The sequence below is a fragment of the Bradyrhizobium sp. UFLA05-153 genome, assembly GCF_054185185.1.
Window position 1 is genome coordinate 57,161 of record NZ_JBBIAM010000013.1, and the last position, 57,671, is coordinate 114,831.

The 57,671-nt window shown below is 64.3% G+C and carries 47 protein-coding genes (2 of these 47 running past the window's edge); 24 read left to right on the top strand and 23 right to left on the bottom strand.

Annotated elements, in window-relative coordinates; all coding sequences use genetic code 11:
- A protein-coding gene (locus Q2941_RS10550) for an ATP-binding protein (RefSeq protein WP_458192406.1) crosses the window boundary here: on the top strand, positions 1-345 show its 3' end. Its footprint begins 1,494 nt before the window's first position; only the last 345 of its 1,839 coding nucleotides appear in the window; its start codon lies off the left edge, out of view; its stop codon occupies positions 343-345.
- 33 nt (positions 346-378) lie between these two features.
- Here Q2941_RS10550 and Q2941_RS10555 read toward each other — a convergent pair whose 3' ends face one another.
- The 5 genes from Q2941_RS10555 to Q2941_RS10575 form a co-directional block, all read right to left on the bottom strand.
- On the bottom strand, positions 379-2,004 hold the full coding sequence (locus Q2941_RS10555; RefSeq protein WP_458192407.1) for an ABC transporter ATP-binding protein: 1,626 nt from the start codon (positions 2,002-2,004) through the stop codon (positions 379-381).
- Positions 2,001-2,831 carry an ABC transporter permease gene (locus tag Q2941_RS10560; RefSeq protein ID WP_027526813.1) on the bottom strand — a complete coding sequence of 277 codons (831 nt, stop codon included), beginning with the start codon at positions 2,829-2,831 and terminating at the stop codon, positions 2,001-2,003. The genes Q2941_RS10555 and Q2941_RS10560 overlap by 4 nt, the downstream gene beginning before the upstream one ends.
- A 1-nt stretch (position 2,832) precedes the next feature.
- Positions 2,833-3,810 (bottom strand): ABC transporter permease, encoded by a 978-nt coding sequence (locus Q2941_RS10565; protein WP_458192408.1) that lies wholly within the window; start codon positions 3,808-3,810, stop codon positions 2,833-2,835.
- 24 nt (positions 3,811-3,834) lie between these two features.
- Positions 3,835-5,451, bottom strand: coding sequence for an ABC transporter substrate-binding protein (locus Q2941_RS10570; RefSeq protein WP_458192409.1), 1,617 nt, complete (start codon positions 5,449-5,451; stop codon positions 3,835-3,837).
- A 149-nt stretch (positions 5,452-5,600) separates the two neighbouring features.
- Positions 5,601-6,794 carry a urate hydroxylase PuuD gene (locus Q2941_RS10575; protein WP_458192410.1) on the bottom strand — a complete coding sequence of 398 codons (1,194 nt, stop codon included), beginning with the start codon at positions 6,792-6,794 and terminating at the stop codon, positions 5,601-5,603.
- Positions 6,795-7,009: 215 nt separating this feature from the next.
- On the opposite strand from Q2941_RS10575, the gene Q2941_RS10580 reads away from it, so the two are divergent.
- A complete protein-coding gene (locus tag Q2941_RS10580) occupies positions 7,010-8,323 on the top strand; it encodes a PQQ-dependent sugar dehydrogenase (protein ID WP_458192442.1) in 1,314 nt (437 codons plus the stop codon).
- Between the two features lie 249 nt (positions 8,324-8,572).
- Here the strand turns inward: Q2941_RS10580 and Q2941_RS10585 are convergent, their stop codons facing one another.
- Positions 8,573-9,373, bottom strand: coding sequence for an SDR family NAD(P)-dependent oxidoreductase (locus tag Q2941_RS10585; RefSeq protein ID WP_027526073.1), 801 nt, complete (start codon positions 9,371-9,373; stop codon positions 8,573-8,575).
- A gap of 253 nt (positions 9,374-9,626) precedes the next feature.
- Between Q2941_RS10585 and Q2941_RS10590 the strand changes: the two genes are divergently transcribed.
- Genes Q2941_RS10590 through cyoD form a run of 4 tightly spaced genes read left to right on the top strand, consistent with a single transcriptional unit; the run spans position 9,627 to position 13,477 of the window.
- On the top strand, positions 9,627-10,460 hold the full coding sequence (locus Q2941_RS10590) for a cytochrome ubiquinol oxidase subunit II family protein (protein WP_027526072.1): 834 nt from the start codon (positions 9,627-9,629) through the stop codon (positions 10,458-10,460).
- Positions 10,450-12,450, top strand: coding sequence for a cytochrome o ubiquinol oxidase subunit I (cyoB, locus tag Q2941_RS10595; protein ID WP_027526071.1), 2,001 nt, complete (start codon positions 10,450-10,452; stop codon positions 12,448-12,450). Before Q2941_RS10590 ends, cyoB begins: the two co-directional genes overlap by 11 nt.
- A complete protein-coding gene (locus Q2941_RS10600; RefSeq protein WP_027526070.1) occupies positions 12,450-13,091 on the top strand; it encodes a cytochrome (ubi)quinol oxidase subunit III in 642 nt (213 codons plus the stop codon). Before cyoB ends, Q2941_RS10600 begins: the two co-directional genes overlap by 1 nt.
- Positions 13,088-13,477: a cytochrome o ubiquinol oxidase subunit IV gene (cyoD, locus tag Q2941_RS10605; RefSeq protein WP_027526069.1), complete on the top strand. Its 390-nt coding sequence runs from the start codon at positions 13,088-13,090 to the stop codon at positions 13,475-13,477. The genes Q2941_RS10600 and cyoD overlap by 4 nt, the downstream gene beginning before the upstream one ends.
- Before the next feature lie 73 nt (positions 13,478-13,550).
- On the opposite strand, the gene Q2941_RS10610 is transcribed toward cyoD, so the two are convergent.
- Positions 13,551-14,339, bottom strand: a complete 789-nt coding sequence (locus Q2941_RS10610) for a thermonuclease family protein (protein WP_027526068.1) — start codon at positions 14,337-14,339, stop codon at positions 13,551-13,553.
- 197 nt (positions 14,340-14,536) lie between these two features.
- Here Q2941_RS10610 and Q2941_RS10615 point away from each other — a divergent pair, with 197 nt between their 5' ends.
- The 4 genes from Q2941_RS10615 to Q2941_RS10630 all read left to right on the top strand — a co-directional run bounded on the left by Q2941_RS10615 (position 14,537) and on the right by Q2941_RS10630 (position 19,550).
- Entirely contained in the window at positions 14,537-16,135 is a 1,599-nt protein-coding gene (locus Q2941_RS10615; RefSeq protein WP_458192411.1) for a GMC family oxidoreductase, read from the top strand.
- A gap of 9 nt (positions 16,136-16,144) precedes the next feature.
- Complete coding sequence (locus tag Q2941_RS10620; protein WP_027526066.1) at positions 16,145-16,594, top strand: hypothetical protein; 450 nt, start codon at positions 16,145-16,147, stop codon at positions 16,592-16,594.
- 72 nt (positions 16,595-16,666) lie between these two features.
- A complete protein-coding gene (locus Q2941_RS10625) occupies positions 16,667-17,692 on the top strand; it encodes a S1C family serine protease (RefSeq protein WP_458192412.1) in 1,026 nt (341 codons plus the stop codon).
- 133 nt (positions 17,693-17,825) lie between these two features.
- The gene (locus Q2941_RS10630) at positions 17,826-19,550 is read left to right on the top strand and encodes an FAD-dependent oxidoreductase (RefSeq protein WP_458192413.1); all 1,725 of its coding nucleotides are present in this window, start codon (positions 17,826-17,828) and stop codon (positions 19,548-19,550) included.
- 246 nt (positions 19,551-19,796) lie between these two features.
- Here the strand turns inward: Q2941_RS10630 and Q2941_RS10635 are convergent, their stop codons facing one another.
- The gene (locus tag Q2941_RS10635; protein ID WP_458192414.1) at positions 19,797-23,273 is read right to left on the bottom strand and encodes an indolepyruvate ferredoxin oxidoreductase family protein; all 3,477 of its coding nucleotides are present in this window, start codon (positions 23,271-23,273) and stop codon (positions 19,797-19,799) included.
- A 165-nt stretch (positions 23,274-23,438) separates the two neighbouring features.
- Here Q2941_RS10635 and Q2941_RS10640 point away from each other — a divergent pair, with 165 nt between their 5' ends.
- The 5 genes from Q2941_RS10640 (at position 23,439) to Q2941_RS10660 (ending at position 29,587) form a co-directional block, all read left to right on the top strand.
- Complete coding sequence (locus Q2941_RS10640; protein WP_027526062.1) at positions 23,439-24,392, top strand: hypothetical protein; 954 nt, start codon at positions 23,439-23,441, stop codon at positions 24,390-24,392.
- Positions 24,393-24,648: 256 nt separating this feature from the next.
- Positions 24,649-25,347 carry a cysteine hydrolase family protein gene (locus tag Q2941_RS10645; RefSeq protein WP_458192415.1) on the top strand — a complete coding sequence of 233 codons (699 nt, stop codon included), beginning with the start codon at positions 24,649-24,651 and terminating at the stop codon, positions 25,345-25,347.
- 9 nt (positions 25,348-25,356) lie between these two features.
- Positions 25,357-27,021 (top strand): regulator, encoded by a 1,665-nt coding sequence (locus tag Q2941_RS10650; protein ID WP_458192416.1) that lies wholly within the window; start codon positions 25,357-25,359, stop codon positions 27,019-27,021.
- 191 nt (positions 27,022-27,212) lie between these two features.
- Positions 27,213-28,358 carry a fructose-1,6-bisphosphatase gene (locus Q2941_RS10655; protein WP_027526059.1) on the top strand — a complete coding sequence of 382 codons (1,146 nt, stop codon included), beginning with the start codon at positions 27,213-27,215 and terminating at the stop codon, positions 28,356-28,358.
- Positions 28,359-28,408: 50 nt separating this feature from the next.
- Positions 28,409-29,587 carry a 6-phosphofructokinase gene (locus Q2941_RS10660; protein ID WP_458192417.1) on the top strand — a complete coding sequence of 393 codons (1,179 nt, stop codon included), beginning with the start codon at positions 28,409-28,411 and terminating at the stop codon, positions 29,585-29,587.
- A 38-nt stretch (positions 29,588-29,625) separates the two neighbouring features.
- Here Q2941_RS10660 and Q2941_RS10665 read toward each other — a convergent pair whose 3' ends face one another.
- The 13 genes from Q2941_RS10665 to Q2941_RS10725 form a co-directional block, all read right to left on the bottom strand.
- Positions 29,626-31,557, bottom strand: a complete 1,932-nt coding sequence (locus Q2941_RS10665) for a S9 family peptidase (RefSeq protein ID WP_458192418.1) — start codon at positions 31,555-31,557, stop codon at positions 29,626-29,628.
- A gap of 162 nt (positions 31,558-31,719) precedes the next feature.
- Complete coding sequence (locus Q2941_RS10670) at positions 31,720-33,465, bottom strand: tannase/feruloyl esterase family alpha/beta hydrolase (RefSeq protein WP_458192419.1); 1,746 nt, start codon at positions 33,463-33,465, stop codon at positions 31,720-31,722.
- Positions 33,466-33,558: 93 nt separating this feature from the next.
- Positions 33,559-34,383: a carbohydrate ABC transporter permease gene (locus Q2941_RS10675; RefSeq protein ID WP_027526056.1), complete on the bottom strand. Its 825-nt coding sequence runs from the start codon at positions 34,381-34,383 to the stop codon at positions 33,559-33,561.
- Positions 34,380-35,318 (bottom strand): carbohydrate ABC transporter permease, encoded by a 939-nt coding sequence (locus tag Q2941_RS10680; RefSeq protein ID WP_027526055.1) that lies wholly within the window; start codon positions 35,316-35,318, stop codon positions 34,380-34,382. Before Q2941_RS10680 ends, Q2941_RS10675 begins: the two co-directional genes overlap by 4 nt.
- Positions 35,315-36,640 (bottom strand): ABC transporter substrate-binding protein, encoded by a 1,326-nt coding sequence (locus tag Q2941_RS10685; RefSeq protein ID WP_458192420.1) that lies wholly within the window; start codon positions 36,638-36,640, stop codon positions 35,315-35,317. Before Q2941_RS10685 ends, Q2941_RS10680 begins: the two co-directional genes overlap by 4 nt.
- Positions 36,641-36,723: 83 nt before the next feature.
- Entirely contained in the window at positions 36,724-37,503 is a 780-nt protein-coding gene (gene soxA, locus Q2941_RS10690) for a sulfur oxidation c-type cytochrome SoxA (protein WP_458192421.1), read from the bottom strand.
- Positions 37,500-37,820, bottom strand: coding sequence for a thiosulfate oxidation carrier complex protein SoxZ (gene soxZ / locus Q2941_RS10695; protein WP_027526052.1), 321 nt, complete (start codon positions 37,818-37,820; stop codon positions 37,500-37,502). The genes soxA and soxZ overlap by 4 nt, the downstream gene beginning before the upstream one ends.
- A complete protein-coding gene (locus Q2941_RS10700) occupies positions 37,820-38,278 on the bottom strand; it encodes a SoxY-related AACIE arm protein (RefSeq protein WP_458192422.1) in 459 nt (152 codons plus the stop codon). The genes soxZ and Q2941_RS10700 overlap by 1 nt, the downstream gene beginning before the upstream one ends.
- A gap of 8 nt (positions 38,279-38,286) precedes the next feature.
- Positions 38,287-38,727: a sulfur oxidation c-type cytochrome SoxX gene (gene soxX / locus Q2941_RS10705; RefSeq protein ID WP_371932892.1), complete on the bottom strand. Its 441-nt coding sequence runs from the start codon at positions 38,725-38,727 to the stop codon at positions 38,287-38,289.
- Between the two features lie 4 nt (positions 38,728-38,731).
- Positions 38,732-40,009: an FCSD flavin-binding domain-containing protein gene (locus Q2941_RS10710; protein ID WP_458192423.1), complete on the bottom strand. Its 1,278-nt coding sequence runs from the start codon at positions 40,007-40,009 to the stop codon at positions 38,732-38,734.
- Between the two features lie 47 nt (positions 40,010-40,056).
- The gene (locus Q2941_RS10715; protein WP_458192424.1) at positions 40,057-42,243 is read right to left on the bottom strand and encodes a xanthine dehydrogenase family protein molybdopterin-binding subunit; all 2,187 of its coding nucleotides are present in this window, start codon (positions 42,241-42,243) and stop codon (positions 40,057-40,059) included.
- A gap of 10 nt (positions 42,244-42,253) precedes the next feature.
- Positions 42,254-42,703, bottom strand: coding sequence for a (2Fe-2S)-binding protein (locus Q2941_RS10720; RefSeq protein ID WP_027526047.1), 450 nt, complete (start codon positions 42,701-42,703; stop codon positions 42,254-42,256).
- 219 nt (positions 42,704-42,922) lie between these two features.
- Positions 42,923-43,552: a cupin domain-containing protein gene (locus Q2941_RS10725; RefSeq protein WP_254107103.1), complete on the bottom strand. Its 630-nt coding sequence runs from the start codon at positions 43,550-43,552 to the stop codon at positions 42,923-42,925.
- 210 nt (positions 43,553-43,762) lie between these two features.
- On the opposite strand from Q2941_RS10725, the gene Q2941_RS10730 reads away from it, so the two are divergent.
- The 6 genes from Q2941_RS10730 to Q2941_RS10755 all read left to right on the top strand — a co-directional run bounded on the left by Q2941_RS10730 (position 43,763) and on the right by Q2941_RS10755 (position 51,692).
- Positions 43,763-45,454, top strand: coding sequence for a peptide ABC transporter substrate-binding protein (locus tag Q2941_RS10730; protein WP_458192425.1), 1,692 nt, complete (start codon positions 43,763-43,765; stop codon positions 45,452-45,454).
- A gap of 27 nt (positions 45,455-45,481) precedes the next feature.
- Positions 45,482-46,432: an ABC transporter permease gene (locus tag Q2941_RS10735; RefSeq protein ID WP_458192426.1), complete on the top strand. Its 951-nt coding sequence runs from the start codon at positions 45,482-45,484 to the stop codon at positions 46,430-46,432.
- A gap of 2 nt (positions 46,433-46,434) precedes the next feature.
- Positions 46,435-47,310, top strand: a complete 876-nt coding sequence (locus Q2941_RS10740) for an ABC transporter permease (protein ID WP_027526043.1) — start codon at positions 46,435-46,437, stop codon at positions 47,308-47,310.
- Positions 47,311-47,353: 43 nt separating this feature from the next.
- Positions 47,354-48,682, top strand: a complete 1,329-nt coding sequence (locus Q2941_RS10745; RefSeq protein WP_254107099.1) for an NAD(P)/FAD-dependent oxidoreductase — start codon at positions 47,354-47,356, stop codon at positions 48,680-48,682.
- 13 nt (positions 48,683-48,695) lie between these two features.
- Positions 48,696-49,622, top strand: coding sequence for a 2-hydroxyacid dehydrogenase (locus tag Q2941_RS10750; protein WP_458192427.1), 927 nt, complete (start codon positions 48,696-48,698; stop codon positions 49,620-49,622).
- A 201-nt stretch (positions 49,623-49,823) separates the two neighbouring features.
- Positions 49,824-51,692 carry an ABC transporter ATP-binding protein gene (locus tag Q2941_RS10755; RefSeq protein ID WP_458192428.1) on the top strand — a complete coding sequence of 623 codons (1,869 nt, stop codon included), beginning with the start codon at positions 49,824-49,826 and terminating at the stop codon, positions 51,690-51,692.
- A gap of 24 nt (positions 51,693-51,716) precedes the next feature.
- Here Q2941_RS10755 and Q2941_RS10760 read toward each other — a convergent pair whose 3' ends face one another.
- Entirely contained in the window at positions 51,717-52,106 is a 390-nt protein-coding gene (locus Q2941_RS10760; RefSeq protein ID WP_458192429.1) for an SPW repeat protein, read from the bottom strand.
- Positions 52,107-52,389: 283 nt separating this feature from the next.
- Between Q2941_RS10760 and Q2941_RS10765 the strand changes: the two genes are divergently transcribed.
- Positions 52,390-54,012 (top strand): B12-binding domain-containing radical SAM protein, encoded by a 1,623-nt coding sequence (locus tag Q2941_RS10765; RefSeq protein WP_458192430.1) that lies wholly within the window; start codon positions 52,390-52,392, stop codon positions 54,010-54,012.
- On the opposite strand, the gene Q2941_RS10770 is transcribed toward Q2941_RS10765, so the two are convergent.
- Entirely contained in the window at positions 53,993-55,381 is a 1,389-nt protein-coding gene (locus Q2941_RS10770; protein ID WP_458192431.1) for an MFS transporter, read from the bottom strand. The genes Q2941_RS10765 and Q2941_RS10770 overlap by 20 nt on opposite strands.
- 169 nt (positions 55,382-55,550) lie before the next feature.
- Between Q2941_RS10770 and Q2941_RS10775 the strand changes: the two genes are divergently transcribed.
- Together Q2941_RS10775 and Q2941_RS10780 are read left to right on the top strand one after the other, a co-directional pair.
- The gene (locus Q2941_RS10775) at positions 55,551-56,621 is read left to right on the top strand and encodes an isocitrate/isopropylmalate dehydrogenase family protein (protein ID WP_458192432.1); all 1,071 of its coding nucleotides are present in this window, start codon (positions 55,551-55,553) and stop codon (positions 56,619-56,621) included.
- A gap of 235 nt (positions 56,622-56,856) precedes the next feature.
- On the top strand, positions 56,857-57,671 hold the beginning of the coding sequence (locus Q2941_RS10780) for a flavin-containing monooxygenase (protein ID WP_458192433.1). The gene runs 820 nt beyond the window's last position; the window shows 815 of its 1,635 coding nt (coding positions 1-815); its start codon is at positions 56,857-56,859; its stop codon lies beyond the right edge, outside the window.

The following is a 57,671-nucleotide window of genomic DNA, read 5'->3' on the forward strand; positions in this document are numbered from 1 at the left end:
ATCATCAATGCCGTCGAGGCGATGAGTCACGTCCGCGGAGGCGCGCGCGAGCTGTTCATCTCCACCGGCAGGAACGATACGAACGGCGTCGTCATCAGCGTACGGGATTCCGGCCCTGGGCTCGATCCGAAGAGCGTGGGCCGCGTGTTCGAGCCGTTCTACACCACCAAGTCTGAAGGCATGGGGATGGGGCTCGCCATCTGCCATTCGATCATCGAGGCACATGGCGGGAAGATGTGGGTCGGCGCGAACGAACCGCGAGGGGCGGCGTTCCAGTTCACCCTGCCTCTGGCCCAGGAGACCGCGCGCATCGGAAAGGCCGCTCCGGCGCCGGCATTGGGCTGAAGCGCCGCGGCCAATTGGCGCAAGTCCGCTCCGTTACACGGCCCTCTGATGCTTCCGTGCGAACGCGCCGCCCGGGACCGAGGCGAGCAGCGCTTGGGTGTAAGGATGTTGCGGCCGGCCGAACACGTCAGCCACCAGCCCGTGCTCGACGATCTCGCCGTCCTTCATGACCGCGACGAGGTCGCAGACCTGCGCCGCAACGCGCAGGTCGTGGGTGATGAAGACGATCGAGAGCCCGAGCCGTTCGCGCAATTCGCCGAGCAGTTTCAGGACCTGTGCCTGCACCGACACGTCGAGCGCGGATACCGGCTCGTCCGCGATCAGGACGTCCGGCTTGAGTGCAAGCGCGCGTGCGAGCCCGATGCGCTGGCGCTGGCCGCCGGAGAATTCGTGCGGGAAGCGGTCGCCGGCAGATGGGTCGAGCCCGACCAGCGCGAACAGCTCCCTGGCTTCAGTCATGGCGATCGCGCGCGGCGTGCCGTGGACGATCGGACCCTGTGCGACCAGCTCCGCAGCCTTGCGCCGTGGATTGAGCGAGGCGAAGGGGTCCTGGAACACCATCTGGATGTGACGGGTTTCGCGGCGGATCTCGTCGCGCGGCAGCTTCGCCCAATCCTTGCCGTCGAGCAGGATCGCGCCGTGGTCGGGATCGATCAGACGCACGATGCAGCGCGCCAGCGTCGACTTGCCCGAGCCGGACTCGCCGACGATGCCGAGCGTCGCGCCCTTGGGCAGCGTCAACGACGCGTCCTTCACCGCCGCGGTAACACGCGCACCGCGGCCGAGAAAGCCGCCGGTGCGATAGGTCTTGGCAACGTTGGTGATGGTGAGGATGCTGTCCGATGACAGCGGCCGCGGCGGCGGCGCCGTCAGCGGCGGGACGGCGGCGATGAGCTGCTTCGTGTAGGCGTGGGCCGGGCGGTTCAGCACGTCATCGGCCGTGCCTTGTTCCACGATCTTGCCGTGCTGCATCACCACGACGCGGTCGGCGATCTCGGCGACGACACCGAAATCGTGAGTGATGAACAGCACCGCCGTCTTCTTGCGCTGCTGGAGATCGCGGATCAGCTTCAGGATCTGCGCCTGCGTGGTGACGTCGAGCGCGGTGGTCGGCTCGTCCGCGATCAGCAGCTTTGGGTCGAGCGCCAGCGCCATCGCGATCATCGCACGCTGGCGCTGGCCGCCGGAAAGTTCGTGCGGATAGGCCTTGGCCGCAGCCCTCGGATTGGGGATGCGGACGTCTTCGAGCAGCGACAGCACCCGCGCGCCGATCTGCGCCTTGGAGAGATCGGTGTGGATCCGGAACATCTCTGCGATCTGGTCGCCGACGGTGCGCAGTGGATTGAGCGCGGTCATCGGCTCCTGGAAGATCATGGCAATACCGGCGCCGCGCACCTCGCGCATCGCGGCCGGATCGGTCGTGCAGAGATCGCGGCCGTCGAACATCATTCGGCCGGCCTCGATTCCGACCTCGCCCGGCAACAGCCGCATGATGGCGTTGGCCATCATCGACTTGCCGGAACCGGATTCGCCGACGACGCAGAGGATCTCGTTCGAGGCGATCGACAGCGACACGTCGTTCAGCGCATGCGAGCGATCGGCGCCCCTCGGCAGGAGGACGCTGAGGCCTTCCAGCGAGAGGACCGGTGCGTCGCTCATCGGCTCTTCAGCCTCGGATTGAGCGCATCGTTCAGGCCCTGGCCGACCAGCGAGACCGCGAGCACGGTGACGAGGATGGCGATGCCGGGAATAGCCGAGACGTACCACTGCACGCGCAGAACGTCGCGCCCGAGACCGATCAGGTTGCCCCAGGATGCGACGTTGGGATCAGAGAGCCGCAGGAAAGCGAGCGCGCTCTCGAGCAGGATCGAGAGTGCCATCACCACGCTGGCATAGACGATCACCGGCGGCAGCGCGTTGGGCAGGATCTCGCCGAGGATGAGCTGGAGGTCCCTCATGCCGAGCGTGCGCCCCGCCTGCACGAATTCGCGGTTGCGCAGCGACAGGAACTCGGCGCGGGTCAGCCGTGCCGGCGCCGGCCAGGACACGATGCCGATCGCGATCGTCACCGTCGTCAGCGTGGAACCGAACACGGCGACCAGCACCAGCAGCAGCACGAAATTCGGCAGTGTCTGGAAGGCTTCCGTGATCCGCATCAGGATATTGTCGACCCAGCCGCCATAGTAGCCGGCAAATGCCCCGATCAGCGTGCCGATGGCAACGGCGATCACGGTGGCGACGCCCCCAATCAGCAGCGAGATCCGCGCGCCGTAGAAGATCTGCGCCGCGATATCGCGTCCCGAATTGTCGGTGCCGAGCGGGAAGCGTGGATTGGTGAACGGCCACACCAAGGGACGACCGGCGAGCGCCAGCGGATCGCGCGGATAGAGCACGCCGGCCGAGATCGCCATCGCGATCACGGCGAGCAGGAGCACGAGGCCGATCACGGCCGCCGGGCTGCGGAAATAGCGCTTTGCGGCGTCCATCTCAGCCCTCCGCCGAGATGCGCGGGTCGAGCCGCGCGTAGAGGAGGTCAACGACGAAGTTGACGACGATGACCAAGAGCGCCGAGACGAAGACGATGCCGAGCAGCGTGTTGAGATCGCGCTGGATCACGGATTCATAGGCGAGCCGCCCAAGGCCCGGCAGCGAGAACACGCTCTCCACCACCACCGAGCCGCCGAGCATGGTGCCCGCCTGCAGGCCGATCAGCGTCACCATCGGCAGCAGCGCGTTGCGCAGCACGTGTTGCGTGACGACGCGGGTCTCGTCGAGGCCCTTGGCGCGCGCGGTGCGGACATAGTCGAGGTTCAAGACCTCGAGCATCGAAGCGCGCATGATGCGCAGGTAGATCGCAAGGAAGATCAGCCCGAGCGTCAGCGTCGGTAGGATGAGGTGGCGCGCGATGTCGATGATGCGGAAGATGCCGGTCCGCACCTCGCCGATGTCCTCGAAGCCACCGGCGGGAAGCCATTGCAGATAGATCGAGAACGCGACGATGGCCATCAGGCCGAACCAGAATGAGGGCGTGGCGTAAAAGATCAGGCCGAACGTCGAGATCAGCGTATCGGGCCATTTGTTGACGGCGCGCGAGGCGATCACGCCGAACACCAGGCCAAAGAAGAACGCGAAGGACAGCGAGGCCGTCATCAAGAGGATGGTCGGCGGCAGCCGTTCCATGATCACGGTCGCGACCGGCTTGCCGTAGATCGATGAGAAGCCGAGATCGAGGCGCACCAGGTGCCAGAGATAGTTGGCGAGCTGCGCCGGGACCGAGAGGTCGAGGCCGTAGAACTTACGCAGCTCGTGCGCGGTCGCGGCATCGCCGCCACCCATCTGCGCCATCAGCGCGTCGACGGTGTCTCCCGGCGCGAGTTGCAGCAGCAGGAAGACGCCGATCAGGATCAGGAACAGGGTCGGGATCGAGGCGGCGAGCCGCCGCCCCGCAAGGCCTATGATGCGCATAGCATCATCTTGACGAAAAACGGATCACGCGGAAAGCCAAAGATCGTGCCAGCTCGACGAGCCCCAGCGCGGTGTGTTGGAGTGGTTGCGCACCTTGGCCGTGATCACGGTGACGAAGATCTGCTCGATCGGCATCCAGACCGGCAGCTCCGTGTTCACCTCCTTGACGAACTCGGCATAGAGCGCCTTGCGCTTGGCGGGATCAAGTTCGGTCAGGGCATTGTCGATAGTCTGGTCGACCTGTTTGTCCTCCCAGCCCCACTGGTTGGTCCACGGCGCGCCACTAGGCTGGCCGGAGCGGTACCACACCGTGGTCGAGACGGCGGGGTCGTTACGATATTGATGCCAGCCGGTGGCAAGATCGAAGGCGTGCTCGTCGTAGACCTGCTTGAGGAAGCCGCCACCGTCATTGCGCACGATGTCGACGGTGATGCCGACATCCTTCAGCGACTGCTGGATGAAGGTCGACCACAGCGAGATGTCCTCGCCCCAGGGCGCAGGCAGGAGCTTCAGCGAGAAGCGTGCGCCGCCGGCGCCCGCCTTGTAGCCGGCCTCATCAAGAAGCGCGGCCGCCTTGGCCTTGTCGAACGGATATTGCGGCGTGCCCGTGCCGGGATAGAAGTCCGTCGAGGTCGACGGAATCGGACCGGTACCGAGCTTGGCGAAATCGCCCAGGAAGTTGTCGATGAAGAAGGGTACGTCGATCGCATGTGCAATCGCGCGGCGCACGCGGATATCGGACAATTCCTTGCGACGGAAGTTGAACTCGATGGTGTTGGTACGCGCGTTGCCTTCGTTGCCCTTGGTGGTGACGATGAAGCGCTTGTCCTTCCCCAATCGCGCCATGTCGGAGATCGTCAGGCTCGAGAACGGGCAATATTGCAGTTCGCCGGCTTCGAGCTGGGCTGCGGCAGCTGAACGATCGGTGATCACCTTCCAGACGATGCGGTCGAGATAGGGCGCATTGGGCCGCCAGTAGTCGGGGTTGCGGTCGGCGATGATGTATTGGCCGCGCTCATATTTGACGAACTTGAACGGGCCCGTGCCGACCGGCGCGAGATTGACCGGGTTCTGCCTGATATCGCCGCTCTCGTAGAGATGCTTCGCGGAGATATAGCCGAGATCGGGCAGCGCCCGGAGCAACAAGTTCAGCGGCATCGGCCGCTCGTAGCGGAATACGGCCGTCTGCGGATCCGGCGTATCGACGGCGGTGAGGAAGAGCTGCAGCGTCGAGCCGTAGTTCAAAATCTTCTTCCACATGTTCATCGCGGTGAACGCGACGTCTTCGGATGTGAAAGGCTTGCCATCGTGCCAGGTGATGCCCTTGCGCAGCTTGAACGTGATGGTCTTGCCATCGGGCGAGGACTCCCAGCTCTCGGCAAGCACGCCGACCGGTTTTCCATCGGCGCCGAGATCGACGAGGCTCTCCTGGATCTTGCCGCTGATGATGTAGACGCCGGTGGAAGCCTGGATGCTCGGATTGAGCTGGCGCTGCTCGGCGCCGTAGTGGACGTTGAACACGCCGCCCTTCTTCGGGGTCTCCTGCGCAAACGCTCGCATCGGGTTGACGACGTTGGCGGCGATTGCCGCCGAGGTCAGGAGCGCCGTGCGGCGGTTGATTTCGAGGCGGGTCAAATCCATACGACGTCTCCAAACTGACTTAAAGGCCGACCTGTGGCCGCACGGTTCCCTATCTACGCTGGACGGGCGCTCAAGTCATTTTGAAATGGTCTGCAATTGCGGAATATCCTTCCGCAAAACGCCGCATGGACGCGTCGGCGCTCGCAGCGTCAGCGGTCGGTCTGCGTGATATAGGCCGCCAATACCGCACGCTCGTCGCTGGTCATCTCGGTAATGTTGCCCGGCGGCATCGCGCTGGACCATGCAGCGACGCGTCCGATCAACCTGATGTTGCGCTGGATGTGCTGGGGTGCATCGAGCAGGATGCCCTTTGGCGCGGTGACGATGCCGGACCACACGGGTTCTGCGGCATGGCACATGCTGCAGCGGGACATCACGATCTCCTCGACATTGGCGAGCGTCGGCTGCGCGGCAAGCGCGCCTGTCTTCACCTCGCGCGGGCCGGCGGCGGAGAGAAAGCCGATCGCGATCACGCCGACCGCTGCGACGCCCCACACCCACCAAGGCGATTTGCGTCCCGCATGGCGCTCGTTGAAGAAGTGCCGGATCACCGGCCCCAGCGCCAGCACGATCGCGACGATGATCCAGTTGAAGCGCGTTGCGTAGAGCAGGGGATAGTGGTTGCTGATCATCAGCACGACGACGGGGAGCGTCAGATAGTTGTTGTGGACCGAGCGCTCCTTGCTGGTCTTGCCGAGTCTGGGATCGGGCGATTGTCCCGCGATCAGAGCGGCGACGATTTTCTTCTGATTGGGGATGATCACCGCGAAAACGTTGGCCACCATAATTGTGCCGATGATCGCGCCGATCTGGTTGAACGCGCCGCGGCCGCTCAGCACATGCGTGAAGGCATAGGTCAGCGCGACCAGGAACAGATAGCCGCCGATCGCAAAGCCGAGCTCGCGCTGGGCAAGGCCCGTGCGGCAGGCGATCTCGTAGAGCAGCCATGCCAGTGCAAGGCTGCAGAAGCTGAACAGGCCTGCCTGGATTGGCGTTAGGTCGAGGATCGACTTGTCGACCAGGAAGAGATCGGCGTCGAGATAATAGACCACCACCATCAGCGCGAAGCCGGAGAGCCAGGTGGTGTAGGCTTCCCATTTGAACCAGGTCAGCTCCTCCGGCATCTGGCTTGGGGCCACCAGATATTTCATGATCCGGTAGAAGCCTCCGCCATGCACCTGCCAGGCTTCGCCCTGCACGCCGTCAGGCAGGTCGCGCTTCGGCTTCAGGCTGAGGTCGAGATGGATGAAGTAGAAGGAGCTGCCGATCCATGCGATCGCTGCCACCACATGCAGCCAGCGCAGGAGCAGGCTCGCCCATTCCGAGATGATGGATCCCCACATGCTTACCCCATACGTCGCGACGTCGATGCCGCAGCTTTGATGACCGCAACCGGCGGCCGCGCCCTTACAATGTGTCGCACCGATCGATGGGATTTTCCAGCAGGACGGTATTACGCATTGCACATCCTGCGGGCATGAGCTGATGTGCGATTCGGCACTCGAAGGCTGCGGAGGAACTCGTGACGAAGCATCTTGGACGGCCGGCCAAGCCCGCATTGACGTCCGCATTGTTCGTGGCTGTCATCGGCACGGTTGCGTCGGCTGAACCCGTGCTGAAAGGCAAGGAGGCTTTCGGCAGTTGGCGATCCGACAAGCCGGGCACCGTCAGGCTGATCCGGCCGCAGGATCTTCCGGCACCGGGCGCATCGCGATCGGCCGCCAATGCCTCGTCCGTGGTAGCGCGGCCCGCCGAAGCGACGCCCCTCGTGCCAGAGGGGTTCAAGATCGAGCTGCTTGCCGAAGGGCTTTCAGGTCCGCGCATCCTGCGGGTCGCGCCGAACGGCGACATCTTCCTTGCAGAGACGAGGGCAGGGCGCATCCGCGTGCTGCGCGCGGAAGGCGCGAAGATCGTGGCGAATGAGATCTTTGCCAGCGGGCTGAACCGCCCGTTCGGCATCGCCTTCTTTCCGAACGGCGACAATCCGCAATGGGTCTATGTCGCCAACACCGACGGTGTCGTCCGTTTCGCCTATCGTAGCGGCGACCTCAAGTCATCCGGCAAGCCGGAGACGGTCGTCGCGAACCTCGCGCATGGCACCGGCCATTCCACCCGCGACATCGTCTTCACGCCTGATAACAAGCGCATGTTCGTCTCGGTCGGCTCGGCCGGCAATGCCGGCGAAGGCATGGGCAATCCGCCTGGCGGGCTCGAGGCGTGGTCACGTGCGCAGCCGCTCGGTGCGCCCTGGGGCTATGAGGCGGAGCGCGCAGCGGTGCTGGCCTTCGATGCGAACGGCAAGAACAGAAAGTTCTACGCCACTGGCATCCGCAACTGCGTCGGCCTCGCCATCGAGCCGCACAGCGGCCTGCCCTGGTGCTCGACCAACGAGCGCGACGGCCTCGGCGACGATCTCGTGCCGGATTACGTGACGAGCGTGCGGGAGGGCGCGTTCTATGGCTGGCCGTGGTTCTATATCGGCGCCAACCAAGACCCGCGCCATGCCGGCGCGCGGCCCGACCTGAAGGACAAGGTCACGATTCCCGACGTGCTGCTCCAGCCGCATTCCGCATCGCTCGGCATGACGTTCTATCAGGGCAGCAATTTCCCGGCCGACTATCAGGGCGACGCCTTCGCCGCCGAGCACGGCTCATGGAATAGGTCCAAGCGCACCGGCTACAAGGTCATCCGGATCAAGATGAAGGACGGCAAGCCGACAGGCGAGTACGAGGATTTCGTCACCGGCTTCGTCGTCAACGATAGCGATGTGTGGGGCCGTCCGGTCGGAGTCGCGGTGGCGAAAGACGGTGCGCTGCTCATCTCGGAAGACGGCAACGGCACAATCTGGCGCGTGACGCGCGCGCCGCAATGACGCTGGACCCTCCCCGACAAGGGGAGAGCTTGAAGCACACACGCCAAGTGCGCGATGCGCGTTGCTGCGCCCTCTCCCCTTGTGGGAGAGGGCAATTCGACTGGTAGACGCGATCGCAATGGGGTGAGGGGTCTGTCTCCGCGAGCGATTCTTTTTTGCAGTTCAGCCAGCGGATAGAGACCCCTCATCCGGCGCTTCGCGCCACCTTCTCCCACAAGGGGAGAAGGGAAGGCATCACGCTCGCTTCGGCTATCCTCTTATCACACTCGCCCCACCATCCACCGGGAGGGTCACGCCGGTGATGAAGTTCGCTTCGTCCGAGGCCAAAAACAGCGCGGCGTTCGCGACGTCCCAGGCGGTGCCCATCTTCCGGCGCAGCGGCACCTTGCTGTCGCGCTCGGCTTCGACTTCGGCGCGGGTCTTGTGCCATTCGCGGGCGCGGGTGTCGACGGCCATCGGGGTGTTCATCAGGCCCGGCAGGATGACATTGGCGCGGATGCCGTATTCGGCGTTCTGATAGGCGAGCTGTTCGGTGAAGGCGATCATCGCCGACTTCGTCGCCTTGTAGGCGACGTAAGGATAGGTCGTGATCGCGGCCATCGAGGAGATGTTGATGATTGCGCCGCTTCTTTGCGTCCGCATGATCGGGATCACCTCCTTCGCCGCCAGGATGCAGCTCTTCAGGTTGATGGCGACCACGCGGTCGAATGCCTCTTCGGTCAGCTTCAGGAGCTCGGCGTCGCCGCCGCCCAGACTGACGCCGACATTGTTATGCAGGATATCGATGCGTCCCCAGCGCGCTATCGCGTCGGTCACCATCGCCTTGATGTCGGTAGTCCTGGTCACGTCGGCCTTGAAGGCCGCGGCCGTGCCTTGGCTCGCCGCGATCATCGCGACGGTCTCCTGTGCCGATTCGAGATTGTGATCGACACAGACGACCTTCGCCCCCTCGCGTGCGAAGGTCAGCGCGGTGGCGCGGCCATTGCCCATGCCCTCGCCGGGGCTTTGCCCGGCCCCCACCACGATGGCGACCTTGTCGTTCAAGCGCATACGTTTTCTCCCTGCTTTTTCATCACGATAGCAATCGTTTCAAAGGTAGAGAAGATTGCATCCGTGCCGAGCGCCCGCGCGCGACGCGCGACGTCCCGTCAAACCTGCATGGCTCAGTTGTACGAGCCAAAGCGCGTGCGGGCGCAATCACTTGCAATTGCGCGGGAACCCGGTCACGCGAACGACGTTTGTTGCCGGTATCATTCCGCGCTAGGCTCTCCTCCGGGGCTTCCCAATCGCCAGTGGCTTGCCGATGAATCTGCTCGATCCACAAGGGCCTGTTGCTGTCGCCAACAGTACGATTCTCGTCGATTCCGTTTTCATCATGCTGACGATCGTGGTGCCGACGATCGTCGCCATCCTCGGCTTCGCCTGGTGGTTTCGGGCCTCTAATCCGCGGGCGCAGTATCAACCCGACTTCGTCTATTCCGGCCGCGTCGAGATGGTGGTGTGGGCGATCCCGGCGCTCACCATCATCCTGCTCGGCGGCGTCGCCTGGATCGGCTCGCACCAGCTCGATCCGCGAGCGCCGGTGCCGGGGACCGGCAGCCCGGTGCGCATCCAGGCGGTGTCGCTCGACTGGAAATGGCTCTTCATCTATCCCGACCAGCGTATCGCGACCGTCAATTCGCTGACGGTGCCGGCGGGCGCCGAGCTGAATTTCCAGCTGACGTCGTCGAGCGTGATGAACGTGTTCTTCATCCCGCAACTCGGCAGCATGATCTACACCATGAACGGCATGGTGACGCGGCTCAATTTGCGCGCCGACAATGAGGGCAAGCTCCAGGGCCTGTCGGCACATTTTTCCGGCGACGGCTTTCCCGAGATGATGTTCGACGTCAACGTGATCTCGCCGCTCGCCTTCCCGGATTGGGTGGCGACCACGGCGAAGTCCGACCAGGTGCTCAACGAGGACAGCTACAAGAAGCTGATGCAGCAATCCGTCGAGCGGGGCAGGCCGATCTATCGCCTCGCGGATCCCCGCCTGTTCGACATGATCGCCACCCAGCACATTCCGCCGGGGCCGGGCCCGCAACTGACCTCGGATGCCGGGCGGGAGCACAGTGGAGAGCACGATGCTCGGTAAGCTTGATTGGTCGGCGATCCCGTTCGACCAGCCGATCCCGCTGGTCGCAGGCGGCGTGGTGCTGGTCGGCATCCTCGCGGTGCTGGGCTGGGTCGTGGTGAAAGGGCATCTGCCCTATCTCTGGCACGAATGGATCACCAGCGTCGATCACAAGCGAATCGGCGTCATGTACATCCTGCTCGCTTCCGTCATGCTGCTGCGCGGGGGCAGCGACGCCATCATGATGCGGATCCAGCAGGCGGTGTCCTACCAGTCGCAGGGCTATCTGCCGCCGGAGCACTACAACCAGATCTTCTCGGCCCACGGCACCATCATGATCTTCTTCGTGGCGATGCCGTTCGTGATCGGCCTGATGAACCTCGTCGTGCCGCTTCAGCTCGGTGTGCGCGACGTCGCTTTTCCGACGCTGAATTCGGTTGGTTTCTGGCTGACTGCGACCGGCGCACTGCTGGTCAATGTCTCGCTTGTGGTCGGCGAATTCGCGCGCACCGGCTGGCTTGCCTTTCCGCCACTGTCGGGATTGACCTACTCGCCGGGCGTCGGCGTCGACTACTACGCCTGGTCGCTTCAGATCTCCGGCGTCGGCACGCTGGTGGCCGGCATCAACCTCGTGACCACCGTGCTGAAGCTGCGCACCAGGGGCATGAACTATCTGCGCATGCCGATGTTCTGCTGGACGACGCTGGCCTCGAACCTGCTGATCGTCGCAGCCTTCCCGATCCTCACCGCCACGCTCGCGATGCTGCTGCTCGACCGCTATCTCGGCTTCCACTTCTTCACCAACGAAGCCGGCGGCAATGTCATGATGTTCATGAACCTGATCTGGGCCTGGGGACATCCGGAGGTCTACATCCTCGTGCTGCCGGCCTTCGGTATCTACTCGGAGGTGGTATCGACCTTTTCCGGCAAGCCGCTGTTCGGCTACCGCTCGATGGTGCTCGCCACCATGGCGATCTGTGTCATCTCCTTCATGGTCTGGCTGCATCACTTCTTCACGATGGGCGCAGGTCCCGACGTCAACGCCATCTTCGGTATTGCCAGCATGATCATCGCGGTGCCGACGGGGGTGAAGATCTACAACTGGCTGTTCACGATGTATGGCGGCCGCATCCGCTTCGCGACGCCGATGCTGTGGTCGGTCGGCTTCATGGTGACCTTCATCATTGGCGGCCTGACCGGCGTGCTGGTCGCCGTGCCGCCGGCCGACTTCATGCTGCACAACAGCATGTTCCTGGTCGCGCATTTCCACAACGTCATCATTGGCGGCGTGCTGTTCGGCGCCTTCGCGGGCTTCGAATACTGGTTTCCAAAGGCGTTCGGCTTCCGCCTCGACGAGCGCTGGGGCAAGGCGGCCTTCTGGTTCACATTCACCGGCTTCTGGATCACCTTCATGCCGCTCTATATCGTCGGCATGCTCGGCATGACGCGGCGCATGCAGCACTACGACGTGGCGGCCTGGCGTCCCTGGATGTTCGTGGCGGCGATCGGCATGGCGGTGCTGACGATCGGCGTCGTCTGCCAGGTGATGCAGCTCGTCGTCAGCATCCGCAACCGCGAAGCCTTGCGCGACCGTACCGGCGATCCCTGGGACGGCCGGTCGCTGGAATGGGCGACCTCGTCGCCGCCGCCGGTGTTCAACTTCGCCTTCTATCCCGACGTGCGCGGCGAGGACGCCTATTGGGAAATGAAGGCAAAGGCCAAGCAGCAGCAATTCGAGCACGCCGAGCCCGAATATCAGGACATCGAGATGCCCCGGAACTCGCCGACCGGCTTCGTCTGCGCTTTCTTCGCCACCATCATGGGCTTTGCGTTGATATGGCACATCTGGTGGATGGTGATCGTCGGCGTGATTGGCGCGTGGGCGACCTTCGTCGTTTTCGCCTGGCGCGACCATGACGAATACGTCATTCCGGCCGCCGAAGTCGCGCGCATTGACCGTGCCAATCTCGAAGAACGACGCCATCTCGTCAGCCTCGCGGGGACTGTCTGATGGCAATCACCGCAACCGCAGGGCACGCGCACGCCGACCCGCATCACATCGGGCTCGTGGTTGAGCATCTCGGACCGGCGCCGAAGCGTATCGTGACCGCCTACGGCTTCTGGGTCTTCCTGCTCTCCGACATCGTGATGTTCTCCTGCTTCTTTGCAGCCTATGCGGTGCTGGTCGGCCAGACTGCCGACGGCCCGAAGGGCTCAGAGATTTTCGAGCAGCGGAACGTGGCAATCGAGACCGTCTGCCTGCTGCTGTCGAGCTTCACCTGCGGCATGGCGAGCATTGCCGCAGACGTGCGCAACCGGCTCTGGTTCTATCTCGGCATGGCCGTGACCTGTGTGCTCGGCCTTGCATTCCTCAGCATCGAATTCCGTGAATTCGCCGACCTGGTTTCCCGTGGTTATGGCCCGTCGCGCAGCGCGTTCCTGACCGCGTTCTTCTCGCTCGTCGGGTGCCACGGCCTGCACGTCTCGGCCGGCGTGCTGTGGCTCCTCACCATGATGGCCCAGGTCTTCGCCAAGGGCTTTCGTGCCGACATCCTGCGCCGCATGATGTGCTTTGCTCTATTCTGGCACGCGCTCGACATCATCTGGGTCGCGGTGTTTTCCGTCGTCTATCTGCTTGGAGGCGCGCCATGAGCGATCTGTCACAGCATGGTGTCCATGAGCACGACCTCGCTCCCGGCGAGGAAGAGCAACACAGCGTCAGCACCCGGATCATCGGCTATGTCGTCGGCCTGGTCCTTGCGCTCCTGCTTACCGCGACCTCGTTCTTCATCGCCGGCACCAATTTGGTCTGGCAGCCCTCGATCCCCATCGCCATCATCGTGCTCGCAATCGCCCAGATGGGCGTGCATCTCGTATTCTTCCTGCACATCACCACCGGCCCCGACAACACCAACAACGTGCTGGCGCTGGCGTTCGGGCTGCTGATCGTCTTCCTGGTGGTCGGCGGCTCGGTGTGGATCATGTCGCATTTGAACGAGAACATGCCATCGATGGACCAGATCATGCGGATGCAGTGAGGGCCAGCGTGAGGTAGCTGCCTCTTTCCCTCGCCCCGTTCTTACGGGGAGAGGCGAAGCAAGCCCCCTCAGATCATTTCGGCCGGCGGCAGTTGTAGGCCTTGCGGAAGCCTGCGGCCAACGCGTCGTCCTCCGAGCAGAACCAGCGATCCGGCTTTGTCGTCGCCGGATAGCTCGGGCAGCCCCGCAAATGATAGATGCCGATATTGCCGGTGACGCGTGCGCGTACGGCGAGCTTGCCCTTGATGCTGCAATTCGGCGGCATGGTCAGTTCGTCCGGAAACAGCACCGCGCGGATCTCCTTGTCGCGGTCGGCGCGGCAGGCGGCGCCGAGCAGTGCGCCGTCCTTCTTGCCGGTGCGAAATTCCTGCGGTGCAACAAAGCAGCCTTTCCAGATGCCGGCCGAATTCGTCTTGGCCTCCGCGGCGGCCGGCTTGACGTTCGCCTTGACCGGCTCGCGCGCGACGGCAAAGCCGAGGCGGACGAGCTGCTCGTTCAGGCTCGTCTTGTCGCCCTCGGCCGTGCAGATGGCGCGGTGGCGCTTGCCAAAGCTCTTCTCCGGCCCGACATCGTCGCAGCGTACGTTGCGGCCGTTGATCAGCTTTGCGAGCTGATCGCGCGCCTCCAGCCCGCAGGTCCAGGGATCGGCGTGGTCGTCGATGCAGACCTGGTCCAGTTCCGGCGCGTCGACACCGTCTAGCCGGTAGGTCGCGTCCCCGAGCTGGATGGAGTTGCCATCCCGCACCGTTGCACTGGCCGTTAAGGCGAGGCTGGACCCGGTATCGGCGACGCAACCGAGGATCGCGAGAAGCAAAACAAGCGCGGCAGCGCGGGCGGTGGCAAAGGCATTTTGGAAGGACATACGTTCTCGCTATCGATTTGCACTTTCGCGAGGGTTCTCTAGCATCTCGACATTGCAACACCAATGGTCTGCGCCCAGCGAAGCCTGACATTCGTCCCCTGCGGCTTTACTCACCGGCCGCTCTGACCCTATCGTTTGACGCTACACGCAAGGCTCAATCGCCCGGGAAGCGGCGAGGGCGGGAGGATGACTTTGGCATGAACGACCCCGTGGACGTCCTGATCATCGGCGCCGGTGCCTCCGGAGCCGCGGTCGCCTGGTCACTCGCCGAGACCAGGATGCACATTCTTTGCCTCGAGCAGGGCGATTGGATGAAGCCGGCGGATTATCCGAGCACCGGCCGGGACTGGGAAGCAAGGTTCTACGGCGAGTGGTCGACCAGCCCGAACATCCGCGGCCGGCCCGAGGACTATCCGCTCAACGACGACAGCTCGCCGATCAAGGTCGTCAATTTCAATGCGGTCGGCGGCTCGACGGTGATGTACACCGCGCACTGGCCGCGGCTGCATCCGTCCGATTTCAGGGTGAAGACGCTGGACGGCGTCGCTGACGACTGGCCGATCGACTACGACACGCTGGTGCCGTTCTTCGAGGAGAACGACCGCATCATGGGCACATCGGGCCTGTCCGGCGATCCGCTCTCGCCGCTGACCCATCCGCCGATGCCGCCGCAGCCGCTCGGGCTCTCCGGTCCCCTCGTCGCCAAGGCCATGAACAAGCTCGGCTGGCACTGGTGGCCGTCGGATACGACGGTTGCGACGATGGATTACGAGGGCAGGGCGCGCTGTATCAATCTCGGCCATTGCACCCCGGCCTGCGCGCAAGGTGCAAAAGCCTCGACCGACATCACCTATTGGCCGCAGGCGATCCGCGCCGGCGTCGAGCTGCGCACCCATTGCCGGGTGCGCGAGATCACGACCGACGAGAACGGCATGGCCTCGGGCGTTGTCTATTACGACAAGGACGGCGTTGAGCAGTTCCAGGGAGCGCATGTCGTCATCATCGCATGCAACGGCGTCGGCACGCCGCGACTTCTGCTGAACTCGGCCTCAGGCCGCTTCCCGAACGGGCTTGCCAATTCATCAGGCCTCGTTGGCAAGAACCTCATGTTCCACCCTTACGCGCAGATCTACGGCTATGTCACGGAGCCGACTGACAGTAATCGCGCGCCGCCGACCTGTCTCTGGAGCAAGGAGTTTTACGACACCGACCTGTCGCGCGGCTTCGTGCGGGGCTACGGCGTCCAGTTCGTGCGCGGCGCAGGACCGGTGTTCGAAGCCGTCGTCAGTGAGCAGAAGGGCATTCTGCCGTGGGGCGCGGATCATCACCGTGTGTTCCGCAAGCTCAACGGCCATCGGCTGGGATTCTCCGCGATCTGCGAGGACCTGCCGGAAGAGCACAATCGGGTCACGCTCGACCCAGTGCTCAAGGACAGCCACGGCATTCCCGCGCCAAAGATCGATTACGCCATCAGCGAGAACAGCCGGAGGATGATGGAGCATGCGCTCGCCCGCGGCCGGGAGTTTCTCGAAACGGCAGGCGCCACCGATATCTGCGTCAACAGTCCGATCCCCTGGGGCGGCTGGCACCTGCTCGGCACGGCGCGGATGGGCGCCGACCCCCAGAGCTCCGTGGTCAACGAATGGGGCCGCTCGCATGACGTCAAGAACCTGTTCATCGTCGACGGCAGCGTCTTCGTCACCTCGGGCGGGGTGAACCCGACCTCGACCATCCAGGCCATCGCGCTCTACGTCGCCGACCAGATGAAGCAGCGCCTCGCCAATCTCTTCGATTAGAGGATCGCCATGCCTGATCAGCTCACCCTCACGCCGCGGCAGCGCCAGGACCTGCGCACCATCGCCGCGATGATCATCCCGGCGAGCGAGGAATACCGGGTGCCCGGCGCGGATGATGAACTCATCCAGGCCGACATCCTCGCGACCCTCGGCCGCGATGCCAAGCCGGTGGCCACGGCGCTGGATCATCTCGCCCGCCTCGCCGGCATGCCGCTCGCCGACCTCGATCCGGCCGCGCGGGACGGCGTCATCAGCACATTCCGCGCCGACGGCGGCGCACCGGCCGCAACGCTCGTCCGCGTCGTGCTGCAATGCTACTACCGCGACGACCGCGTGCTGCGTTCGCTGGGGCTCGAGCCGCGCGCGCCTTTCCCCAAAGGGCACGTGCTGGAGGACGGCGATTGGTCGCTGCTCGACCCGGTCAAGGCCCGAGCTCACGCGATGCGTCAGGTCAGTTAAGCAGTTCGTGAAGAGCGGCCTGCTTGCATTATAAGTCTGAGGTAACCATCTGACGCGCGAAGGAAATTCGCCATGTTAGATTTTACCTCAGATCTCAGCGGTGGCGGCTTGTCACCGCGACCCGTCCCGTCCACCCCTGTCGACGACCAGCACCTGCTTGACGCCTATTCCAACGCCGTGATCGGCGTGACGGAGCGCGTCGGGCCGGCCGTGGTGCGCGTCGAGACCGGACCAAAGGTGCCGAACGGCCGCGAGCGCGGCGGGCTCGGCTCCGGCATCGTCATCTCGCCGGATGGACTGGTGCTCACCAACAGCCACGTCGTCGGCTCGTCCAAGGAGATCCGGCTGCGGGATATCGAAGGGAACGTCGGCGACGCCCGGGTGCTCGGCGTCGATCCGGACACTGATCTGGCGCTGCTCCGCGCCAACGGCGTCCGCGACCTCCGTTACGCCTCGCTCGGCAACTCCAAAGGCTTGCGGCGCGGCCAGCTCGTGATCGCGATTGGTAATCCCCTGGGCTTCGAGTCCACCGTCACCGCCGGCGTGGTCTCGGCGCTCGGACGCTCGATCCGCTCGGTGAGTGGCCGGACCATCGAGGACGTGATCCAGACCGACGCCGCGCTCAACCCCGGCAATTCCGGCGGGCCCCTGGTGTCGTCGAATTCCGAGGTGATCGGCATCAACACCGCGATCATCAGCGGCGCGCAAGGCATCTGTTTTGCGGTTGCGAGCAACACAGCGCAATTCGTGCTGTCGGAGATCATCCGCCACGGCTATGTCCGCCGCGCCTATATCGGCGTCGCCGGCCAGAGCGCGCCGATCCCGCGGCGCCATGCGGTGCTCGCCGGCGTCGAGAACAAGATGGGTGCGCTGCTGGCCCAGATCGAGCCGGACGGGCCGGCGGGGAAGGCGGGGCTGCTCCCCGGCGACGTCGTGATCAGGCTCGATGGCGTCGAGATCAACGGCGTCGACGATCTGATCCGCGTGCTCGACCGCGACCGGATCGGCCGGCGGCTCGCCATGGACGTGCTGCGCCTCGGCCGCCTGCGAGCCATCGACATTGATCCCGTCGAGCGGAAGCCAGCCCGGGGTACATGATCCGGACCCGGAGGGCCGCGTTAGCGCAAAGTGCGAAGCGGTTTTCCGGAAAGATCATGTGCAAAAAATAGAGCGCGCCGGTGGCCGGGGCGAGGTATGACGATCTCATGCTTTGCCCGGGAAATTCCGCCGCATGATGCCGGCGCACGAGACCTACGACGTCATTGTGATCGGTGCCGGCGCTGGTGGCATGACGGCGGCTGCCGTTGCTGCCGCCGAAGGGCTGCGCGTGCTGGTGATCGAGAAGACCGCGTTCATCGGCGGCACCACGGCGTGGTCAGGAGGCATGGTCTGGATTCCTGCCAACGGCAAGATGAAAGAGGCAGGGCTCTCCGACAGTGTCACCGATGCAGTCCAGTACCTCGCGAACACCGTGTCCGAGCCCGCCAATGCGGGCCTGCGCGCGGCGTTCCTCGCCCGCGGGCCGGAGGCGATCACCTATCTCGAAACGAACACCGAGGTGCGCCTTCAGCCGGTGAAAGCCTATCCCGACTACTATCCGGAGCGGCTGGGCGCCACCGCGGGCGGGCGCGTGCTGGAGCCGGTCGCATTCGACGGCACCAGGCTGGGCGCCGCTTTCGCCCGGCTGCGGCCGCCGCTGCCGGAATTCACGCTGCTCGGCGGGATGATGGTCAACCGGCTCGACATTCCGCATTTGCGCAAGATTGGAAAGTCGTTCGGCTCGACGCTGCGTTCGCTCCGGCTGATCTCGCAATATGCGCTGCAGCGGCTTCGCAGCCCGCGCGGCACCACGCTGCATCTCGGCAACGCGCTCGCGGCGCGACTCTACGCCTCGCTGCTGGCGCGGCAGGTCGAAATCCTCTTCAGCGCGGATGTCGAGGACCTCGTCGCCGAGCGTGGCCGTGTCAGCGGCGTGACCCTCCGTCATGGCTCACGCGGCCGCGCGATCTCGGCGCGCCGCGGCGTGGTGCTTGCGACCGGCGGCTTCTCGCACGATGCGCCCTTGCGCAAGCGCTTCTTTCCGACTGCCGCAGGATATGTCTCGGCGACCACGCCGGCCGGTACCGGCGATGGGCTCAAGCTTGCGATCGCAGGCGGAGCCGCGCTGAACACGGAGGCGACGAGCCCGGCCTATTGGGTGCCGGCCTCGCTGTTCCGCCGTGCCGACGGCAGCCGCGGTGTCTTTCCGCACACGGTCACCGACCGCGCCAAGCCGGGCGTGATCGCCGTCAACGCGGCGGGCCGGCGCTTCGTCAACGAGGCGCTGTCGTACCACGAGTTCGTGCTCGGCATGCTCTGCGACGGCAATGGCGAGCCTGATCGGCCCTTCTATCTGATCTGCGACCGCAACTTCCTGTGGACCTATGGCCTCGGCCGCATCAAGCCGTTCACCTGGAATTACCGCCGCTACGTCAGGAGCGGCGAGCTGATCGCGGCCGAAAGCATCGCGCGTCTCGCTGAGCGGATCGGCATCGCACCATCCTCGCTCGCCGCGACCATCGCCAATTACAACGCCCATGCGCGCGAGGGCCGTGATCCCGAGTTCGGCCGCGGTAGTACCATCTACCAGCGCCATCTCGGCGATATCGGCCACAAGCCCAACCCGTGCGTCGCACCGATCACACGCGCGCCGTTCTTCGCACTTCGCATCCATCCCGCCGATCTCGGCACCGCCATCGGCATGAAGGTCGACGCCCACGCCCGCGTGCTACGCGAGGACGGCACCCCGATCGCCGGCCTCTACGCCTGCGGCAACGACATGGGCTCGATCATGAACGGCAACTATCCGGGACCAGGGATCACGCTGGGGCCTGCGCTGACGTTCGGGTACATTGCCGGGCGGCATCTTGCGGAGGGGGTATCGGTTGCGCCGAATGCTGCAACGGCGTCGGCCTAGCCCTACTCTCCGCCGTCATGCCCCGCGAAGGCGGGGCATCCAGTATTCCAGAGGCGGCGAGATTCATTACAACTGCCGCGGCGTACTGGATCGCCCGGTCAAGCCGGGCGATGACAGTTGAGAGCGTGGCTCGCCCGTTCCACAATCTCGTCATTGCGAGCGCAGCGGAGCAATCCAGAATTTTTCCGCGGAGGCAGTCTGGATTGCTTCGCTTCGCGCGCAATGACGCGTGGAGACGCCTTGCTTCTACTCCGCAGCCGCCGCGAAGCGGCTGTTCTCGAGCTCCGCTTCCAGCCGTGCCTTCTCGGCTTCCGCCTGCTTGATATTGGCTTCCTTCACGTGCCCGAAGCCGCGGATTGTCTCTGGCACGCGCGCGAGGCGCGCCAGCGGGGGAATCTGTTCCGCCGTCAACTCCACGAACCGCTGGTCGACTATCGCAAGATAGTCCTCGACAAGCTTCCGCTCCGTCTTGCGCTCCGCGGTGCGGCCGAACGGGTCGAACGCGGTGCCGCGCAAAAACTTCAGCTTGGCCAGCACGCGGAAGGCGTGGATCGTCCAGCCGCCATATTCCCGCTTCTGCAAATGCCCGGTCACCTTGTCGCGGCGCGCGAAGATCGGTGGCGCTAGGTGGAATTTGAGCGTGAAGTCGCCGTCGAATTTTTCAGCGACCTTTTTGGCGAACCTGCCATCGGTGTAGAGCCGCGCAACCTCGTACTCGTCCTTGTAGGCCATCAGCTTGAACAGGTTCTTCGCCACTGCCTCGGCCAGTTCGGTGGAAGCGTGTGCGGCGGCCGTCTCCGCCTTGCGCACCTTGGCGACGGCGGCGACATAGCGGTCCGCATAGGCCTTGTCCTGATAATTGGCCAAAAACTCCGCGCGCGTCGCGATGATGTCGTCGAGCGACTTGGCCGGCGCGGACGCCCGGCTCTTGAACTGGAGCACGCTGCGCACCCGCGCGATGTCGTGCGCGGCCAGGCGCCCCCAGGTGAAGGCGAGCTTGTTCATCTCGACCGCGGCGCCGTTGATCTCAATGGCGCGCAGCAGCGCCTCCAGCGACAGCGGAATGGCGCCCTTCTGGAAGGCGAAGCCGAGCATGAAGGAATTGGTCGCGATGGAATCGCCCATCAGAGCGGCGGCAATGCCGGTGGCATCGACGATGTCGAGGTTCTTGTCGCCGACGGCATCGCGCAGCACGGTCTGCATCGCTCCCATCTCGAAATCGAGATCGGGATTTTGCACGAAGCTCGCGGTCGGTTGCAGGTCGGCGTTGATGAACGCCTTGGTCGCGCCGCGCTCGGCGCGGCTCAGCGCAGTGTGACCGGCCGAGACGATCATGTCGCAGCCGAGGATGACGTCGGCCCCGCCGGTGGTGATGCGTACCGCAGAGATGTCCTCCGGCCTCGGTGCGATGCGGACGTGGCTCATCACCGCGCCATTCTTCTGCGACAGGCCGGTGAAGTCGAGTGCGGAGCAGCCCTTGCCGTCGACATGGGCGGCCATGCCGAGCAGCGCGCCGATGGTGATGACGCCGGTGCCGCCGATGCCGGTGACGAGGATGTTGTAGGGCCCGTGCAGCTCGCGCGCGGGCGGCCGCGGCAGATCGGCGAACAACTGTCCGGAATCCACCGCCGAGGTCTTGATCCGCTTCAGCGTGCCACCGTGCACGGTGACGAAACTCGGGCAAAAGCCCTCGACGCAGGAATAGTCCTTGTTGCAGTTCGACTGGTCGATCTGCCGCTTGCGGCCGAACTCGGTCTCCAGCGGCTGCACCGAGACGCAGTTGGAGGCCTGAGAGCAGTCGCCACAGCCTTCGCAGACGAGCTCGTTGATGAAGGCGCGCTTTTGCGGATCGGGATAGAGCCCGCGTTTGCGGCGGCGACGCTTTTCAGCGGCGCAGGTCTGGTCGTAGATGATGACTGTGAGGCCCTTGATGTCGCGCAGTTCGCGCTGCACCTGGTCGAGCTCGCGGCGGTGATGGACGCTCGCGCCTTGCGGGAAGTAATTGCCCGCAGGGTATTTTGTTGGATCATCCGAGACGATCGCAAGCCGCTTGACGCCCTCCGCCCAGACCTGGTGCGCGATCTGCGCGACGTTGAATCTGCCCTCGGCGGGCTGGCCGCCGGTCATCGCCACCGCATCGTTGTAGAGGATCTTGTAGGTGATGTTGATGCCGGCAGCGGAAGCAGCGCGCAGCGCAAGCAGCCCCGAATGCGTGTAGGTGCCGTCACCGAGATTCTGGAAGATGTGCTGCTCGGTGGTGAAGGGCGATTGCCCGATCCAGTTCACGCCCTCGGCGCCCATATGCGAGATCAGGTCGGTGCGCCGGCTCGGCATGCTCAAGGCCATGCCGTGGCAGCCGATGCCTGCCATGGCGCGGCTGCCCTCGGGCACACGCGTCGAAGAGTTGTGCGGGCAGCCCGAGCAGAAGAACGGTGTGCGCGAAAGCTTGATCGACGCGTTGGCGGTGACGGGATTGTCGAAAGCTTCGAGCCGCGCCAGCCGCTGCTCGAGCAGGGGGCTTTGATGGCCGAGGCGGCGCAGCCGCGCGAGCAGCGCGGAGGCAACCATAGTCGGCGTCAGCTCACCTTCGCTCGGCAGCAGCGGCGCGCCGCTCTCGTTGCGCTTGCCTGCGATGGTCGGGCGCCTTGACGCATCGACGTTGTAGAGGATGCGCATCAACTGGTCCTCGATGAAGCCGCGCTTCTCCTCGACGACGAGCACGTCCTGAAGACCTTCGGCGAAGCGGCGCGCGCCGCTTTCCTCCAGCGGCCAGGTCATCGCGACCTTGTAGATGCGCAAGCCCAGATCCTGCGCGTCCTTGTCGGTAATGCCCAAGTCGGCGAGCGCCTGCCGCAGGTCGAGATAGGCCTTGCCGGTGGCGAGAATGCCGAGCCGCGCGGGCTTTGAATCCAGCACGATACGATCGAGCTGGTTGGCGCGGGCGAATGCCTTCACTGCCTCCATCTTGGGGCCGAACAGGCGCTTTTCCGCTTCCAGCGGCGGATCGGGCCAGCGGATGTTGAGGCCGTCGGGCGGCATCTCGAAATCGTCGGGCAGCTTGATCTGGATGCGGGCGGGATCGCTGTAGATGGAGGCCGAGCTCTCCACGGTCTCGCCGATCGCCTTGAAGCCGACCCAGCAGCCTGAGAAGCGCGACAGTGCAAACCCGTAGAGACCGAGGTCGAGATAGTCCTGCAAGGTCGCGGGATTGATCACGGGGATCAGTGCCGCGGCAAACACCTGCTCGCTCTGATGCGCCAGTGTCGAGGACTGGCAGCCGTGGTCGTCGCCGGCGAGCGCTAGCACGCCGCCATGGCGCGAGGTGCCGGCCGAGTTCGCATGCTTCAGCGCATCGACCGAGCGGTCGACGCCGGGGCCCTTGCCGTACCAGATGCCGAACACGCCATCGACCTTGGCGCCCGGGAACAGCCCGACCTGCTGGCTGCCCCACACCGCGGTCGCCGCCAGATCCTCGTTCAGGCCGGGGACGAAGGCGATGTCGTGCTTTGCGAGGTGCGATTTCGCGCGCCACAGCGCGTGGTCGTACATGCCGAGCGGTGAGCCGCGATAGCCCGAGATGAAACCGCCGGTGTTGAGGCCCGCCAGCCGGTCGCGTTCGCGCTGCAACATGGGAAGACGGACCAGGGCCTGCGTGCCGGACAGGTAGATCCGCTTCGATTCGAGCCGGTATTTGTCCTCCAGCTCGACATGCATCAGCGTCATCTCGTTCTTCCTTATTATTGTTCCGGCTGGGGGAATTAGACCGCGTGAGGGGATTTGCGGCTTTGCGAAGCGGATTGTTGCAGTCAAGGGCATGCGCCGGCGAAGTCAATATCGCTGGCCGCATCCGTGTCGCTCCTGCTAGTCATGGCTGCAAGGGAGGCCACCATGACGGCACAAGCGTTCGACACCGACATCACTGAAACCGACAGCGCCCTGATCGGACCATGGCGCCAGCCGCGCCAGATGTTGCAGGCGCAGGTCTATGATGCGCACGCGTCCATCCACGATGACGCGACCGCGCAAAAGCTCGGCTTCAAGGGCGGCACCATCGAGGGGCCGACGCATTTCAGCCAGTTTGCCCCGCTCGGCGCGCGGCTGTGGGGACGGGCCTGGTTCGAAACGGGGTGCCTCTCCGCACATTACCGCAACGCCTGCTTCGAAGGCGAGGAGGTGCAGGCGATCCTGTCGAAGCCGCTCCCCGGTACGAGCCAGTGCCAGATCCAGATGGTCAAGCGCGACGGCACGGAAGTGCTGCGCGGATCGGCCTCCATCGGCGATCCGCCGGTCGCCACCGCGCTCGAGGCGCGCCTCACTGAGCTCAAGCCGCTCGCCGATCCCGTCATCCTGCGCGACGTGAAGGTGGCGCAGACCAGCAAGCGTCAGACCGTGCGCATGGGCCTCGACCAGAACATGGGCGACCTCTATCCGTTCTCGCTGCGGCAGAAGCTCGCAGTCATCACCGAGAATTCGCCGTTCTATTCGAGCGGAGAGAATCCCTGGCGGAAAGCCATCATCCCGATGGAGATGCTCAGCGTGCTGTTCCAGTACCGCGCCAAGGACGACCCGCTCCCATCGAGGGGCCCGGCCGTCGGCCTGTTCGCAGATCAGGAGATCCGTCTGATCGAGGGTCCGCTCTTCGTCGACGAGGACTACGAGGTCGAGCGCGAAGTGGTCGCGCTCTCCGGCAGCCGCCGCACCGAAAGCGCCTGGGTGAAGACGCGCGTGTTCGACAAGGCCAACGAGATGGTCGCGACCATGCTGCTCAACATGGCGACGATCAAGGATTCGTACGCGCCGTATGAGGAGGAGTACCGGAAATTGTATGGGAGCGCGCGGTAGGCGCCATCCCCTCCGCTCGTCATTCCGCTTCGCGTCGCCCCGGAATGACGGCGTGGAGAGAGCTTCCCTGCCGCTCATCCTTTGAGCAGATGCCCGTCGCGAAGCCGTCGCACAGGGATTGAGCAGGCGTCGGCTTCCGGCATAACGCGCTGAAAGCGCAACGAAATCCTGTGTCCACCGCGCATCATCGCAATTGTACACAATGGCACAGCGCTTGCAGAACTGCTGGCGACGGGAGTTCTTGCGAGGGGTGTGCATGCTGAACCCAGCGAAGCCGACACTTGGCGTCATCGATGCCGAGCCCGAGCCGATCAAGCTCGACTGGTCGACCACGGCGCTCGTCATCATCGACATGCAGCGCGACTTCATGGAGCCTGGCGGCTTCGGCGAGACGCTCGGCAACGACGTCAGCCAGCTCGCCCGGGCAGTGAAGCCGATCGGCGCCGTGCTCAAGGCCGCACGCGATAGCGGTATGCTGGTCATCCACACGCGCGAAGGCCATCTGCCCGATCTTTCCGACGCGCCGCCTGCGAAGGTCGAGCGCGGCGCGCCGTCCTTGCGCATCGGCGATCCCGGTCCGATGGGCCGCATCCTGATCCGCGGCGAGGCCGGCCACGACATCATCCCCGAGCTCTATCCGCTCGACAGCGAGGTTGTGATCGACAAGCCTGGCAAGGGCGCGTTCTACGCGACCGAGCTCAGCGACGTGCTCGAGAAATACGGCATCGAGAATCTTCTGGTGTGCGGCGTCACGACGGAGGTCTGCGTCAACACCACCGTGCGCGAGGCCAATGACCGCGGCTATCGCTGCGTCGTCATCTCGGACGGCTGCGCATCCTACTTCCCCGAGTTCCACGAGATGGGCCTGAAGATGATCAAGGCCCAGGGCGGAATCTTCGGCTGGGTCGCAAGCTCAGCCGCAGTACTGGAGGCGTTGAAGACCACGACCATTTAGGGGATCACCATGAGCAATTTGACGGGGACGGCCGGCAAATCTGAGATCAACAAGTCCGAGTTCAAGCCGGCGCTATGGACATCGGGCGACTGGAACGCATTTTTCGGATTCGGCACCAACATCCTCGTCAACATGCTGGTGCTCACGGGCCTCTTGCGCTTCGTGCTGAAGATGCCGGACTCTCTCGTGTTCGGCCGAATCCTGCCCGCGCTCGGGTTGATGATGTGCCTGTCGACCTTCTACTACGCCTTCCTCGCCTACCGCCTGGCGCAGAAGACCGGCCGCAGCGACGTCTGCGCGCTGCCCTCGGGCGTCAGCGTGCCGCACATGTTCATCGTGACCTTCGTGATCATGCTGCCGATCACGATCAAGACCGGCGATCCGCTGAAGGGATGGTCGGCTGGCCTCGTCTGGGTGTTCTTCCAGAGTTTCATCCTGATGATCGGTGGCTTCATCGCGCCGTTCATCCGCAGGATCACGCCGCGCGCGGCGCTGCTCGGCACGCTCGCCGGCGTCTCCGTTACCTTTATCTCGATGCGTCCGGCGCTCGAGATGTACATGACGCCGCAGATTGGTCTCGTCTGCTTCGCCATCATCCTGGTGAGCTGGTTCGGCGGGGTGAAATATCCGCGCGGTATTCCGGCAGGCCTCATTGCCATCGCGGCCGGTATGGTCATCGCCTGGGGCTCGAACCTGTTTGGGCTTGGTCTTGGCGGATTGAGCCTGAAGGGCGTCGGCGATGCCTTCGCCAATTTCGGCTTCTCGGTGCCGGTCCCGGCGGTGAACTATGTGTTCTCCGGCTTCGAGTTCCTCGGCGTCATCCTGGTTACCGCCATCCCCTTCGGCATCTATGACCTCGTCGAGGCCATGGACAATGTCGAGAGCGCGGAAGCCGCCGGCGACGAATATCCGACCACGCGCGTTCTCACCGCCGACGGCGTCGTCAGCCTGATCGGCTGCCTGATGGGCAATCCCTTCATCAACGCGGTCTATATCGGCCATCCCGGCTGGAAGGCGATGGGCGGCCGGATCGGCTATTCCGCCGCGACCGGCGTGATGGTGGTGGTGCTGTCCTGGTTCGGCATCATCTCGGTGCTGCTGGCGCTCGTGCCGGTGGTCGCGATCTCGCCGATCCTGCTCTATATCGGCATGCTGATCGGCGCGCAGGCGTTCCAGACGACGCCGGTCAAGCACGCGCCGGCGATCGTGCTGGCGCTGACGCCGCATCTTGCGGCCTGGGCAAAACTCCAGATCGACACCATGCTGGCCTCAACCATGACGGCGGCGGCGACCGTCGGCGGCATGGCCGGCGACAAGGCTGATGCCGTCAAGGCGGCCGCAATTGCCGCGCTGCCACAGCAGGGCGTGTTCTATCATGGCCTCGAGGTGATGGGCGGCGGCTCGATCCTCGCCGGCCTGATCCTGGGCGCGATCACCGTCTTCATCATCGAGCGCGACTTCGAGAAGGCATCAGGCTTCGCGCTGGTCGGCGCCGTCCTGACCTATTTCGGCTTCATGCATGGCGAAGCTGTGGGCATTGGCGGCGGTTTCGGCGTCACGCCTGCGGTGGCGCTGTCCTACGCGGTCGTGGCGGCCGGATTGTATGCTCTTAGCCGGCGCACCAGTGAGCACTACGCCTCGCATCCGGAGATGTCCGCCGCGCCGGCGGAGTAACTTCGACCGAAACTTTGGTTGCGGCCGGGTGGTGTCAAGCTACCCGGCCGATTTCTCACGTCAAGTCAAGCGGCATCCGTGGAACCTAACGCAGCACGCGACGTTCTTTTTCGCGTATGAGCAGCGCCGTCGCCCCGGCGCAGCAAGCGCCGAGGCTGAGGCGCTAAGCTGTGCTGCTGGGAGGGATGCTCATGAGACTCACTCTTTCGGTCATCAAGGCTGACGTTGGCTCTGTCGGCGGGCATACGCAACCGTCTGGACCCATGATGGTCACTGTCATGGGCGAAGCCGCGAAGGCGGTCGACAAAGGTCTCCTGATCGACAGTTTCGTCTGCCATACCGGCGACGACATCGCGATCATCATGACGCACACAAGGGGTGAGGGGAGCGCCGCGGTCCATCAATTTGCATGGAATACGTTCCTCGCGGCGACGTCGGTCGCGAAAACCTCCGGGCTGTACGGCGCCGGCCAGGATCTTCTCGTCGACGCGCCTTCCGGAAACATTCGCGGCGCCGGACCGGCCGTCGCGGAGCTCAGCTTCGACCACAGCCTCTCGGGTTCAAGGCCCGCGGAGTCCTTCATGGTGTTCGCCGCCGACAAATGCGGCCCCGGCGCGTACAACCTGCCGCTCTACCTCGCCTTCGCCGATCCCATGTATTGCGCCGGGCTGATGCTGCCCCCGATGATCAAGGGTTTCCGTTTCCATGTCATCGACATGGACCACACGGCAGGCGACAGCATCATCGAACTCGACGCGCCGGCGGACGGCTACCACATTGCCGCGCTCCTTCGCGACAATGAGCGCTTTGGGATCGATCGCATCGTTTCTCGAACCTATGACGAGGTTGTCGTCGCTGTTTCGGCGCAGCGCCTTCACGCGATCGCAGGCAAGTACACCGGCAAGGACGATCCGGTCGCGATCGTCAGAAACCAGGGGATTTTCCCGGCGCCCGAAGAAATCGTCTCGCCGTTCGCCAAGGCGCATTTCGTCGGCGGCGATGCGCGAGGCTCGCACGTGATGCCGCTCATGCCGGTGCCGCTCAACACACCGGTGACCGGCATGTACTGCCTGCCGATCGTTTCGTGCGCCGGCTTTTCGATCGACAAGGACGGCCGATTCTCGGAGTCGCACACCGATTTCTTCGATAACCCGGCGTGGGACGAAGTCCGCAGGCGCGCCCAGAGCAAGGCCATCGAGATGCGCAGCCAGGGCTGGTCCGGTGCCGCGATGCTGCCCTATTCCGAGCTGGAGTATGGTGGCTTCCGCGATACCGTGTCCGGGCTGCTGAAGCGTTTTCGGCTGCGCGAGGAGCGCAAGCCGGAAGCGGCCGAGTAAGGAACGCTGCTCTGTGCATGATGGCGACATGCTAACGTTGGGAGGTCGGCTTGGCGAGAAAACGCATCGGCATTCTCACGGGTGGTGGCGACGTCTCCGGCCTCAACGCCGTCATCAAGAGCGTGACCTATCGCGGCAGCGAGAACGACATCGAGGTTGTCGGTCTCCGCCGAGGTTGGGAGGCTCTCACGCATCTCAACCTCGAAGACGCGGCCAGCAGGTCCCGCTACCTCATGCCGCTGGATCGTGAAAACACCCGCACCATCGATCGGCGCGGCGGCACGGTGCTGCACACGAGCCGCACCAATCCCTCAAAAATACAAGAGCTGCCCGATCATCTCGTTGGCAGCGATCTTCCGGCTTCCCCGAGTACCAAGGGAACCAAGACGTGGGACCTCACCGGCCAGGTGCTGGCGAACCTCTCCGGGCTCGGTATCGAACACCTGATCGCCATCGGCGGCGACGACACGCTCAGTTATGCGGCCAAGCTCAACGATCTCGGCGTCAAGATCATCGCCATCCCGAAGACGATGGACAACGACGTCCGCAACACCGAATACTGCATCGGCTTCTCGACTGCGATCACCCGCGCCAGCGATGCCATCCAGCGGCAGCGCACCACTGTCGGCTCGCACGAGCGAATTGGTATTTTTCGCGTCTTTGGCCGCGATGCCGGATTTACCGCGCTTTATACCGCGTACGCGACCTCGATACGGTGCGTCATCCCGGAGTACAGGATCAATCTTGACAAGCTGATCGCTTTGCTTCTCGAGGAGAAGCGCGCCAACCCGAGCAACTACGCGCTGATCGTGCTCAGCGAGGGCGCCGAGTGGGAAGGCTACAAGCCGCAGGAATATGGCGAGCCAGATCCTTACGGTCACCGCAAGAAGGCCAACGTGGCCGAAGCGCTCGCCGATGAGATCAAGCGGCGAGTCGGCGAGCAGACGATGACCTCCGACCTCACCTACGACCTGCGGTCGGGGGATCCGGACTTCATCGACAAGCTCGTAGCCCTAACCTTCGGCAACATGGCGTTCGATGCCATGCTGGAAGGCAAGACCGGCCTTATGTCGGCGCTGGTCGAAGGCCGCTACGACCTCGTGCCAATCCCTGACGTCAAGCTCGGGCCGCGCAAATTGGACGTCGCCAACACATACAACACGGAGCGCTACCGTCCCATCTACTCCAGCAAGCGCGGTCTGCCGATCTTTCTCAACCGCGCGTCATAGGGTGCCCAGCGCTTCTTCTGTACCTCCCGAGGTCGGTGTCAGGCGACGCCCAAATCCGTCAGAAGATCGGCGCCGGCCCGAACCTCGTGACTTGAGCCTTCAAAGTCCTCGCCGACGGGCTCGCAAGCGCCGCCGAGATGCCGTGCAAAGAACGCCTCGGCGATTGCGATGTGGGAGAGCTTATTGGGCGGCTTCTGGAATCCGTGTCCTTCGTCGGGATAGACGATGTAGGTCACCGGAATGTTCTTGGCCTGCATGGCGGCGACGATGGTGTCGCTCTCCGCGATCTTGCACCGGACGTCGTTGGCACCATGGAAGATCAGCATGGGCTTCCTGATGTTGTCGACCTTGTTGATCGGTGAGCGTTCGGCGAGCAGCTTGCGGCCTTCCTCGGTGCGCGGATCGCCGTAGCTGCGATACATGAACTCCGCGAAACCGGCCCAATAGGGCGGCATCGATTCCAGCAGCGTTTGCAGGTTGGAGACGCCGACCACCGGTACGGAGCAACAGAACACCTCTGGCGTGAAGGCCGCGCCGATGAAAGAGGCCAGTCCTCCGTAAGACAGGCCGAAGATCGCGACCTTGTCCTTTTGCGCGATCCCCTCGGCGGTCGCCCAATAGACCATGTCGATGAGATCGTCGTGCATCTTGCGCGCGTGCTCTTTCTCGCTCGCCGCGACGAACGCCTTGCCGAAGCCTGTCGATCCCCGATAGTTGACCGAGAGCACGGCATAGCCACGATCGGCCAGCCACTGGTGATCGCGGCGATAGCCGAAGATATCCCGAGCCCACGGCCCACCATGAACGATGAGGACCATCGGCAGCGGTCGAGGCGGGCGGTCACCCTCGATATCCGCCGGCAGGGTCAGGTAGGAAACAAGGGTGAATCCGTCGCGCGACTTGCCCTGTATGGCTTGCATTGGCGCCAGCCGGTATGGCTTCAGCTCGGGCCGCTCCGTAAATAGCTCTGTGATGGTCTGTCTGTCGCGGTCGAGGAGGTGATATGTGGCGGGCTGATCCGCCTTATGGCTCGTCACAATCCAACGGCGACCGTCATCACTTTGGCTTTCGACATAAAAGGCGTGACCTGGAAGCTGCTCCTTGATCAGATCGAGTTCGCTCGCAACGGCAGGCGCTAAAGCCGTCCATTCCGGCCGGCCGGGGTCGATGCAAACCGCCTCCGGTTCGAACGTTCGGGCATTGAATATGGCGCCCGTCACGTCGGCGCGGTCGCTTTTGAACAGGACGCGTTCTTCGCCGGTTGACCAGTTGATCCGCACCAGCGCGGATTTGTCGTGCTCCAGGCTCGAACTCATGTGAATGTGGTTGCCGGCGGAATCGAAGGTCCAGAGCCGCGTACTCGCATAAGCCTCGAACGGGACGTCGCGCCAATGCGTGGCCTTCCCGTCGTCGATGCGCCAGAGCCGCGTGCCTCCATCGGGCGCGTTGCTGCGGGCGTGGCGTGGCCTCAACTGCCAGTCGAGCCCGACGTAGTCGAACTCCTGGTGATTTTCCCAGACCAGAGAGCGCTCGCCGGTTAAGAGGTCGAGCAGGAAGACATCATGCCATCGCACGTCGCGGTCATTCAGACCGATCGCGATCTTGTCAGGGACGACGTGCGACCAGTAGGTCGGCAACGCGCGGACATTGGCGAAAGGCGTGAGATCCCTGAGCTCCTGAGTGTTGGGATCGACGACGAACAGGTGCAAATTCTCGTCGCCGTTCTCGTCGTTGAGGAACATGATGTGGCGGCCGTCCGGACTCCAATCCTGCCAGTTGATCGGTCTGCCCCTGGTGCGCGTGACGGGCTGGCCTGCTGCAATATTGTCGACCGGCGACACCCAGATGTTCAGAACGCCGTCGACAGGGGCGAGCCAGGACAGGAATTGACCATCCGGCGATAACTTGGCTCCGACATATGTCGGATTACCAAACAGTTTTCGGCGCGGGATCAGGGGACGGGGGGACATCTGGCGTCTCTTGTAGTTCGGGCGCGCGTCACATTATGTAGCGCTACATGCCGTAGCATACGCGCGTGCGAACTTTGCGTCAACGTCAGGTAGAGCACCGGCGGCGGTGTTACGAGCCTCGGCTTGAGAAGGCGCGGGCGGCCGATCGCCGCCCGCCGTTTGTCACGGCGTCGAGACCTTGCAAACGTAGCTTTCGGCCGCCGCCTTGTCGCCGCCGACATAGCGCGGGTAGTTCGGATAACGGCACATCGGCCGGGCTGCTTTCAGCGCGAACGGCAGCGCGGGGTCCTTCGACGTCTGGACCAGTGCGTCGGCCGGCGCGACGCCGTCGCTCGCCCAGCGGTCGAGCGGTTCGAGCAGATCGACCATGGTCGGGATCGCGGAACCGTCGAGCACGCTCGTGCCGTGTCCGGTATGCGTCGAGCCGGGCGAGACGTAGAGCCGTGCTGAAGCCTCGACCGTCGCCTGACCGAGCCGCGCCACGACGGACTGGAAATAGTTGATTCCGGCGAGCGGGCTTTGCGCGAGGTCTGCCATGTTCTCGCGCAGGATCAGCTTGCCGCCATGTGCGAAGAAAGCCGACAGGTCGGGATCGGTCGAGTCGAGGATCTTCGACACCTCCTCGACGCGGGACCGAAAGTCTTCGGGACGATAGGTGCGCGGGTCAAATTTCTCGTCGCGCGTCAGGAGGAAACGTACGGCATTGCTGCCATAGAGCCATTGCTGCGACACCGTGGCGACATCAAGTTGCTCCGTCGGCGCTGCCGTGCCCATCACCCAGCGCGTCATGGTCATCCGCTGCGGGTCCGGTGTGGTCTCGTTGCCGTAAAGCCATTGCGGATAGGTCGTGATGCCGTTCGCCATCGCAAGCGGGAATGGATGTGGTGCGTGCACGGTCTGAACCTCTGTTATCTGCGCGTCCGACAGGCAACCATCGCCTGTGTCCGCGCCTTCCGGGCAACGCAGCGCCTGCACGTTCACCTTCGACTGGCAGGCGAGATAGTTGCTGACGATGCCGTCACGCAAGCCGTCGAGCTCGTCACAGGCATTGGCGACGAATTTCGCAAGCGTCTCGCTCTTGGCCGGGTTGAGCCAGCCGCCCTTGAATTGCGGCAGGCCATTCAAGATGAAGGACTGGAACAACATGGAGAGCTGCACCACCGGTACCACGCTGACGATCCCGTCATAGTCGGCAGGGAAGCGCTGGGCCATCGTAAGACCCTCGCGGCCGCCCTCCGAGCCGCCGAAATAATAGATTTTGGCCGGCCGTCTCGAATAGAGCGTACCGATCAGCGCGACGGCGACATCGCGCACCTTCTTGTAGGAGGCATAGCCGTAATTGGTCAGCATTTCGTCGTTGAGGCCGAACTGGCCGATGCGATCGGGCGCAAAGCTCGCGGCTTGATGCCCGGAATCCGTGCCGAGCGTGGCATAGCCGCGGGTCAGCGGCAGCGCATCGTCGGGCGCCGCATCGCGCAGCGGCGCAAGGCCGCTCACCAGCGTGCCGTTGTAACCGCCGCCGCCATATTGCAGGAGCTTGCCGTTCCACGCGGCCGGCAGGTTGAGCTGAAAGTTGATCAGTTGCGCAGCCGGGTCGACCGGCGCGATGGTGCCCGTCACCTTGCAGAAGTCCGGCGTCGCGGGGGCCGCCGCCTTGGCCGGTGCTGCCGGCGTGAAGCCTGCCGACGTGACGGTGGCATCCCCGCTGGGCAGGCCGACCAGGCGAGCCGGGATCGTTCGTCCAGCGAGACTCGCACAGGCGCCTTGAAAGGCCTCATCCGCCGCCGATGATCGGCCGCTGGCGGACAACACGATCGCGCAGACGGCCAGGCTGGCTGCGGCTTTCGACACGCGGCGCATCGTGCGGCTTCGCTTGGTATGGTCGGCGTCGCCCGTGTTTGGTCCCATGGTCCCAATCTTTTCTTCTTCAGGATGATCGCTGCATGCGCAGCGGATCGTCTCATCGCTCGTTCGGCTTGGCCGGGTGACGACGAGGCGTGCTTATCCGCCCTTCACAGCTCCAGCCGTCAGGCCGGCGACGATCTGCCGCTGGGCAACCACCGTCAGCAGCAGCACCGGGAAGGTGACGATCAGCGCGGCGGCAGCGAGCGGTCCCCAGCTCAACTGATCGAACGAGATCATGTTGTAGACGGCGACCGGCAGGGTGCGCGTCTCGCGTCCGGCCAGCACGATGCCGAAGACGAAATTATTCCAGGAGAAGATTACGGCCAGGATGAAGGCGACCGCGATGCCGGGTTTCGCGATCGGAAGAGCGACGTGGCTGAAGACCTGCCAGCGCGTCGCGCCGTCGATCAGCGCTGCCTCTTCCAATTCCATCGGTGTGGTCTCGAAATAGCCGATCATGATCCAGATCACGATCGGCACCGTCACCACGAGATGGATGATGACCTGCGGCACCAGCGTGCCGAGCAGTCCGAGCCACTGGAACAGGATAAACAGCGGGATCAGGTAGGACAGGCCGGGCGTGATGCGGGCGATCAGGATCACGATCGCGGATTTGTGCGCGGCCATCCGCGCGATCCCGTAGCCGGCGGGAACGCCCACAATCAGCGCCAGCGCGGTCGCGCTGCCGGTCACGATCAGGCTGTTGAAGAAATAGGTCAGGAAGCGGTTGGAGGCGAGCACGTCGGTGTAGTTCTTCCAGGCGATATGCTCGGGGATGAACACCGGCGGGTAGGCGGCGTTGTCGACCTCGAACTTGAGCGATAGCGAGGCCATCCAGAGGAAGAACAGGATTGCCGGCGACACGATGACGAGCACCGAAAACCAGAGGCCGATTTGACCCAGGATCTGACGTGGAGTCATGCGCCCCTCGCGATTTCGGTCCACAGCATGCGCTGGCGCATGTAAAGCATCAGGGCAGCGAGTGCGACGATGAGGAGGAAGAACACCACGGCGATCGCCGAACCGTAGCCGAGGTCGTAATAGGTGAAGGCGACGCTGTAGAGATAGATGTTGATCGTCTCCGACGCCGAGCCCGGTCCTCCTTGCGTGATCGCGAAGATGATGTCGAAGCTTTTCACCGCGTCGATCATCCGGATCATGCCGGCGATGAACAGGAACGGCATGATCAGCGGCAGCGTGATGAAGCGGAACACCTGCCAGAGATTGGCGCCGTCGATCTGCGCGCTTTCGTAAGGCTCGGTCGGGATCGCGGCGAGGCCGCCGAGCACGATTAGCATGACCAGCGGCGTCCACTGCCAGGTCTCGACCAGCACCAGCGAGGGAATGACGGTTGCGGGATGAAACACCCAGAGCTGCGGTGGCAGGCCGACCAGCGACAACAGGTAATTCAGCACGCCGAGCTGCGGATGGAACATCATGGTCCAGACCAGCGCGATCGCCACCGGCGTTGCCATCATCGGCATGATGAAGATGCCGCGCAGGAAGCCGCGGCCGGGGAATTTCTGGTGAAACACCACGGCTGCGAGCGTGCCGAAGACCAGCGGCAGCACCACCGACAGTACGGTGTAGACCATGGTGTGGCCCACCGATTCGAGGAAGCGCGGATCGCTCGTCAGCCGCAGATAATTGGAAGGCCCGACGAACGTGGTCGGCGAGCCGACCTTCCATTCGTTCAGGCTCATCCAGATCGTGAACAGCCAAGGAAAGATGATGATCGCGAGCACGACGACCAGCGCCGGCACCACGAACGGCCAGTAGGACGGTGGCCGCAACTCCTTCTCCGGCGCGGCATCGGATTTTGCCGCGGCCGGAGTTGCTTGTGTCAACGCACTCACGCCTTTTCGCTACGCTCCAGGATCGGTCGGTATTGCTCGTGGGCCTTCTTCAACTCGGTCGCGGGATCGGCGCCGGCCAGGGTTGCGGTGATCGCGGCGCCGACGAGATCGCGGAATTCGGCGACCGGGATCACGACGGGCAGGCCGAGCTTGCTGATCTTGGCGGAATCGATCACCGATTGCAGCCACTCGGCCGGCATCTTCACGCCCTTCTGGACCTCGGGGTCGTTCAGGATCGAGTTGCGGAACGGCACGCCGCCGCCGGCCTGCAAAAGCCGCGCGCCTTCCGTCTTCGAGACCGCCCACTGGCAGAGCAGATAGGCCGCTTCCTTGTTCTTGCTCGCGGCGGCAATGCCGAGGCCGTCGCCGTAAGTGGCTGAATATTGGCCCTTCGGCCCGGCAGGCACGACGGTGTATCCGACCTTGCCGACGACGCGCGAGGCCGCCGGATCCTCCAGCGGTGGCGCCCAGCCGACGCCGTCGATCCACATCGCCGAACGGCCTTGCGAGAACGAGGCCATCGACTCCATCCAGTTGAAGCCGGCGACGCCGGGCGGAGCGACCTTCGTCAGGAGCGTCTGGTAGAGCTTCGTCGCCGCGATGGCTTCGGGGCCGTCAGTCAGGATGTTGCCCTTGGCATCGAGGAATTCACCGCCATAGTCGAGGAAGAAGTTGGTCCACAACGTCATGTTGGCGTTGCGCAGGCCGCGCCCGACGAAGCCGTAGGTGCCTTCCTTGGCATCGGTGAGCTTTTCTGCGGCCGCGACCATCTCGTCCAGCGTCTTGGGCACCGCAACGCCCTTCTTCTGGAACAGCTCCTTGTTGTAGTAGAGGATGAAATAGTCGACCGACCAGGGCAGCGACAGCATCTGGCCCTTGTCGTTCTTGGCGTATTGCAGGCCGGCGGCCGAAAAATCGCTCTCGACGAGATCGGGCGCGGTCAGCGTCGGATCCTTCATGAAGGGCGTGATGTCGGTGAGCCAGCCGGCTTTCTCGAACTGCCGCTTCTGCACGTGATAGCTGAGGTGGACGACATCGAAGCTCGGCCGGCCCGAGGTGAGCTCGATGACGCATTTCTGGCGCTGCTGCTGCTCGGGGATCTGCTCCGATTCCACCTGGATGCCGGTAAGGTCGGTGAACTCCTTGATGTTCTTTTGCAGGTTGTCGCCGCGCGGACCCTTGGCGAGGATCACCTCCAGCTTGGTCCCGGCATATTTCTTCCAATTGACCTCGGCATGCGCCGGGAATCCGGTCAGGCTGAGCGCGCCAGCCGCGGCGGTCCCCTTCAAAAGCGTGCGGCGCGAAATACGATGGTCAGCCACGTTTGTCCTCCCTGTGACTCGTTTCTTGGGAGGGATACTAGCGTCCGCGCCGCATCTGCCTAGTCCTAATATTTCTCTGCGGATTAAGGCCGCACGGCCGGGCTCTCCATGGGCATGCCGCGCGCCCGTGCCATCAGATAGAGCTCGAGCGCGACCAGTTCGGGCGCGCCGTAGCCAAAAGCCTGGGCGCGCACCCCGCTCATGCAGCTGCGCAGCCGGCGCTCCAGAGATCCCAGCGTCTGCCATTCCAGCCGATAGAGCGGATAACCGGTCGGCTGCCCCTGCGTGACTGGCGCGCCCGCCAGATGCTTGTCGTAGTTGTCGTCGTGGCAATTGGTGCAGGCGAGGTTGAGCTGGCCCTGCCGCTGCATGAACAGCGCGCGGCCCTGTTCGACGAACGGTTTGAGCTGTGGATCATCGCCGGCGGTGATCGCCACCCCTCGCGACTGGTGAGCGACGAATGCCGAGAGCGCGAGCAGGTCGCGGCTTTCGTGAGACAGGGGCGTTGCCTGCTGATGGTTGGCGCGGCAAAGATTGATGCGCTGGTCGAGCGTGACCGGGCGGCCCAGCGCCTTGTCGAAGGCGGGATAGCGCGCCGCGACGCCCTTCATGCTCTCGCGCGCATCGCCGTGGCAATCGGCGCACGCCCTGCCGGCGCTGCCGCTTCTTGTCTTCCACAGTGCTTCGCCGTCCAGCACGAACAGCATACCCGGATTGGACGTATCGTCGTCCTGCATCGCGCGCGTGTCCGGTCCCATGAAGGAATAGCCCGAACGGCGTGCGTCCTGTGGGATTTCGCCGGCGATCAGGGCAGGTGCGGCGACGAGCAGCATCGCCGCGATGATCGTGCGTGCAACGCTCATTCTACCGTGATCGATGCAGACGCGGTCGAGACAAAGCCGTTGTCGCCGATCCATTCGAACTCGAGCTTGCCGCTATCTTTTGCGACCGTAAAGAACGACAGATACGGGTTCGCGGCGATTGCGGGAAAGAGGTCGGCGCGAAAGATCTCGGTGCCGTTGTAGCGGCAGGTAAAGCTGGTGATGATGTCGCGCGGCACGAGCTCGCCGGCCGCCGTGCGGCGAAATCCGGTTTCCATGATATGCGAGGTCAGCGTCCGGATCTCGATGACATCGCCGCGCTTGGCTTTCGGCGGAACGTTGATGAGAGCGGAGGCCATCAGTTCACCTCTTCGGTGCAGGCGGCAAGTGTCACGACGACGTCGGCCGCGACCTGCCAGAAGGAATCGTCGGACAGGCGCGCGATCGCGACAACCTTCTGGCTGTCCGCGAGGCGGATGCGGGTCGAGACCTGCGCGCGCCCGGCCCAGGGGCCGAGATGGAAATTGCCGATATTCGGCTGCGGGTTCTTCTCGTTGAAGACGTGGATGCTCTTGACGTAGTCGGCCGCGGTCATCGGGCTCGCGACGCTGACTGTCATCGGCACGGTGTTGCCGTTCTCGACCAGTGGCGGAATGTCGAGCCTGACCTTGCCGGTGCGCAGTTGCGCCTCGCCGACGACATTGCGGATCGCCGTGCCGAGCATCGCGGGTGTCGCCTCGATCGGGCGGATCGTGACGATGGGAATAGTCCCGGCGGCGACCGTGAGGTGCAAAAACTGTCGACGTGTGCTTGGCATTCCCCGTCCTAGTCCCGAAGCGTTGCAAGATAGGCCACGATGTCCTCGATCTGGCTCGGGCTCAGGATCGGCTTGCCGGCAAGGTTGCGGCCGACGCGAACGAGCCCGTCGTTACGATAGTATGACGGCATGATGGTCTCTCGGTTGAACCGCGATGCGTCCACCAATCGCAGCCGCAACTGACTTGTCGACCACCTGTTCCCGGCGCCCGTGAGGTCCGGCGCGAGATCGCCCTGGAACCGCGTCTCCGGAAACGGCCCGGAATGGCAGAGGATGCAGGTCGTGCTGCGATCGAGCACCAACGCGCGCCCGCGCGCCGTATCGCCGGGCGCGCCGGTGAGCGACTCCGGGATGCCATCGCCGACAATGTTGTAGGACACCAGCGCCTGTGCCCGCGTGCCGTCGGTAAGTGCAAGGCTTGCCGCGATCAGTGCGGCGATATGGATCATCGGCCTAGCCAAAGGTCGCCGCCGTGATGGTTTGAAACCAGCGCTCGGCTTCCGCAGCTTCGCGGGCGCGTCGTTCTGGCGGTGCGTCGAGCGGACTGGTGGTGCCGCCCTCGACCTCGGCGAAGATGTCTCCTTTCGGCTGGTAGTTGCCGGCGAGCGAAAAGCCGTAAGCGGGGGCGACCGTGTTGTAGCAGACGCCGGTCAGCCGTGGCGTTTCCGTCGTCCGGCCAGCGACGAGGTTGACGATCGCATCCGCGCAGGCCCATCCTTGCGCGCTCGCGGCCGAGGCCGATTTCGGAATGCCGCCGCCGAGGCAGGCATCGCCGATGACGTGGATGTTGGGCACGAGCCTGGATTCGAAGGTCATGGGATCGATCGGGCACCAGCCGGTGGTATCGGCCACCCCGGCAATCGCGGCGATGCGCCCGGCGCGTTGCGGCGGAATGACGTTGGCGACTTGCGCCGTGTAATTGCCGAACTCGGTGATGACAGTGTTGCTCGCGGGATCGACGGAGGTGACGCGGCCGCCCTGCGACAGCGATACGCGCTCGATCATGCCGCCGTAAAGCTCCGTCCACGCCTTCTCGAATAGTCTTTGTTGCGTGAAATTGTCCTTGGCGTCCAGGATCAGCACTTTTGAGCGCGGCTTCTTCTTCTTGAGATAATGTGCGATCAGGCTGGCGCGCTCGTAAGGCGCCGGCGGGCAGCGCGAGGGGTTGGCCGGCACCGCGATCGTGACGAGGCCGCCATCCTCCATGGCCTCCAACTGCCTGCGCAGCAGCATGGTTTGCTCGCCGGCCTTCCAGGCATGCGGCATCTTTTGGCTTGCGGCTTCGTCATAGCCGGGCAGGCCGTCGAAATGGAAATCGACGCCGGGCGAGAGCACGAGACGGTCGTAGGGAAGGGATGAGCCGTCGGCCAGCGTGACGCGGCGAGCTTGCGGATCGACCACGGTTGCGGCCTGAGCGACGACGGTTACGCCGTCGGACGCGATCTTCTCATAGCCGAACTGCTGCGCTTCGATCTCGCGCAGGCCCGCGATCACCTCGTTGCTGAACGGGCACGCGGTGAAGGTCCTGTTCGGCTCGACCAGCGTGACCTGCAAGTTCGCTTCGCTCCGTTTCAGCGCGCGGGCGCAGGCCGCCCCGCCAAAGCCGCCGCCGATCACGACGACGCGGGCTGAGCCTTGCGCGCGCACGATCGCGGGCAGGGCCAGCGGTGCGGCCGCGATGCCGAGGACGGCCTTTCGCCGTGTCACGGAGCGCGTGGTCATGAGCATCATCCGGAAGATGCTGCGGCGGCCCGTGGGCCGCCGCAGCTGCACCTTGGTTAAGCGAAGGAGATGTTCTGGTCGCGCAGCGGCACCGATCGGATGCGTTTTCCCGTCGCTGCGAAATAGGCGTTGAGCACCGCAGGTGCGGCAACCCCGATGGTCGGCTCGCCGACACCGCCCCAGAACCCGCCGCTCGGCACCATCACCGCTTCCACCTTCGGCATCTCGTTGATGCGCATCGAGTTGTAGGTGTCGAAGTTGCTCTGCTCGATGCGTCCGTCCTTCACGGTGCAGCCGCCATAGAAGAGCGCGCTGAGGCCAAAGACGAAGGAGCCCGCGATCTGGCGTTCCACCTGCGCCGGATTGACGACGTAGCCGGGATCGGTGGAGGCCACGATTCGATGCACCTTGATCTTGCTGCCGTCGGTCACCGAGATTTCGGCGGCGCCGGCAACATAGCTGCCATAGCCCATGACCTGCGCGATGCCGCGATAGACGCCCTGCGGCGCCGGCTCGCTCCAGCCGATCTTCTCGGCCACGGCATTGAGCACAGCCAGATGCTTGGGGTGATTGCCCATCAGCTTGCGGCGGAATTCGAGCGGGTCCTGGCCTGCGGCATGGGCCAGCTCATCCATGAAGCATTCCATGTAGATCGCGTTGTGATTGACGTTGACGCCGCGCCAGAATCCGGGCGGAACGTGCGGGTTGCGCATCGTATGCTCGATCAGGAGGTTCGGCACGGAGTAGCCGAACGCGGCTTCGCCGGACTGGGCGACGCCCTGGAACGCGGCCGGATCCATGCCGTTTTGCAGCGCCTCGGGGCGCAGCGAGAACAGGATCGACTGCCCAGAGAGGCGGTAGTGCAGCGCGACCAGATTGTTGTCGGCATCGAACGCGCCGGTCATCTTGCACTGGGTGATCGGGTGATACCTGCCGTGCGCCATGTCCTCTTCGCGCGACCACAACAGCTTGATCGGCGTGCCCGGCATCTGCCTGGCGATTGCGACCGCCTGGCGGACATAGTCGGTCTGGCCGCGCCGACCGAAGCCGCCGCCGAGCATCAGCTTGTGCACGTCGCACTTCTCTGCCGGCAGGCCCGAGGCTTCCAGCACCGCCGCGAAGGCGGCCTCGCCGTTCTGCGTGCCGCACCAGACCTCGCATTTGTCCGCCGTGTAGAGCGCGGTGGCGTTCATCGGCTCCATGGTGGCGTGGTTCTGGTAGGGATAGTTGTAGACCGCCTCGATCTTCTTGGCGGCGCCGGCAATCGCCGCTTTGGCGTCGCCGTTCTTGTTGCCGACATAGGCCGGCTGCTCGTTGTCGAGGCCCTCGGCCAGCCACTTCGCAATCGACTCGCTGGAGACCTTCGCGTTGTCGCCCTCGTCCCAGACGATCGGCAGCGCTTCTAGCGCGGTCTTGGCGTGCCACCAGGTATCGGCGACGACCGCGACCGCGCTATCGCCGACCCTGACGACCTTCTTGACGCCTTTCATGCCTGCGATCTTGGCCTCGTCAAAGCTCTTCACCTTGCCGCCGAACACCGGGCAATCCTTGATCGCGGCATTCAGCATGCCCGGCAGCTTGACGTCGATGCCGTAGGTCATCGCGCCGGTGGTCTTGTCGGCGGTGTCGAGCCGGCTCACACCTTTGCCTGCGATGGTCCAGCCCTTGGGATCCTTCAGCTTGACCTCGGCGGGCGGCGTCAGCTTCGCGGCGGCCTCCGCGACCTTGCCGTAAGTCGTGGTCCGGCCCGACGGCGTGTGGGTGATGACGCTCTTGGCGGCCGTGCATTCGGACGCCGGCACTTTCCATTCATTGGCCGCAGCCTGGATCAGCATCATGCGCGCGGTGGCGCCGCCCTTGCGGACATAGTCTTGCGAGGAGCGGATGCCGCGGCTGCCGCCGGTCGAGAAGTCGCCCCAGACGCGCTTGCGGGCGACGCTCTGGCCGGGTGTCGGATATTCGGTCGTCACCTTCGACCAGTCGCATTCGAGCTCCTCGGCGACGAGCTGCGCAAGGCCGGTGAGTGAGCCCTGGCCCATCTCGGAGCGGGCGATGCGGATCACCACGGTGTCGTCGGGCCGCACCACGACCCAAGCGTTGACTTCGGGCGAGCCGTCGGCGGCGCGGACCACGGCCGGTCCGCCGAAGGGGATGTCGAGGCCGAGAGCAAGGCCGGCGCTGACTGCGGCGGTGCCGATGACGAAGGCACGGCGATTCATTGCGGGCGAAACGTACTTGTTCATGGCCGCCTCCTCAAGCGTTCGCGATCGTGTGGATCGCTTCGCGCACCTGCTGGAAGGTGCCGCAGCGGCAGATATTGGTGATGGCCTCGTCGATATCGGCGTCGGTCGGTTTCGGCTTCTCCTTGAGCAGCGCCGCAACCGCCATGATCATGCCGCTCTGGCAATAGCCGCATTGCGGAACGTCATGGGCGATCCACGCCTGCTGCACCTTGTGCAACGTAGCGCCGCTCGCCAGCCCCTCGATCGTGGTGATCTGCTTGCCTTCGGCTTCGCTGACCGCGACGCCGCAGGAGCGGGCGGCGACGCCGTCGATGTGAACCGTGCAGGCGCCGCATTGCGCGATGCCGCAGCCATATTTGGTGCCGGTAAGGCCGACATTCTCGCGGATCGCCCACAAGAGAGGCGTATCCGGCTCGACGTCGACAGTGATTGATTTTCCGTTGATCGTAAGGTTTGCCATCGCAGTCCCCTGATTGGCCCATCCACCGATGAGGCCCAAGGCGCGCAATCTGTCCGGCAAACGGAACCGTTTCAAATCAACAATCTGGGGTTGGGCCCGCTAAGAATCTTGTGGGAGCGGGAAGATTGTCGAGGATGCGGTGTTAACGCCGTCTTCACGGCTATGCCGTGTGCGCATCGGCGAGGCGCGCAGAGCTCATGACGCGCTTGCACAACGGCCTCAACCGTCCGGCGGATCGGTCTGGCGCAGCGTCGTCACCCAGATCACCCGCGCCACCTGCTGCGTCGGGTTGTCGAACATGTGCGGCACGATGCTCGGGAAGCGGAAGCTGTCTCCGGCCTCGAGCAGATGGGCCTGATTGTCGAGCCATAGCCGCAGGCTGCCGGACAATATGTAGCCCGCCTTCTCGCCGGTGTGCTGGAAGAAGTCGGTGCCCGACGAGCCGCCAGGGTTGAGCGTGAGCTCATAGAGTTCGAGTTGGCCTTTACCTTCCGGTGTCAGCGCTTCCTTGACGACGCCGCTGGCAGTGAGCCGAAGCAGCCGCCGGCTGTTCTTGCGCACGATGTAGCGCGGTGCCTCGCTGGGATCGCTGGTCTCGAAGAAATAGGAGATCGGCACGTCCAGCGCGATGCTGAGCAGGCGCAGTGTGCGCACCGACGGCATGGCGCGCGCGCGTTCGAGCTGGCTGATCATGCCGGTGGAGAGGCCCGTGCGATTGGCGACGTCCTGGATCGAGAGGCCGGCGCGCTGACGAAGCAGGCGCACGGTCTCGCCGAGACGCTGGTCGACTGCCTCGTCGCTGTCGATCGGGGCGTTGTTCGGAATGCTCGTCTCGCCGCGCCCAGCCATTGTTGCTCTCCTGCATCATCTCGCCGCATCATCAGGCGCAGTTCAGTCGGATTGAAAATGTGACGCATACTAGCAATGCGATTGACAGGTGTATTTAGCCGTGATGAAATTTCGTTCGAAAAATTTAGAAGCACTAAAGCCCACTCCTGTCCCTTTGCCGGGTCACGGGGCGCGGGAGAGGGTGCCGTGCGCGAGAATCGGAGAGTGGTCATGGCAGGCGAGACCGGCAAGTTCGGCGTTCCAGCACTGCGTTCCGGCATCCCGAACCGCCGCCAGTTCATCCAGCTTGGCGCGAGCGCAGCCGCCGGATGGGGCCTTTCAGGCACGGCTTTCGCGCAAACCGAACGTCCGACCAATCCGCCGGACAAGCCGCGCGGGCAGGTAATCGCGGCACTGTCGCAGGAGCCGACCGTCTTTCATCCCCTGATGCCCAGCATCGAGGTCGATCAGGGCGTTTGGTGGCAAGTGTTCTCGCCGCTCTGGTTCATCGATCCCGACGGCAAATTCGTTCCCGATCTCGCTCGCGAAGTCCCTTCAATCGAGAATGGCGGGCTGTCGGCCGACGGGCTGACCTGGAAGGTCAAGCTGCGCAACGACGTGAAGTGGCACGACGGCACGCCGTTCACGGCGGAGGATGTGAAGTTCTCGCTTGAGCTGAACAACAATCCGGACTTTCGTGCGCGCAGCCGCGTTGGCCACAGCCTGGTGAAGGACATCACGGTCGTCGCGCCCGACGAGATTCACTGGCGCATGGAGCGGCCGTATTCGCCCTACATGTCGATCCTGGGATCGCTGACTTTCATCGTGCCCAAGCACATCCTGGAGAAAGTGTCCGATCCGAACGCCTCGCCGTTCCACAATGCGCCGGTCGGAACCGGACCGTTCCGCTGGGGCGAGCGCGTGCCGGGCGACCATATTCTGCTCAATGCCTATGCCGGCTACCACGGCAAGGGGCCGTACCTCGAACGTGTGGTCTTCAAGTACATCCCCGACCTCACCGTTCTCTACACGCAATTCCGCACTGGTCAGGTCGACTACACCGGCCTGCAGGGCATCCAGCCGAACTTCGTGCAGGAGGCGAAGACGCTGAAGGGGCGGAAGATCTTCGTCTCCTCGACGTCCTCGGTGGAGCATATTGCGCCCAACCTGGAATTCGGCCCGTTCGCCGATCGCACGGTGCGCGAGGCGCTTTACCTCGCGATCAACAAGAAGGCGATCATCGAAGCGCTCAACTACGGCCTGCCGACGCTGACCGAAAGCTTCGTGCCGCAGCAGGCCTGGTCGTTCCAGCAAGGCCTGCCGCAGCACAGCTACGATCCGGCCAAGGCCAATGCGCTGCTCGATGCCGCCGGATGGGTCCGCGGCTCCGGTGGCGTTCGCGAGAAGGGCGGCGTCAAGCTCGAATTCACCAACTCGACGACATCTGGCAATGCCGTGCGCGAGCAGACCCAGCAGCTCCTGATCCAGGATTGGCGGGCGATCGGCGCCGCCATGCGCGTGAACAACATGCCGGCTGCGGTGATCTGGGGTGATTACTGGCAGCAGTCGAAATTCAATTCGGTGCTGGTGTCCGTTAACTTCATGCTGGGCAGCGATCCCGACGTGACGCCGCGCTTCGGGTCCGGCGCCATTCCCGCCAAGGGCGGCCGCGGTTACAATACCTATCAGTACCAGAGCGCGGAGGCCGACCGTCTCCTTGCCGAGGGCGCCAAGCAGTTCGATCTGGCGCAGCGCAAGACCACCTACGGCGATCTGCAAAAGCTCATCCGCAACGATCTCGCCATCCTGCCGCTGTTCCAGGGGTTCATTGCCGAGGGCGTCAAGGAGGGGCTGCAGGGCTTCCGTCCCAACATCAACACCTCGATCAACTGCTGGAATATCCGCGAATGGTACTGGGCGTGATGGATCCGGCCTGCGGGATCGCCTGAGATGGCCCGTTACGTCGCCAATCGCCTGGCGCAGGCGATGATGCTGCTGGTGATCGTCTCCGCGCTCGGCTTTGCGATGCTGCATCTGGCGCCAGGCGGCCCGCTCTCGCAATTTGCGGCCTCCGCGCAAATGACGCAGGAGGACCTCGACCGCGTCACTCGCCAGCTAGGGCTCGATCGTCCGCTGCCGATACAGTATCTCGACTGGTTCGGCCGCATGCTGAAAGGCGATTGGGGGCGCTCCTATCGCGACGGCGAGGTGGTGCTATCAGTCATCGGCTCGCATCTTGGTGCCACCTTCGAGCTGATGGCGACCGCAACCATCATCGCCGTTCTGCTCGGCTGCTGGATCGGTGTACTTGGCGCGCTGCGCCGCTATTCGCTGTTCGATACGCTCGCAACCGTCGGCGCCATGGTCGCGCTGTCGATCCCGACCTTCTGGTTCGGGCTCGTCACCATCTATGTTTTCTCTGTCAAGCTCGGCTGGCTTCCCTCCGGCGATCGGCAGACCATCGGCGACGGCTCCTTCCTCGATCTTCTGCATCACCTGATCGCTCCGGCCTTGGTGCTGGCGCTGGTCGAGACCGCGATGTGGGGACGCTTCATGCGCTCCTCCATGCTCGAGGTGATCAATCAGGACTACATCCGCACCGCGCGTGCCAAGGGCATGCCCGAATGGCGCATCCTGACGCTGCACGCCTTTCGCAACGCGCTGCTGCCGATGATCACGGTAGCCGGCCTTCAGTTTCCGACTCTGCTCGGCGGCGCGCTGGTCGCCGAGACCGTGTTCACCTGGCCCGGCATGGGCCGCCTGTTCCTCGATTCCATCGGCTATCGCGACTATCCGGTGGTGATGGGCATCTTGATGTTCTCTGCGACGATGGTGTTGATCGGCTCTCTCATCGCCGACATCCTCTATGCCGTCGTCGATCCGCGCATCCGGGTCGGATAGCGATGAGCACAGCCGCCATGCAGATCGCCCAGCCCGCGCCCGCTCACGCCGCCTGGCTGCGCTTCCGCCGCCACCGGCTTGCACTGGCAGGCGCCATCATCATTCTCATCCTCGTCCTCGGCTCGGCATTCGGCCCTTATCTTCTGCCGTTTGACGACACCTATATCGACGTGCTGAAACGGTTCGCGCCGCCACTGTCGGGCGCGCATATCCTCGGCACGGACGAGCTCGGCCGCGACGTGCTGGCGCGGTTGATGATGGGTGGGCGGGTGTCGCTCTCGATCGGAATCGTTGCGATGGTGATCGCAATGGCCGTCGGCATCGTCGTCGGTGCGTTCGCCGGCTTCTATGGCGGCGTCATTGGCGCGGTGCTGATGCGGCTCGTCGACGCGGTGCTGTGCTTCCCGACGATCTTTCTTCTGCTGGCGCTTGCGGCACTCACCGAGCCGGGCCTCGTCACCACCACCGTGCTGATCGCGGCGACCGCCTGGATGGCGGTCGCCCGCGTCGTCGAGGCCCAGGTCCGTTCGCTGCGCGAGCGTGAATTCGCGATTGCCGCCGTCGCCTTCGGCTCCTCGAACCTGCGCATCATGTTCCGTGAGCTGGTGCCCAATGCGATCGCGCCGATCGTGGTGGCGGCGACGCTGAACGTCGCCAAGGCGATCCTGCTGGAGTCCTATGTCAGCTATCTCGGCTACGGCATCCAGCCGCCGGCAGCGAGCTGGGGCAACATGCTCAACAATGCCCAGATCTATCTCACCAGCGCGCCCTGGCTTGCGATCGCGCCGGGCGTCGCCATCACGCTTGCGGTGACGAGCTTCAACTTCCTCGGCGACGGCTTGCGCGACGCGCTCGATCCGCGAATGAACATCCCATGACGAGCAGACCCGCTTCGCTCGAACTGAATACCAGGAGTGTCCCATGTCCCCGCCGCTCAACCGTATAGCCAGCGACGAACGCCTGCCGGCGCAGGCAGACATCGTCGTCATCGGGGGCGGCGTCATCGGTGTCTCCGCGGCCTATCATCTGGCGAGGAAGGGACATTCCGTCGCGCTTCTCGAGAAGGGGCATGTCGGCGCCGAGCAGTCGAGCCGCAATTGGGGCTGGTGCCGCCAGCAGGGCCGCGCCCGCGAGGAGATTCCGCTGGCGCGCGAGGCGCTGCGGCTGTGGGAGGACATGCAGAACGACGCCGGCGTCGATGCCGGCTTCCGACGCACCGGCGTCTTGTTTCTGACCAAGAGCAAGGACGAGCTTGCCGGCTGGGAGCGTTGGGCCGCCGTTGCACGCGAGCAGCAGGTTCACTCCACGATCCTGACGCCGTCCGAGATCGCCGAGCGCCTGCCCGGCAATGCCGACAAATGGGTTGGCGGCCTGCACACGCCGAGCGACGGACGCGCCGAACCGTCGATGGCTGTGCCCGCGCTCGCCGTCGCCGCGCGCAAGCACGGCGTGACCATCCATCAAGGCTGCGCCGCGCGCGGGCTCGAGACCCAAGGCGGACATGTCAGCGCCGTCGTCACCGAGAAGGGGACCGTCCGCGCACAGTCCGTGTTGCTTGCGGGCGGTGCGTGGTCGTCGCTGTTCTGCCGGCGCCATGGCATCGAGCTGCCGATCGGTCTCGTCAATGCCACCGCGTGCCGGACCACGCCGGGGCCGGAGATCACGTCGGGTGCGCTCGGAACCGACTTCTTCTGCATCCGCCGCCGCCTCGACGGCGGTTTTACGCTCGCGGTGCGCAACCGCGGCACGGTGGAGCTGTCGCCCGATCTCTTCCGTTACGCGCGGACCTTCTGGCCGACCTATCAGCATCGCAAGAACGGACTGAAACTGTCGTTCGGCAAGTCGTTCTTCGACCAGATCATGCGCGGCACGAGCTGGAGTTTTGACAAGCCGTCACCGTTCGAGGCTGAGCGCGTGCGTGATCCCGAGCCCGACATGTCGCTGGTCACTTCGGCGCTATCAGCGCTGATCAAATCGAACCCTGAGTTGAAGGACATCGAGATCGCCGAAGCCTGGGGTGGCACGATCGACACCACGCCCGATACCATTCCGGTGATCTCGCCCGTCGATGCGCTGCCGGGCTTCTTCCTCGCGACCGGCTTTTCCGGCCACGGTTTCGGCATCGGGCCTGCGGCCGGCAAGCTTGCCGCCGATATCGTGACGGGCTCGACACCGCTGGTCGATCCCGCCGCCTACAGCCACAAGCGCATGATCGACGGCCGGCGGCTCGCGCCGGTCAGCCCGTTCTGAGAGTTTCTGTGGCATGACGGTTCTCTACAAGGCCAATATGGTTCGCGGCGCGGAGTGGGCGCGCCTCTTCGCCGAGCGAGCGCCCGACCTGCCATTCCGGCTCTGGCCCGACATCGGCGATCCCACGGAAGTGCGCTATCTGGTGGCGTGGATGCCGCCGGACGACATCGCGAAGTCCTTTCCCAATCTCGAACTCGTCTTCTCAGTGGGGGCAGGCGTCGATCAATTCGATATCACAAAACTTCCCCCTCACATTCCGCTTGTCCGCATGCTCGAGCCCGGCATCACCGAGCGCATGCTCGAATACGCCAGCATGGCCGTGCTGGCGCTGCATCGCGATCTCGTGCACTTCATCGCCCAGCAGCGGGAGCAGGTCTGGCGAGAGCTTCCAGTCACCCAGACCGGCGAGCGGCGTGTCGGCGTGATGGGGCTCGGCCTGCTCGGTCAGGCCCTGCTCGGGCGACTCAAGTCGTTCGGCTTTCCGCTTCTAGGCTGGAATCGTTCGCCGCGAAGCATCGCGGGCGTGACCTGCTTTGTGGGCGCGGGCGCGTTGCCCGATTTTCTCGGGCAAACCGACATTCTCGTCTGCCTGCTGCCGCTGACGTCGGAGACGCGCGGAATCCTCAACGCAAATCTGTTCGCGCATCTGCCGCGTGGCGCCCGGCTTCTCAATGTCGGGCGAGGCGGGCATCTGGTCGGAGCCGATCTCATCGCGGCGCTCGACAGCGGCGTGCTGTCGGCTGCGGTTCTCGATGTTGCCGAGCCCGAGCCGCTGCTTGCAGGCCATCCGTTCTGGAGCCATCCGCGCATTCTTCTGACGCCGCATATCGCAAGCACGACGAAGCCGGAAACGGCCGTGGACTTCGTGCTCGACGTCATCGCGCGTCACCGCCTCGGCGAGGCCTTGCCGGGGCGCGTTGACCGTGATCGCGGCTATTGAGGGTGCGATGACGATGGTGATATCGGTGCAGCCACGAACTCGGTTCACCTCTCCCGCTTGCGGGAGGGGTCGTGCCGAAGGCGCGGGTGAGGGCTCTCTCCTCTTGGGGGGCCTCGATCATGGCAGCACCCGCTCCCCAACCCTCCTCCGCGAGCGGGGGAGGGGGCGCACCGTCTCCGCGTCAGGCGTTCGGTTCTTCGCATGAGCATCGGCGCAAGCGGACTTGACCAAGCGGTTGCCGAGGCACGGACACCGGTGCTGTCGGTCGCGGGCCTGACCACGTCCTTCCTGCGCGAGCGGCAATGGCTGCCGGTCGTCCGCAACGTCTCGTTCGACATCGCCGCCAGGGAAACCGTGGCGATCGTCGGCGAGTCCGGCTCCGGCAAGAGCGTCACCGCGCTCTCGATTATGCGGCTCGTTCCGCAGGAGACCGGCCGCATCGAGGGCAGCGTCAAGCTTGCCGGCCGCGATCTTCTGGCGCTGCCCGAACCGAGCATGAAGGACGTCCGTGGCAACGAGGTTGCCATGATCTTCCAGGAGCCGATGACGAGCCTCAATCCGGTGCTCACGATCGGTTTCCAGATCGCCGAGGCGCTGATCTACCATCGCGGCCTGTCCGGTGCGGCGGCCGAGGCCGAGACGGTCCGGCTGCTCGATCGCGTCCGCATTCCCGCGGCGAAATCGCGCTTCCACGAGCATCCGCATCGTTTCTCCGGCGGCATGCGCCAGCGCGTGATGATCGCGATGGCGCTGGCTTGCAAGCCGAAGCTCCTGATCGCCGACGAGCCGACCACCGCGCTCGACGTCACCATCCAGGCCCAGATCCTCACGCTCCTGAAGGAGCTGCAGGACGAGGAGGGGATGTCGATCCTCTTCATCACCCACGACATGGGCGTGGTCGCCGAGATCGCCGATCGAACCGTGGTGATGTATGGCGGGCAGGCGGTTGAGACCGACGCGACAGCGCGCATCTTCGCCGCTCCCTCGCATTCCTATACGCGTGCGCTGCTTGCCGCTGTGCCGCGTCTCGGCTCCATGGACGGACGGCCGCGGCCGGTGCGTTTTCCTATCGTCGACAAGATGACCGGGGCATCGGACGATCCAGCGGATACGCCTGATACAGTCGCGACCTCAGGGCCGCCGCTGCTCGAAGTGTCCAACCTCACCACGCGCTTTCCGATCCGGTCGGGATTGTTCGGAAAGGTCTCGGGCCGCGTCCACGCGGTCGAGAACATATCGTTCGATTTGCGCGCCGGCGAAACGCTGGCGTTGGTCGGCGAGTCCGGCTGCGGAAAGTCGACAACGGGCCGATCCATTCTCAAGCTGGTTCAGCCTGACAGTGGAACTGTCCGGCTCGATGGCCAGGATGTTCTAGGCATGAATGCGCGAACCTTGCGCGCGTTTCGCAGGCAGATGCAGATCGTCTTCCAGGACCCGTTTGCAAGCCTCAACCCGCGCATGTCGGTCGGTTCGGCGATCGCCGCGCCGCTGCGGGCCAATGGCCTTGCTTCCAACTCGCTAGCCCACGAGAAGGTTGCCGATCTGCTCGTTCGCGTCGGTCTGACCGCTGACATGGCCGCACGCTTTCCGCACGAATTCTCCGGCGGCCAGCGGCAGCGCATCTGCATTGCGCGTGCGCTCGCGCTCGGGCCCAAGCTGATCATCGCGGATGAGGCGGTCTCGGCGCTCGACGTCTCGGTCAAGGCGCAGGTCGTCAACCTGATGCTCGACCTTCAGGCCAGCATGGGCCTTGCCTATCTCTTCATCTCGCACGACATCGCGGTCGTCGAGCGGATGAGCCATCGCGTCGCGGTGATGTATCTCGGCGAGATCGTCGAGATCGGCCCCCGCGCGGCGGTGTTCGGCAATCCCCAGCATCCCTATACGAGGAAGCTCATGGCGGCCGTGCCGGTCCCCGATCCTGCGCGCCGGGGCGAGACGCGCGGTGTGTCGAACGACGAGATCAAAAGTCCGGTGCGGGCGCCTGACTATCAGCCACCTGCGCGTGAGTATCGCGAGGTCTCGCCGGGCCACGTCGTCCAGGTCTGGGGCGAGGAATGGGCGGGCTGAGTGGCGGCGCCTATGCGTCGCATCTCACGGATGAGGTCCTTCCTGTCCGCCTGGCGAAGCAAATTCCTCCGGGTGCCTCTTTTCGTAGTGAAGGAAGAGATCGAGGAAGGCCAGAAGCGGGATGACGGCGCCCATTCCGATGCTGATATGCATCGCCCTCGTATGCGGGAAGCCAAGCAGCCAGGGCGACGCGATGAGCCAGACGCCCATCAGGACGTTCACCCACTCCTCCCAGTCGCGATAGGCGATGATGGCGGCCAGCGAGGCGATGCCGATGATCGCGGCCGTGATCCAGAGGTCAACCTTGCCTTGCTCGTTGGTCAGCCTGAACAGCCATGGCGATAAGAACAACACGGCGGCGAGAAACAGGTTGTAGAGATCGGGTACCGTTTCGCGCTCTTGCCACTTGCTCATGACGCACCTCCTGCGCGCGAGGATATCTGAAGAAAAGCTTGGGCCGTCGCCCGGTTCCCGATGAACGGGCGCTGCAGGAATAGACTTTGGTCGTAGGGAGTTCCACCAAGACACAGGCATCAGTGAGCCATCGCTTCGCCCCGAATGTCAGCAAGACGGCCTGTTACGACGCCGGCTCACGACTGGCCCTCACTGGAACAGAAAGTGACCGCTCGTCCCGCTTGTAAGGATGCAAGACTGGCGCGCTTTGGTACACTCGGCACCAAGCCTTAAAGGGGGTTCCATGAACGTGCCGCGCCCTTGCAACGTGCTCATGCTCTATCCGCTGTTCACGGCGGACTCGTTCTGGAGTTTTGGCGAGTCCTGCAAATTGATGGGCGTCCGGCGCCCCGCGGCTCCCCTGGGGTTGATCACCGTCGCGGCGATGCTGCCCGAGAACTGGACGGTACGCCTCGTCGACTGCAACACGACGGCGCTGGGTGATGACGATCTCGACTGGGCAGACGTCGTCTTCACGGGTGGAATGTTGCCGCAGCAGGCCGACGCGCTGCGGCTGATCGAGCTTTGCCGCGCCAGGGCCAAGCCGGTGGTCGTCGGCGGCCCGGATCCGACATCGAGTCCCCACGTCTACGCGCGGGCCGACTTCCAGGTGCTGGGCGAAGCCGAAGGCGTCATCGACGAGTTCATCGCAGCCTGGGACCGCGGCGCCCGCTCAGGCGTATTTACCGCGCCGAAATTCCAGGCCGACGTGACCACGACGCCGGTGCCGCGTTTTGACCTCTTGAAGTTCGACGACTATCTCTATCTCGGTGTGCAGTATTCCCGCGGCTGCCCCTTCACCTGCGAATTCTGCGACATCATCGAGCTCTACGGTCGCGTCCCGCGCACCAAGACGACGCCCCAGATGCTTAACGAGCTCGATGTGCTCTACCAGATGGGTTACCGCGGCCATCTCGATTTCGTCGACGACAATTTCATCGGCAACAAGAAGTCGCTCAAGCTGTTCCTTCCCGAGCTCGCCGCATGGCAGCGCGCGCACGGCTACCCGTTCGAATTTTCGACCGAAGCCTCGGTCAACCTTGCCGATGATCCGGAACTCCTGGACCTGATGGCCGCAGCCAACTTCTTCGGCATCTTCGTCGGTATCGAAAGTCCGGACCCGGCGACGCTGGTTGCGATGCGGAAGAAGCAGAACACGCGGCGCAACATCGCCGAGAGCATTCACAGGATTTACGGCGCCGGGATGCTCGTCACCGCAGGCTTCATCGTGGGCTTCGACAGCGAGAAGGTCTCGATGGCGGATGCCATGATCGGCTTCATCGAGGAGGCCGCCATTCCGGTCTGCATGGTCGGTCTGCTCTATGCCTTGCCGAACACGCAGCTCACCCGCCGTCTGGCTCGCGAAGGCAGGCTGCACGCGCACCACGATCTTGCCTCGACCACGGAGGGCGATCAGTGCACCGGCGGGATCAATTTTGATCCGGTGCGCCCGCTGCGGGATATCCTGACGGATTACAAGCAGGTCCTGGAGAGCATCTATCATCCCGTCGCTTATGCGAGCCGTGTCGACCGGTTGATGACGATGCTCGACCGCTCGCGGCAGCGGCCGGAGCTGCCCGAGGGCGACATTCGCAACAAGGTGCGCGCGCTGGAAACCGTGCATCGCGTCACGTCAAGCATTCCCGAAGCGCACGGTCCGCTCTGGAAAACCTTCCTCAGCTGCGCCAAGCGCGACACGTCCTCGGCGCGCATCGCGGTCGCGATGATCGCGGCCTATGCGCATCTCGGACCGTTCTCGCGCCGGGTCATCGAAGCCATCGATGCCCGTCTCGCTGCCTTGGACGAGCAAATGCCGATCCCGGCGGCGGTCGCGTCCGCGTCACACTCTACTTCACCGCCAGCCTGAGGAAGCTCATCACGCTGCCGAGCGCGGCGAAGCCGGCGCCGAGTGCCAGCGCGCCGGTCGCGCCGTCATGTCCCGCAAGCGCAAAGCAGAGCGCGGCGAGCGCCGCGCCGGTCGTCTGTCCGGTCAGCCGCGCGGTGGCGACGATGCCGCTTGCGCTGCCGCTGCGATGTGGCGGCGCGCTTGACATCACCGCCTTCATGTTTGGCGCCTGGAAGAAACCAAAGCCCATACCGCAGATCACCATGCGCCAGATGATGTCAGGGATGTACGGATTGGCCGGAAGCGTCGCCAAAAGCGCCATGCCGATGCCGAGCAGCACGAGCCCGATGCCGCCGAGAAGTCCGACCGCGTGACGGTCGGACAGGCGGCCGGCGATCGGCGCCATGATGGCGACGACCAGCGGCCACGGCGTCATGAAGAAGCCGGTCTCGACCTGGGAGCGCCCGAGTACGTCCTCGAAATAGAACGGCAGCGAGACGAAGGCGAGGCCCTGCACGGCGAAGGAGCAGACCGCAGTTGCCGCCGACAGCGCAAACATGGGACGGCTAAACAGGTCGATCGGCAGCATGGGTGCGGGATGATCGGCATGCCGGCGCGTCAGGATCAAGCTGATCACGAGTGCTGCGACCAGCTCGACCGCGACGAGGCGAGGGGAGAGATTATGCGCCGCGCTGCCGATGCCGGTGATGAACAGGCCGAGGCAGATCGCCGCCAGCACGGCGCCTGCGAAATCAAAGCCGTGATCGGCGCGCGGCGTCTTCGGCAGCATCGCGAAGCCGATGCCCATGGCGATGAGGCCGAAGGGAATGTTCACCGCAAACAGCCATGGCCACGGCCCGAGCGCGAGGATCGCGGACGCGATCGACGGCCCGAAGGTGAAGGCGGTGGCGACCACCAGCGCATTGTGGCCGAAGCCGCGGCCCTGCATCCGCCCGGGATAGACGAAGCGCACGAGAGCCGTGTTCACGCTCATGATGCCGCTGGCGCCGAGGCCTTGGAGCGTGCGCGCCACGAGCAGGCTCGGCAGCGACCACGCCACCGCGCAGAGCAGCGAGGCGATGGTGAAGAGCAGGAGACCGCCGAGATAGATGCGCTGGTGACCGACGATCTCGCCGAGCGCTCCCAGCGGCAACAGCGTGGCGACCAGCGCGATCTGGTAGACGTTGACCACCCAGACCACCTGCTCGGGACTGACATGGAGATCGGCAGCGATGGCGGGCAGGGCGATATTGGCGATCGCGGTATCGAGCGAGGCCATCGCGAGCGCGGTGAAGATCGCGGCGATCGCCCAGCGCCGGCGCATCGTGGGCAGGCCGTCGGCGACGGGGCGTTCGGGCTCCTTCGCGAGCGCAGGTAACGTGATTGTCATTGCCTGCGATGTCTCCGGAAAGTGTGGGTTGAGTGTTGCTATCCGGGATGTACTACGGCCGCGCTGCGTGCCACAGGCATATGCTTGCATACGGCTATGCGCGAAGATCGGGCGGAGATTGCGCGCCATGGCGTATGATCTGCCCGAGCTGGCTTGAGAGGAATGACCGATGCAAATTGTCGTGCTGCCGGGTGACGGGATCGGGCCGGAGATCACAGCCGCGACCACGGGCGTGCTGCGCGCCGCGTCCGAACGCTTCCAGCTCAATCTGCGGCTCGAGGAGCATGCCATCGGTCACGCCAGCCTGAAGCAATTCGGCACAACTGTGCGGCCCGATCTCCTCGACATGGTTCGCGCGGCGGACGGCCTGATGCTCGGCCCCACCGCGACCTTCGATTTCAAGGATGAGGCGCGTGGCGAGATCAATCCGTCGCGTTACTTCCGCAAGAACCTTGATCTGTTCGCCAACGTTCGCCCCGCGCGCACCTATGCCGGCCGGCCCGGCCGGCTCGGCGATTTCGATCTTGTGGTGGTGCGCGAGAACACCGAGGGCTTTTATGCCGACCGCAACATGGAAGAAGGCAATGGCGAGCTGCTGGTCACGCCTGATGTCGTGATCTCGCTGCGCCGGATCACGCGATCGTGCTGCGAGCGCATCGCGCATGCGGCCTGCCGGCTGGCGATGAAGCGGCGCAAGCATCTCACCATCGTTCACAAAGCCAATGTGCTCAAGATCGGCGACGGCATGTTTTTGGACATCTGCCGGGAGGCGGCGAAAAGCTATCCAGGGCTCGCGGTCGACGACGTGTTGGTCGACGCCATGATGGCGCATGTTGTGCGCAACCCCGCCAGCTTCGACGTCATCGTCGCCACCAACATGTTCGGCGACATCCTGTCCGACCTCACCGCGGAACTGTCCGGCAGCCTCGGCCTCGGCGGCTCGCTCAATGTCGGCGACCGTCACGCCATGGCGCAGGCCGCGCACGGCTCGGCGCCTGACATCGCGGGGCAGGACGTCGCCAACCCGGTGTCGCTGATCCTGTCGACCGCGCTGCTGCTGGCATGGCACGGGGAAAAGAGCCGCGCGGTCCGCTATGAGGAGGCTGCGCGCGCGATCGAGGACGCGGTGGCGACCGCAATCGCCCAGGGACGCACGACGCGCGACATCGGCGGTATTCTGGGCACAGCGGCGATGGGCGCCGCGGTGGCGGAGCTATTGCACCGCAAGATCCAGGTTTGATCGCGGCGCGACATTGCGTTCGCGTTCCGGTTTCGCAGCCTTGCCGATCGAAATTCGGTCTGGCCGCATGTCCACCGTTTGATTTTCGAACGGACGAGAGGTTGGCTTCCGCGGCCAACACCTCAATGACTGCAAGCGCTTAAATCCACAAATCTGATCTGGCACGCAATCTGCGTTTCTCCCCGCGTCTCCCACGCGCCTTACGGCGGGGAGCAGAACAATTGGGAGGAAATGCATGAGTGAGTCCAAGAGTAATGGCGCGGGCAGGCACGAAAGCCTGGACGCAGTGGTGATCGGCACGGGCGTTGCCGGTCTCTACCAGCTCCACAAGCTGCGCGACGAACAAGGCCTGAAGGTCAAGGCCGTCGATACGGCCACCGGCGTCGGCGGCACCTGGTACTGGAATCGCTATCCGGGAGCACGTTTCGACTCCGAGGCTTATATCTACCAGTATCTCTTTTCGGAGGAGCTCTACAAAGGCTGGAGCTGGAGCGAGCGTTTCCCCGGTCAGCCGGAGATCGAAAAGTGGCTCAACTACGTCGCCGACAAGCTCGATCTGCGCAAAGATATCCGATTCTCAACGACGATCACGAGCGCCGTCTTCAACGAGGCGACGCAGCGATGGACGCTCACGACCGACAAGGGCGGCACCATCGACGCGCAGTTCCTGATCACCTGCTGCGGCATGCTGTCTGCGCCGCTGACGTCGGTGTTTCCCGGACAGGACACGTTCAAGGGCACGCTCGTCCATACCGGCCGCTATCCGAAGCAGAAGCTCGATCTCGCGGGCAAGCGCGTCGCCGTGGTCGGCAATGGTGCCACGGGCATTCAGGTGATCCAGACCATCGCCGGCGAGGTCGGTAGCCTGAAGGTGTTCGTGCGCACGCCGCAATACATCATTCCGATGAAGAACCCGAAATACGGGCCGAAGGAGGTCGAGGCCTACAAGGCGCGGTTCGAGGAGTTCCGCAAAACCCTGCCGCACTCGTTCACCGGGTTCGAGTACGACTTCACCAACGGCAATTGGAAGGATCTCACGGCGGACCAGCG

Excerpts from the sequence above, each read along its gene's own strand:
- Q2941_RS10555 (WP_458192407.1), bottom strand. The coding sequence starts at position 2,004 with ATGAGCGACGCACCGGTCCTCTCGCTGGAAGGCCTCAGCGTCCTCCTG.
- Q2941_RS10560 (WP_027526813.1), bottom strand. The coding sequence starts at position 2,831 with ATGGACGCCGCAAAGCGCTATTTCCGCAGCCCGGCGGCCGTGATCGGC.
- Q2941_RS10565 (WP_458192408.1), bottom strand. The coding sequence starts at position 3,810 with ATGCGCATCATAGGCCTTGCGGGGCGGCGGCTCGCCGCCTCGATCCCG.
- Q2941_RS10570 (WP_458192409.1), bottom strand. The coding sequence starts at position 5,451 with ATGGATTTGACCCGCCTCGAAATCAACCGCCGCACGGCGCTCCTGACC.
- Q2941_RS10575 (WP_458192410.1), bottom strand. The coding sequence starts at position 6,794 with ATGTGGGGATCCATCATCTCGGAATGGGCGAGCCTGCTCCTGCGCTGG.
- Q2941_RS10585 (WP_027526073.1), bottom strand. The coding sequence starts at position 9,373 with ATGCGCTTGAACGACAAGGTCGCCATCGTGGTGGGGGCCGGGCAAAGC.
- Q2941_RS10590 (WP_027526072.1), top strand. The coding sequence starts at position 9,627 with ATGAATCTGCTCGATCCACAAGGGCCTGTTGCTGTCGCCAACAGTACG.
- cyoB (WP_027526071.1), top strand. The coding sequence starts at position 10,450 with ATGCTCGGTAAGCTTGATTGGTCGGCGATCCCGTTCGACCAGCCGATC.
- Q2941_RS10600 (WP_027526070.1), top strand. The coding sequence starts at position 12,450 with ATGGCAATCACCGCAACCGCAGGGCACGCGCACGCCGACCCGCATCAC.
- cyoD (WP_027526069.1), top strand. The coding sequence starts at position 13,088 with ATGAGCGATCTGTCACAGCATGGTGTCCATGAGCACGACCTCGCTCCC.
- Q2941_RS10610 (WP_027526068.1), bottom strand. The coding sequence starts at position 14,339 with ATGTCCTTCCAAAATGCCTTTGCCACCGCCCGCGCTGCCGCGCTTGTT.
- Q2941_RS10615 (WP_458192411.1), top strand. The coding sequence starts at position 14,537 with ATGAACGACCCCGTGGACGTCCTGATCATCGGCGCCGGTGCCTCCGGA.
- Q2941_RS10620 (WP_027526066.1), top strand. The coding sequence starts at position 16,145 with ATGCCTGATCAGCTCACCCTCACGCCGCGGCAGCGCCAGGACCTGCGC.
- Q2941_RS10625 (WP_458192412.1), top strand. The coding sequence starts at position 16,667 with ATGTTAGATTTTACCTCAGATCTCAGCGGTGGCGGCTTGTCACCGCGA.
- Q2941_RS10630 (WP_458192413.1), top strand. The coding sequence starts at position 17,826 with ATGATGCCGGCGCACGAGACCTACGACGTCATTGTGATCGGTGCCGGC.
- Q2941_RS10635 (WP_458192414.1), bottom strand. The coding sequence starts at position 23,273 with ATGACGCTGATGCATGTCGAGCTGGAGGACAAATACCGGCTCGAATCG.
- Q2941_RS10640 (WP_027526062.1), top strand. The coding sequence starts at position 23,439 with ATGACGGCACAAGCGTTCGACACCGACATCACTGAAACCGACAGCGCC.
- Q2941_RS10645 (WP_458192415.1), top strand. The coding sequence starts at position 24,649 with ATGCTGAACCCAGCGAAGCCGACACTTGGCGTCATCGATGCCGAGCCC.
- Q2941_RS10650 (WP_458192416.1), top strand. The coding sequence starts at position 25,357 with ATGAGCAATTTGACGGGGACGGCCGGCAAATCTGAGATCAACAAGTCC.
- Q2941_RS10655 (WP_027526059.1), top strand. The coding sequence starts at position 27,213 with ATGAGACTCACTCTTTCGGTCATCAAGGCTGACGTTGGCTCTGTCGGC.
- Q2941_RS10665 (WP_458192418.1), bottom strand. The coding sequence starts at position 31,557 with ATGTCCCCCCGTCCCCTGATCCCGCGCCGAAAACTGTTTGGTAATCCG.
- Q2941_RS10670 (WP_458192419.1), bottom strand. The coding sequence starts at position 33,465 with ATGGGACCAAACACGGGCGACGCCGACCATACCAAGCGAAGCCGCACG.
- Q2941_RS10675 (WP_027526056.1), bottom strand. The coding sequence starts at position 34,383 with ATGACTCCACGTCAGATCCTGGGTCAAATCGGCCTCTGGTTTTCGGTG.
- soxA (WP_458192421.1), bottom strand. The coding sequence starts at position 37,503 with ATGAGCGTTGCACGCACGATCATCGCGGCGATGCTGCTCGTCGCCGCA.
- soxZ (WP_027526052.1), bottom strand. The coding sequence starts at position 37,820 with ATGGCCTCCGCTCTCATCAACGTTCCGCCGAAAGCCAAGCGCGGCGAT.
- Q2941_RS10700 (WP_458192422.1), bottom strand. The coding sequence starts at position 38,278 with ATGCCAAGCACACGTCGACAGTTTTTGCACCTCACGGTCGCCGCCGGG.
- soxX (WP_371932892.1), bottom strand. The coding sequence starts at position 38,727 with ATGATCCATATCGCCGCACTGATCGCGGCAAGCCTTGCACTTACCGAC.
- Q2941_RS10710 (WP_458192423.1), bottom strand. The coding sequence starts at position 40,009 with ATGATGCTCATGACCACGCGCTCCGTGACACGGCGAAAGGCCGTCCTC.
- Q2941_RS10715 (WP_458192424.1), bottom strand. The coding sequence starts at position 42,243 with ATGAACAAGTACGTTTCGCCCGCAATGAATCGCCGTGCCTTCGTCATC.
- Q2941_RS10720 (WP_027526047.1), bottom strand. The coding sequence starts at position 42,703 with ATGGCAAACCTTACGATCAACGGAAAATCAATCACTGTCGACGTCGAG.
- Q2941_RS10725 (WP_254107103.1), bottom strand. The coding sequence starts at position 43,552 with ATGGCTGGGCGCGGCGAGACGAGCATTCCGAACAACGCCCCGATCGAC.
- Q2941_RS10730 (WP_458192425.1), top strand. The coding sequence starts at position 43,763 with ATGGCAGGCGAGACCGGCAAGTTCGGCGTTCCAGCACTGCGTTCCGGC.
- Q2941_RS10735 (WP_458192426.1), top strand. The coding sequence starts at position 45,482 with ATGGCCCGTTACGTCGCCAATCGCCTGGCGCAGGCGATGATGCTGCTG.
- Q2941_RS10740 (WP_027526043.1), top strand. The coding sequence starts at position 46,435 with ATGAGCACAGCCGCCATGCAGATCGCCCAGCCCGCGCCCGCTCACGCC.
- Q2941_RS10745 (WP_254107099.1), top strand. The coding sequence starts at position 47,354 with ATGTCCCCGCCGCTCAACCGTATAGCCAGCGACGAACGCCTGCCGGCG.
- Q2941_RS10750 (WP_458192427.1), top strand. The coding sequence starts at position 48,696 with ATGACGGTTCTCTACAAGGCCAATATGGTTCGCGGCGCGGAGTGGGCG.
- Q2941_RS10755 (WP_458192428.1), top strand. The coding sequence starts at position 49,824 with ATGAGCATCGGCGCAAGCGGACTTGACCAAGCGGTTGCCGAGGCACGG.
- Q2941_RS10760 (WP_458192429.1), bottom strand. The coding sequence starts at position 52,106 with ATGAGCAAGTGGCAAGAGCGCGAAACGGTACCCGATCTCTACAACCTG.
- Q2941_RS10765 (WP_458192430.1), top strand. The coding sequence starts at position 52,390 with ATGAACGTGCCGCGCCCTTGCAACGTGCTCATGCTCTATCCGCTGTTC.
- Q2941_RS10770 (WP_458192431.1), bottom strand. The coding sequence starts at position 55,381 with ATGACAATCACGTTACCTGCGCTCGCGAAGGAGCCCGAACGCCCCGTC.
- Q2941_RS10775 (WP_458192432.1), top strand. The coding sequence starts at position 55,551 with ATGCAAATTGTCGTGCTGCCGGGTGACGGGATCGGGCCGGAGATCACA.